Source organism: Mycobacterium sp. 852013-50091_SCH5140682, assembly GCF_001665685.1.
Lineage (GTDB): Bacteria > Actinomycetota > Actinomycetes > Mycobacteriales > Mycobacteriaceae > Mycobacterium.
In genome coordinates, this window is the sequence record NZ_LZTB01000142.1 from 1 (window position 1) to 57,671 (window position 57,671).

General features: G+C 68.2%; 54 protein-coding genes and 2 pseudogenes. 14 read left to right on the forward strand and 42 right to left on the reverse strand.

The window, feature by feature from the left end:
- Positions 1-91: 91 nt before the first annotated feature.
- Together A5784_RS37015 and A5784_RS37020 are read right to left on the reverse strand one after the other, a co-directional pair.
- Positions 92-2,047, reverse strand: a complete 1,956-nt coding sequence (locus A5784_RS37015) for a primary-amine oxidase (RefSeq protein ID WP_064949877.1) — start codon at positions 2,045-2,047, stop codon at positions 92-94.
- Positions 2,048-2,079: 32 nt separating this feature from the next.
- Positions 2,080-3,573: a carboxylesterase/lipase family protein gene (locus A5784_RS37020; protein ID WP_064949878.1), complete on the reverse strand. Its 1,494-nt coding sequence runs from the start codon at positions 3,571-3,573 to the stop codon at positions 2,080-2,082.
- A gap of 78 nt (positions 3,574-3,651) precedes the next feature.
- Between A5784_RS37020 and A5784_RS37025 the strand changes: the two genes are divergently transcribed.
- Positions 3,652-4,350, forward strand: a complete 699-nt coding sequence (locus A5784_RS37025) for a hypothetical protein (protein ID WP_064949835.1) — start codon at positions 3,652-3,654, stop codon at positions 4,348-4,350.
- Here A5784_RS37025 and A5784_RS37030 read toward each other — a convergent pair.
- Entirely contained in the window at positions 4,347-4,676 is a 330-nt protein-coding gene (locus tag A5784_RS37030; protein ID WP_197514999.1) for a hypothetical protein, read from the reverse strand. The two genes, A5784_RS37025 and A5784_RS37030, sit on opposite strands and share 4 nt — an antisense overlap.
- Before the next feature lie 137 nt (positions 4,677-4,813).
- Between A5784_RS37030 and rbpA the strand changes: the two genes are divergently transcribed.
- The gene (gene rbpA / locus A5784_RS37035) at positions 4,814-5,152 is read left to right on the forward strand and encodes an RNA polymerase-binding protein RbpA (RefSeq protein WP_026356597.1); all 339 of its coding nucleotides are present in this window, start codon (positions 4,814-4,816) and stop codon (positions 5,150-5,152) included.
- A gap of 72 nt (positions 5,153-5,224) precedes the next feature.
- Here the strand turns inward: rbpA and A5784_RS37040 are convergent.
- The 12 genes and pseudogenes from A5784_RS37040 to A5784_RS37100 all read right to left on the reverse strand — a co-directional run.
- Positions 5,225-5,947: pseudogene (locus tag A5784_RS37040) on the reverse strand (polyprenol monophosphomannose synthase); the annotation flags it as partial.
- Positions 5,948-6,003: 56 nt separating this feature from the next.
- Entirely contained in the window at positions 6,004-7,872 is a 1,869-nt protein-coding gene (gene lnt, locus A5784_RS37045) for an apolipoprotein N-acyltransferase (RefSeq protein ID WP_156750982.1), read from the reverse strand.
- On the reverse strand, positions 7,865-9,457 hold the full coding sequence (locus A5784_RS37050; RefSeq protein WP_064949838.1) for an amidohydrolase: 1,593 nt from the start codon (positions 9,455-9,457) through the stop codon (positions 7,865-7,867). Before A5784_RS37050 ends, lnt begins: the two co-directional genes overlap by 8 nt.
- A gap of 19 nt (positions 9,458-9,476) precedes the next feature.
- Positions 9,477-9,968, reverse strand: a complete 492-nt coding sequence (locus A5784_RS37055) for an FxsA family protein (RefSeq protein ID WP_064949839.1) — start codon at positions 9,966-9,968, stop codon at positions 9,477-9,479.
- Between the two features lie 46 nt (positions 9,969-10,014).
- Complete coding sequence (locus A5784_RS37060; RefSeq protein ID WP_064949840.1) at positions 10,015-10,401, reverse strand: PPOX class F420-dependent oxidoreductase; 387 nt, start codon at positions 10,399-10,401, stop codon at positions 10,015-10,017.
- Positions 10,388-10,792 (reverse strand): PPOX class F420-dependent oxidoreductase, encoded by a 405-nt coding sequence (locus A5784_RS37065; protein ID WP_062830474.1) that lies wholly within the window; start codon positions 10,790-10,792, stop codon positions 10,388-10,390. Before A5784_RS37065 ends, A5784_RS37060 begins: the two co-directional genes overlap by 14 nt.
- Positions 10,793-10,812: 20 nt before the next feature.
- Positions 10,813-14,475 (reverse strand): cobaltochelatase subunit CobN, encoded by a 3,663-nt coding sequence (gene cobN / locus A5784_RS37070; protein WP_064949841.1) that lies wholly within the window; start codon positions 14,473-14,475, stop codon positions 10,813-10,815.
- A 273-nt stretch (positions 14,476-14,748) separates the two neighbouring features.
- Entirely contained in the window at positions 14,749-15,219 is a 471-nt protein-coding gene (locus A5784_RS37080) for a hypothetical protein (protein WP_232006401.1), read from the reverse strand.
- Position 15,220: 1 nt separating this feature from the next.
- Positions 15,221-16,471, reverse strand: coding sequence for a DUF58 domain-containing protein (locus A5784_RS37085; RefSeq protein ID WP_232006405.1), 1,251 nt, complete (start codon positions 16,469-16,471; stop codon positions 15,221-15,223).
- A complete protein-coding gene (locus A5784_RS37090) occupies positions 16,468-17,442 on the reverse strand; it encodes an AAA family ATPase (RefSeq protein WP_064949844.1) in 975 nt (324 codons plus the stop codon). The genes A5784_RS37085 and A5784_RS37090 overlap by 4 nt, the downstream gene beginning before the upstream one ends.
- The gene (locus A5784_RS37095) at positions 17,439-17,930 is read right to left on the reverse strand and encodes a hypothetical protein (RefSeq protein WP_064949845.1); all 492 of its coding nucleotides are present in this window, start codon (positions 17,928-17,930) and stop codon (positions 17,439-17,441) included. Before A5784_RS37095 ends, A5784_RS37090 begins: the two co-directional genes overlap by 4 nt.
- Positions 17,927-18,859, reverse strand: a complete 933-nt coding sequence (locus A5784_RS37100) for a DUF4129 domain-containing protein (RefSeq protein WP_064949881.1) — start codon at positions 18,857-18,859, stop codon at positions 17,927-17,929. The genes A5784_RS37095 and A5784_RS37100 overlap by 4 nt, the downstream gene beginning before the upstream one ends.
- 63 nt (positions 18,860-18,922) lie before the next feature.
- Between A5784_RS37100 and cobG the strand changes: the two genes are divergently transcribed.
- The 6 genes and pseudogenes from cobG to A5784_RS37130 all read left to right on the forward strand — a co-directional run bounded on the left by cobG (position 18,923) and on the right by A5784_RS37130 (position 25,871).
- Positions 18,923-20,041 carry a precorrin-3B synthase gene (gene cobG, locus A5784_RS37105; RefSeq protein WP_064949882.1) on the forward strand — a complete coding sequence of 373 codons (1,119 nt, stop codon included), beginning with the start codon at positions 18,923-18,925 and terminating at the stop codon, positions 20,039-20,041.
- Between the two features lie 9 nt (positions 20,042-20,050).
- Positions 20,051-20,677: a precorrin-8X methylmutase gene (locus tag A5784_RS37110; RefSeq protein ID WP_064949846.1), complete on the forward strand. Its 627-nt coding sequence runs from the start codon at positions 20,051-20,053 to the stop codon at positions 20,675-20,677.
- Positions 20,674-22,161, forward strand: a complete 1,488-nt coding sequence (locus A5784_RS37115; protein ID WP_064949847.1) for a precorrin-2 C(20)-methyltransferase — start codon at positions 20,674-20,676, stop codon at positions 22,159-22,161. Before A5784_RS37110 ends, A5784_RS37115 begins: the two co-directional genes overlap by 4 nt.
- Positions 22,162-22,187: 26 nt before the next feature.
- Entirely contained in the window at positions 22,188-24,059 is a 1,872-nt protein-coding gene (locus A5784_RS37120; RefSeq protein ID WP_064949848.1) for a hypothetical protein, read from the forward strand.
- A gap of 138 nt (positions 24,060-24,197) precedes the next feature.
- Positions 24,198-24,809 carry a TetR/AcrR family transcriptional regulator gene (locus A5784_RS37125; RefSeq protein WP_064949884.1) on the forward strand — a complete coding sequence of 204 codons (612 nt, stop codon included), beginning with the start codon at positions 24,198-24,200 and terminating at the stop codon, positions 24,807-24,809.
- Positions 24,806-25,871 (forward strand): annotated as a pseudogene (locus A5784_RS37130) (phosphotransferase family protein). The gene A5784_RS37125 and the pseudogene A5784_RS37130 overlap by 4 nt, the downstream one beginning before the upstream one ends.
- On the opposite strand, the gene A5784_RS37135 reads toward A5784_RS37130, so the two are convergent.
- From A5784_RS37135 to dprE2, 4 genes are read right to left on the reverse strand one after another with little or no spacing between them, the layout of a single operon-like run.
- On the reverse strand, positions 25,858-26,592 hold the full coding sequence (locus tag A5784_RS37135; RefSeq protein ID WP_064949849.1) for a cobalt-precorrin-6A reductase: 735 nt from the start codon (positions 26,590-26,592) through the stop codon (positions 25,858-25,860). The pseudogene A5784_RS37130 and the gene A5784_RS37135 overlap by 14 nt on opposite strands.
- Complete coding sequence (cobM, locus tag A5784_RS37140) at positions 26,592-27,347, reverse strand: precorrin-4 C(11)-methyltransferase (protein WP_064949883.1); 756 nt, start codon at positions 27,345-27,347, stop codon at positions 26,592-26,594. Before cobM ends, A5784_RS37135 begins: the two co-directional genes overlap by 1 nt.
- Positions 27,344-28,528: a bifunctional cobalt-precorrin-7 (C(5))-methyltransferase/cobalt-precorrin-6B (C(15))-methyltransferase gene (locus A5784_RS37145; protein ID WP_064949850.1), complete on the reverse strand. Its 1,185-nt coding sequence runs from the start codon at positions 28,526-28,528 to the stop codon at positions 27,344-27,346. The genes cobM and A5784_RS37145 overlap by 4 nt, the downstream gene beginning before the upstream one ends.
- Before the next feature lie 28 nt (positions 28,529-28,556).
- On the reverse strand, positions 28,557-29,324 hold the full coding sequence (gene dprE2, locus A5784_RS37150) for a decaprenylphospho-beta-D-erythro-pentofuranosid-2-ulose 2-reductase (RefSeq protein ID WP_064949851.1): 768 nt from the start codon (positions 29,322-29,324) through the stop codon (positions 28,557-28,559).
- Between the two features lie 35 nt (positions 29,325-29,359).
- On the opposite strand from dprE2, the gene A5784_RS37155 reads away from it, so the two are divergent.
- Positions 29,360-29,788, forward strand: coding sequence for a F420-dependent biliverdin reductase (locus A5784_RS37155; RefSeq protein ID WP_029373018.1), 429 nt, complete (start codon positions 29,360-29,362; stop codon positions 29,786-29,788).
- A gap of 11 nt (positions 29,789-29,799) precedes the next feature.
- On the opposite strand, the gene A5784_RS37160 is transcribed toward A5784_RS37155, so the two are convergent.
- Positions 29,800-30,921 (reverse strand): M24 family metallopeptidase, encoded by a 1,122-nt coding sequence (locus A5784_RS37160; RefSeq protein ID WP_064949852.1) that lies wholly within the window; start codon positions 30,919-30,921, stop codon positions 29,800-29,802.
- Between the two features lie 11 nt (positions 30,922-30,932).
- On the reverse strand, positions 30,933-31,328 hold the full coding sequence (locus A5784_RS37165; protein ID WP_064949853.1) for a VOC family protein: 396 nt from the start codon (positions 31,326-31,328) through the stop codon (positions 30,933-30,935).
- A 39-nt stretch (positions 31,329-31,367) separates the two neighbouring features.
- On the opposite strand from A5784_RS37165, the gene A5784_RS37170 reads away from it, so the two are divergent.
- The gene (locus A5784_RS37170) at positions 31,368-32,327 is read left to right on the forward strand and encodes a 5'-3' exonuclease (RefSeq protein ID WP_064949854.1); all 960 of its coding nucleotides are present in this window, start codon (positions 31,368-31,370) and stop codon (positions 32,325-32,327) included.
- A 12-nt stretch (positions 32,328-32,339) separates the two neighbouring features.
- Here A5784_RS37170 and A5784_RS37175 read toward each other — a convergent pair whose 3' ends face one another.
- The 8 genes from A5784_RS37175 to A5784_RS37210 form a co-directional block, all read right to left on the reverse strand.
- Positions 32,340-33,152, reverse strand: a complete 813-nt coding sequence (locus tag A5784_RS37175) for a DUF4333 domain-containing protein (protein WP_064949855.1) — start codon at positions 33,150-33,152, stop codon at positions 32,340-32,342.
- A 39-nt stretch (positions 33,153-33,191) separates the two neighbouring features.
- Positions 33,192-35,939: a DEAD/DEAH box helicase gene (locus A5784_RS37180; RefSeq protein ID WP_064949856.1), complete on the reverse strand. Its 2,748-nt coding sequence runs from the start codon at positions 35,937-35,939 to the stop codon at positions 33,192-33,194.
- Complete coding sequence (gene tatC / locus A5784_RS37185; protein WP_064949857.1) at positions 35,923-36,909, reverse strand: twin-arginine translocase subunit TatC; 987 nt, start codon at positions 36,907-36,909, stop codon at positions 35,923-35,925. Before tatC ends, A5784_RS37180 begins: the two co-directional genes overlap by 17 nt.
- Positions 36,910-36,980: 71 nt before the next feature.
- Complete coding sequence (gene tatA, locus A5784_RS37190) at positions 36,981-37,259, reverse strand: Sec-independent protein translocase subunit TatA (RefSeq protein ID WP_064949858.1); 279 nt, start codon at positions 37,257-37,259, stop codon at positions 36,981-36,983.
- Between the two features lie 30 nt (positions 37,260-37,289).
- The gene (locus A5784_RS37195) at positions 37,290-38,246 is read right to left on the reverse strand and encodes a helix-turn-helix transcriptional regulator (protein WP_064949859.1); all 957 of its coding nucleotides are present in this window, start codon (positions 38,244-38,246) and stop codon (positions 37,290-37,292) included.
- Positions 38,243-39,232: a helix-turn-helix transcriptional regulator gene (locus A5784_RS37200; RefSeq protein ID WP_064949860.1), complete on the reverse strand. Its 990-nt coding sequence runs from the start codon at positions 39,230-39,232 to the stop codon at positions 38,243-38,245. Before A5784_RS37200 ends, A5784_RS37195 begins: the two co-directional genes overlap by 4 nt.
- Before the next feature lie 78 nt (positions 39,233-39,310).
- Positions 39,311-40,669 carry a Pup--protein ligase gene (pafA, locus tag A5784_RS37205; protein WP_156750984.1) on the reverse strand — a complete coding sequence of 453 codons (1,359 nt, stop codon included), beginning with the start codon at positions 40,667-40,669 and terminating at the stop codon, positions 39,311-39,313.
- Between the two features lie 104 nt (positions 40,670-40,773).
- Complete coding sequence (locus A5784_RS37210; protein ID WP_064949862.1) at positions 40,774-41,436, reverse strand: TetR/AcrR family transcriptional regulator; 663 nt, start codon at positions 41,434-41,436, stop codon at positions 40,774-40,776.
- 80 nt (positions 41,437-41,516) lie between these two features.
- Between A5784_RS37210 and A5784_RS37215 the strand changes: the two genes are divergently transcribed.
- Positions 41,517-41,951 (forward strand): hypothetical protein, encoded by a 435-nt coding sequence (locus A5784_RS37215; protein WP_064949863.1) that lies wholly within the window; start codon positions 41,517-41,519, stop codon positions 41,949-41,951.
- A gap of 59 nt (positions 41,952-42,010) precedes the next feature.
- Positions 42,011-42,880: an alpha/beta fold hydrolase gene (locus A5784_RS37220; protein WP_064949864.1), complete on the forward strand. Its 870-nt coding sequence runs from the start codon at positions 42,011-42,013 to the stop codon at positions 42,878-42,880.
- Here A5784_RS37220 and A5784_RS37225 read toward each other — a convergent pair.
- The 11 genes from A5784_RS37225 to A5784_RS37275 form a co-directional block, all read right to left on the reverse strand.
- Positions 42,870-44,129 carry a methyltransferase family protein gene (locus tag A5784_RS37225; RefSeq protein WP_064949865.1) on the reverse strand — a complete coding sequence of 420 codons (1,260 nt, stop codon included), beginning with the start codon at positions 44,127-44,129 and terminating at the stop codon, positions 42,870-42,872. The genes A5784_RS37220 and A5784_RS37225 overlap by 11 nt on opposite strands.
- The gene (locus A5784_RS37230; protein ID WP_232006402.1) at positions 44,126-45,091 is read right to left on the reverse strand and encodes a hypothetical protein; all 966 of its coding nucleotides are present in this window, start codon (positions 45,089-45,091) and stop codon (positions 44,126-44,128) included. Before A5784_RS37230 ends, A5784_RS37225 begins: the two co-directional genes overlap by 4 nt.
- Before the next feature lie 5 nt (positions 45,092-45,096).
- A complete protein-coding gene (gene prcA / locus A5784_RS37235) occupies positions 45,097-45,825 on the reverse strand; it encodes a proteasome subunit alpha (protein ID WP_064949866.1) in 729 nt (242 codons plus the stop codon).
- Entirely contained in the window at positions 45,825-46,697 is an 873-nt protein-coding gene (gene prcB, locus A5784_RS37240; protein WP_197514998.1) for a proteasome subunit beta, read from the reverse strand. Before prcB ends, prcA begins: the two co-directional genes overlap by 1 nt.
- Positions 46,694-46,888 carry a ubiquitin-like protein Pup gene (locus A5784_RS37245; RefSeq protein WP_029373000.1) on the reverse strand — a complete coding sequence of 65 codons (195 nt, stop codon included), beginning with the start codon at positions 46,886-46,888 and terminating at the stop codon, positions 46,694-46,696. Before A5784_RS37245 ends, prcB begins: the two co-directional genes overlap by 4 nt.
- 94 nt (positions 46,889-46,982) lie before the next feature.
- Entirely contained in the window at positions 46,983-48,479 is a 1,497-nt protein-coding gene (dop, locus tag A5784_RS38700) for a depupylase/deamidase Dop (protein ID WP_064949867.1), read from the reverse strand.
- Between the two features lie 9 nt (positions 48,480-48,488).
- On the reverse strand, positions 48,489-49,361 hold the full coding sequence (gene thpD / locus A5784_RS38705) for an ectoine hydroxylase (RefSeq protein WP_064949868.1): 873 nt from the start codon (positions 49,359-49,361) through the stop codon (positions 48,489-48,491).
- Complete coding sequence (locus A5784_RS37260) at positions 49,358-49,750, reverse strand: ectoine synthase (RefSeq protein WP_064949869.1); 393 nt, start codon at positions 49,748-49,750, stop codon at positions 49,358-49,360. The genes thpD and A5784_RS37260 overlap by 4 nt, the downstream gene beginning before the upstream one ends.
- Before the next feature lie 15 nt (positions 49,751-49,765).
- A complete protein-coding gene (gene ectB / locus A5784_RS37265) occupies positions 49,766-51,052 on the reverse strand; it encodes a diaminobutyrate--2-oxoglutarate transaminase (protein WP_064949870.1) in 1,287 nt (428 codons plus the stop codon).
- A gap of 97 nt (positions 51,053-51,149) precedes the next feature.
- Positions 51,150-51,731: a diaminobutyrate acetyltransferase gene (gene ectA, locus A5784_RS37270; protein ID WP_064949871.1), complete on the reverse strand. Its 582-nt coding sequence runs from the start codon at positions 51,729-51,731 to the stop codon at positions 51,150-51,152.
- A gap of 400 nt (positions 51,732-52,131) precedes the next feature.
- Entirely contained in the window at positions 52,132-53,040 is a 909-nt protein-coding gene (locus A5784_RS37275; protein WP_064949872.1) for a DMT family transporter, read from the reverse strand.
- 71 nt (positions 53,041-53,111) lie between these two features.
- Between A5784_RS37275 and A5784_RS37280 the strand changes: the two genes are divergently transcribed.
- Positions 53,112-54,014, forward strand: coding sequence for a LysR family transcriptional regulator (locus A5784_RS37280; RefSeq protein WP_064949873.1), 903 nt, complete (start codon positions 53,112-53,114; stop codon positions 54,012-54,014).
- On the opposite strand, the gene A5784_RS37285 is transcribed toward A5784_RS37280, so the two are convergent.
- Entirely contained in the window at positions 53,995-54,552 is a 558-nt protein-coding gene (locus tag A5784_RS37285; RefSeq protein WP_232006404.1) for a TetR/AcrR family transcriptional regulator, read from the reverse strand. The genes A5784_RS37280 and A5784_RS37285 overlap by 20 nt on opposite strands.
- Positions 54,553-54,601: 49 nt before the next feature.
- Here A5784_RS37285 and A5784_RS37290 point away from each other — a divergent pair, with 49 nt between their 5' ends.
- Entirely contained in the window at positions 54,602-55,807 is a 1,206-nt protein-coding gene (locus tag A5784_RS37290) for a DUF418 domain-containing protein (RefSeq protein ID WP_064949874.1), read from the forward strand.
- Here the strand turns inward: A5784_RS37290 and arc are convergent.
- Positions 55,740-57,581, reverse strand: coding sequence for a proteasome ATPase (gene arc / locus A5784_RS37295; RefSeq protein ID WP_064949875.1), 1,842 nt, complete (start codon positions 57,579-57,581; stop codon positions 55,740-55,742). The two genes, A5784_RS37290 and arc, sit on opposite strands and share 68 nt — an antisense overlap.
- Positions 57,582-57,671: the final 90 nt, after the last annotated feature.

Consider the following 57,671-nt stretch of genomic DNA (forward strand, 5'->3'; position numbering starts at 1 on the left):
CCCTTCAAAAACAGCAGGAGGACGTCGCCGTAACTCCCATCAACACGCGCCATAGCTCACTTACTACGCACGCTCGGCGAAACAAACGGGGCTAGTGGTGGGCGGCCTTGGCGTCGGTGTGCTCGCAGGCGGCCGGTGGGGTCGGCGGAACGTCGAGCGACGGGTTGCGGTCGAAGAAGCCGTAGGGCTTGAGCCAGAACGACACGATGTCCACCGGCATGATCGGCCAGTCCTCGGGGCGGGTGATGTGGTGGATGCCGAAGACGTACCACAGCACCACATCCGTGTTCTCGATCGACCGGTTACCCTTCGTCCACTCCGCGATCCCGGTGTCGGCCGCCGACTGGTTGACGAATTCGCCTGCCGGCCAACGCTCCTCGGGACTGTTCGGGGTCACCCACAGGGTGTGCCCGATGATGGTCGCGCGCTGGAAGACTGGTGACGCCGGGTCGAACATGGCCGGGAATGCCCCGGTGGGAACGAGTTTGTAGGACGGATGGGTGCCCAGGCCGTTGGTGACGTTGGTGTTCACCACCTTCCAGGCCCGCTGCGTGGCGAAGTTGGTGTCCTGCTTGCCCTCCTCCTCGGTGCGCAGCGGCTGGTTGCGGGTCACCAGCGACAGTCCGAGCGGGTTGTCCGGGCCCATCGGTTCGGCGTACGACTCGGTCATGTACACCGTGTTGTCGCTGCCGTCGATGTCGAGATCCAGTCGGGCGATGAGGAAGTGCTGGTGGTACGGCGCATAGGTGCGCTCGTCGACCAGGGTGCCGTTGGGATGCGGCTGGCCGGGGGCCACCGGCGTGGTCACCATGATTCCCGTGGCCCGGACCTCGCACTCGATGTTGCCGTCCTGGTAGAACCGCCAGTACACCAGGTATTCGTAGTTGGCGACCGTGACGTGTGACGACACCGTGAGCCTGCGCATACGGCGCACTTCGGCGCCTGCGTCGTGGTCGACGTGCTTCCACAGCACGGCGTTGTCTTCCTCGTGGATGCACACGGCGTTCTTGATGGTGTAGGGCTCGCCCTTGCTGTTGTGCAACACCGCATCGAGGTAGCGGATCTCCCCGAGGCAGTCGCAACCCAATTCCAGCGACGTGGTCATGAAACCAAGGCCCCACTCGCCGATGTCGAACGCGGTGCGCCGGTAGTGGTCCACCGACGGGTCGCGGTACGGCACCACCATCTCCGCGAACGACATCCGGTGCGCCACCGACCGTTCCGTATCGCCGTCGCGGTAGCGCACGGTGTGCAGGGTCATTCCCTCGCGGTGGTTGAAACCCACCCGCAACGACCAGTTCTGCCACTTGAGCAGATTGCCGTCGAGCGTGAACGACGGCCCCTCCGGCTGCGTGATGTTCAGCGGCTTCAACGGCTCGCGCGTGGACGCCGCACGAATGCGCTCGGGGATGTGCCGGGGCACGTATTCGCCCATCACAGCGGGCTTTTCGCTGCTGCCGTCGTCCTCGATGCGCAGCAACTCCATGGTGTTGAGGTCGATCACGCAGTGCAGGCCGCTGACCGGATGTGCGTAGGGATTGGCCCCTTCCGTTTCCTTGTACCAGGTGTCCGACCAGCCGATGCGGCGGTCGCGGTACTCCGGCGGGGCCACGGCGTCGCCGTAGGTCCAGGTGTCCATGAACACGTTGTCCATGTTGGTGATACCCCGCTTGGCCAGTGCCGCGATCACGTCGGGGTGGTTACGCAATGCCTGGTCGCACTCGGTGAACTCGTCGACGGTGAAGTTGGCCTGCACCCCTGGGACATGGTCGAACGACTCGACCTTGTCGCCCGTCAGCGAGACCGCCGACTTGTAGGTCGCGTTCTCGGCCCGGTTCAGGCAGATCACCACGGCACGTCGCGGTGGCGTCGGCCCGCCATTGTCGAACGCCGCCAACTCTGCTTTCGACGGCTCGATGAGCTCCACGGATGCGATGCGCCAGCCGTCGCCCACACCATGTTCACGCCGCAATATCGCTGCCGCCGCGGTGAACTCGTCAGCGGACAGCGGATCCAGGGGGTAACTCACGCGACCACGGAACCACATTCGGCACCATGTGCGCAGCGGATCGCGCAGACTCAGCGGCCCGCCAGCGAAAAGCCTTCCCACGCCTGACGTCGTTCTGCGGCAGGGTCGAACTCGACACGAGACATCCGGTCGAATACCAATACCGCACGCTTGTCGGCAACGTAGGTCGGCCACCCATCCCCCGGGACCCCCGACCGCGAGAAGGCACGCCACCGCGACTGCACGTCCCGGCACACTCTGCGGGCCGACCGCTGGTCGGCCACCGCCGTCAGCACCGAGCCGTATGTCGTTCGGTACGTGTCGAATACAGCCAGCAGTTCCATCGCGTGCGTGGCCCCGAAGCCCGTCCAGCGCAGCGTTCGCGGGGCGTAGTCGTAGCGGTACACGTACGTGGGTGCATGCCGGCTGTGCGCCTCGGCGATCTGCCAGGTGGCCGACCCGAAGGCGAAGTCACCACCGAGCTGTATACAGGCCGCGTCGCTGGGATAGTGCGGGTACGCGGCCAGGATGCGGTCTCGGTGTTGCGGCTCGGCGCTGGCAAACAACTTCTCGATCATCGGCTCGTTGGTGGGCAGCAGCGGCAGGAACCGGGTGAACAACCGGCCTTCCTCGGCGTTGTTGCCGACGATCAACGGCAGCCGGTGCGCGGTGCCGTCGGCCATGGCCTCCACCGGATCGGCGGGCAGGTATTCGGTACCGCTGGTCGGGCCGACCGGAAACGCGCCGGGCATGTCCGTCATGCCCCGGGAGATCAGCCGCTCCAACGCCTTTCCCAGCGCCGCCGGCCGGGCCGCGTGGATGGCGGCGGCGCCGCCGATCAGTTCCGCGAACTGCTCGGCGAGCCGGGCCGCTCCGGTGGCGGTGCTGACCATCCCACTGGCCGGGCTTTCCGAGATCGCCTGCGCGAACAGATCCTTGGCCGCAGGAACCGCCAACAGGGTGGCGACGGCCTGCGCGCCTGCGCTCTCCCCGAAGATCGTCACGTTGTGCGGATCGCCACCGAACGCCGCGATGTTGTCGCGGACCCACTGCAGTGCCAGCACCAGATCACGCAGGAACAGGTTGTCCTCAAACGGGTGTTCGCGCGTGGACAGCGCCGACAGGTCCATGCAGCCGAGCACCCCGAGCCGGTAGTTGACCGACACGTACACGCAGCCGCGCCGGGCCAGGGCCGCCCCGTCGTAGAGCGGCGTGGCCGAACTGCCCATGATGTAGCCGCCGCCGTGCACGAAGAACATCACCGGCAGAGGGTCGGGGTGCGGGTTTTCAGGTGCGACGACGTTGAGCGTCAGGCAGTCCTCGCTCATCGCCTGATATTTGCCAACTCCGAGCATGGTGTAGCGGCGCTGCTGCGGCGCGCAGTTGCCGAACTCGTGGCAATAGCGCACGCCGGGCCACGGTTCGGCGGGCTGCGGGGCACGAAACCGCAGCGGACCCACGGGCGGCCTGGCGTACGGGATCGAACGCCACCGGTGCACCCCGTCACGGGTGAAACCTTCCACGATGCCGGTCCTGATCGTTGCCCGGACGGTCCGTTCGTGCATGAGCCCGACGGTAGCGAACATCACCGCTGCGCGCCGCGCCTGGGCGGCAGACGCACCGGGTACCGCTAGCCTGACGGGATGCGGATTGCTGTGATCATCGCGGCGTCTGCGCTGCTGGCAGCGTGCTCGACCGGGGGCGGCGGGGAGAGTACGCCGACGTCGCAGGACCGATTGTCGGTGCCGACCAGCTCAGCGCAGCCGTCCAGCGCCAAACCGACGCCGACGACGACAACCCCGCCGGTGCCGACCGCGGCGCCACCCGCCGGTACCCCGATGTCCCAGGTGATTCGGTGGGTCGAGGCGGGGCCGCAGGCGGATCCGGCCGGATTCCACACCGCCACGCGTGGCGGTGAGACCACGAACCTCGGTGACGATGTCGCGTTCGTCACGACGGCGGGCAAGTGTGCGACCGACAAGCTGGTCAACGGGCAGCTGGCCTGTCTGGTCAAGACCGACGGCCTGCCCGCCAAGCCGTCGGACGTGGAGGGCGAGTGGATCGCGGGATGGGTGGACTTCACGGGGCCGACGCTGGAAGTCGGCTCGCTGCACGGTGACCCTGGCCGGTTCACCTACGGCGACGGGGCCAAGTTGCCCACCGGTGGATCGATCGCGTTCGGCGACTACCGCTGCCGCGCCGACAACACCGCTCTGGTCTGCGTCGACTACGCACACCAGTCTGGGATGCGGGTGAGCCAAGCGGGTGTGGAACCGCTCGGCTGCCTGAAGCCGACACCTCCGGCGGTCGGCATCGGCCGACAGTTCAGCTGCCCGACCTAACGCCAGCCGTCGGCCGCCTTGGCGGCCACCATCAGCGCGTCGCACAGCTGCCGCAGTTCGTCGGTGGCGGCTCCCTCGTCGACCGCGGTGGCCAGGTCCTCGGCCGCGCACCGGACCTGGTACACGCGGTCGGACAGTTGGGCGGCCTCCTCGGCGGTGAGCACCACCGAATCCGGCGCCAGGGAGGTGCCCTTCACCAGCGCACGCTGTTCGTAGGCCCGCTGGCGGCAAGACTGTCGGCAGTACTGACGCCGCCGCCCCATCCCGGCATCGGCTACCTCACGTCCGCACCACCGGCACGGCTGCGGACGATGACGTCGGGCGATTCCGGTGGCCATGGCTCCCGACTGTAGACGGCCGCCTCTTGTGATCGGGGTATCATCGACGGTTGAGTCGGGAACCTGGCAACGCCATCAAGCGTTGATACATCCGGATAATTTCGCGTGAACGAGGAGTGTTGACGATGGCTGATCGTGTCCTGAGAGGCAGTCGGCTCGGAGCCGTGAGCTACGAGACTGACCGCAACCATGATCTGGCGCCGCGTCAGGTCGCGCGCTACCGCACCGACAACGGCGAAGAGTTCGACGTGCCGTTTGCCGACGATGCAGAGATCCCCGGCACCTGGCTGTGCCGTAACGGTATGGAGGGCACCCTCATCGAGGGTGACGTGCCTGAACCCAAGAAGGTCAAGCCGCCCCGCACCCACTGGGACATGCTGCTGGAGCGCCGTTCGGTCGAGGAGCTCGAAGAACTGCTCAAGGAACGTCTCGACCTGATCAAGACCAAGCGTCGCGGCAGCTGACACCGCTGACAAGTGAGCGAGGGTGCGCTTCGGTGCACCCTCGCTACTTTTTTGTCAGCTCGATGCTCCGCGGGCACGGTCCAGGCGGCCCTTGAGGCCCCACTCGGCGACCTTGAACATCGCCTCGCGGATGTTGGATCCGCTCATCTTCGAGACGCCAAGCTCACGTTCGGTGAAGGTGATGGGCACCTCGACGACGCTGAAGCCGTTGTTGATGGCCCGCCACGTCAGGTCGATCTGGAAGCAGTAGCCCTTGGAATCCACCGCGGAGAGATCGATCTTCTCCAGCACTTCGCGCCGGTAGGCGCGGTATCCGGCGGTGATGTCGTGGATGCCCACGCCCAGCAGGAAGCGTGAATAGGTGTTGGCGGTCTTGGACAGCACCAGCCGGCGGCGCGGCCAGTTGCGCACCGTGCCACCGGTGACGTAGCGCGAGCCGATGGCCAGGTCGGCACCCGCGTCGACGGCGTCGAGCAGCCGGTAGAGCTCCTCGGGCGCGTGGCTGCCGTCGGCATCCATCTCCACGAGCACCGAGTAGCCCCGGCCCAGGCCCCACGCGAATCCGGCGAGATACGCCGCGCCCAGGCCGGCCTTGCTGGTGCGGTGCATGACATGCACGCGGTCCGGATCGGCCAGGGCCAGCTCATCGGCCAGCTCTCCGGTGCCGTCGGGGCTGCCGTCGTCGACGATCAGCACGTGCACGTCTGGCCGGGCGCGGTGGACCCGCCCGACGATCAACGGCAGGTTCTCCCGCTCGTTGTAGGTGGGGATGATGACCAAGGTGCGCCGGCTGGGGGTGGCATCGTCCTGGCCAGGGGTCTCCCCCGAGCTCGCTCCGTCACCGGGGACTGTCATGTGACTCCTTCATCGTCGCCGGCGTTCGCCTTCCGGCGCCGGAACATTCTTGGCACGAACCCGCCATTTTGCCGTATCCCGATGACCGCCGCCGCAACAGCGGCCCCGAAACCGGCCACGACCAGCACCGCTTGCACGGCGGGACCCCACCGGGTGGCTGCTGTCAGGTCGGACTTGAGGCGGATCTGGCTGTCCAGATACGCCGGCTGGAACCATTCGGTGCGGGCCAGCTCACGCCCGTCGGGCGCGATCACAGCGCTGATGCCGGTGGTGCCCGCGACCACCACGTAGCGGTCGTGTTCGACGGCCCGCAGCTTGGCGAACGCCAGCTGCTGGGAGCTCATGGTCGCGTCGAACGTGGCGTTGTTGGTCGGCACCGCCAGCACCTGAGCCCCGTTGAGGACCGATTCGCGGGCTGCCCGGTCGAAGATCACCTCCCAGCACGTGGTGACCCCGATGGGTACGCCCGCGGCGTGCACGACACCGTCGCCGGTACCCGGGACGAAATAGCCGGCGCGATCGGCGTACGACGACAGGTGCCGGAAGAAACCGCGCCACGGCAGATATTCGCCGAACGGTTGCACGATCTGCTTGTCGTGGCGTTCACCGGGACCGGTGGCCGGGTCCCACACGATCACGGTGTTGTTGGCGACAGGGTTGTCCGGCGTGTAGCCGTCGGCTTTGACGACGCCGCCGACGAGGATCGGCGCCTTGATCGCGTCGGCCGCTGCGCTGATCTGCGCGGCGGCGTCGGCGTTGGCCAGCGGGTCGATGTCAGAGGAATTCTCCGGCCAGATGACGAACATCGGCTGCGCGGCCCGGCCTGCCCGGACGTCGTCGGCCAGCTCCCCGGTCTCGTGAACGTGGTTGTCGAGCACCGCACGCCGTTGCGCGTTGAACTCCAGGCCCAGCCGGGGAACATTGCCCTGCACCGCGGCGACTGTCACGGATGGTTCGTCGGCGACGCCGACAGCGGAATGCCGCACCTGCGGCCACAACACCGCGGTGCCCAACAGCACCACGGACACACACACGCCGGGGAGCACGACCGCCGGGGGCGGCACGCCGGGCTTGTGGCCGTGGTGCCACCACTGGACGATCTCGCACGCCACCAGGGTCAGGCTGAATGCGGCCAAAGCGACAGCGAACGACACCAGCGGGGCCCCGCCCACCCGCGCGATGGGCAACAGCGGGCCGTTCGACTGCCCGAACCCGACCACGCCCCACGGGAATCCGCCGAACGGCACGGTCGACTTGAGCCATTCCGCGGCGACCCACACCGCAGCGAGCCACACCGGCCAGCCCGGCAACTGCCGGACCATGACGGCCAACACCCCGAACACGCCGCAGAACACCGCCTGCAGCGCCGCGAGTGCCAGCCACGGCACGGGACCGACCAAGCCGCTGATCCATGGCAGCAGCGGAATATAGAACGCCAGCCCGAACAAGAATCCGTAGCCGAAACCACCGGCGCGGGTGGTGGACGGCAGCGTCAGTACCCAGCCCAGCAGCGCCAGCCCCGCGAACGCCGTTGCCCACCAGCCCACGGGCGGGAAACTCGCCCACAGCAACAGTCCGCCTCCGACGGTGGCACCGAGCTGCGCCCAGCGGTCGAAGGTGGCGCGGCCGAACCGGCGCCCCCACGCGGTCAGCGCGGCGAGGCGGTCCGGCGGTGGCGTGGGCGAGTCGGTGCCCGCGTCGGAATCGTCGATCTCGACGTTTTCGTCGAGCCCGGGACCGTCTTCGTCGTCGTCTTCGAAATCGCTCTCGAGGTCGTCATCCTCGTCGGCGACCGCCGGGAGCACCTCGGTGACGTCGTGTGGCCGGGCACGCAACCGTTCGAACCGATGGCGTTCGCTAGCCATGGATGACGACACCCCGATGAACGGTTTGTCGGCACCTCGGCAGCTCGGCTCCGGCAGCCAGCCGCGGCAGCGCGGGCACCCGCGACCGCGGATCGGTGGACCAGCGCTGCACGGCGTTCGTCGGGGCGCTGACCTCCAAATTGTCGGCATCCCAGATCGCATAGCTGGCCACCGCGCCCGGGACCAGGGTGCCGGTGACGCCGTCGCGCACCCCGCCGGCCCGCCAGCCGCCACGGGTGGCCGCGGCGAACGCGGCGCGCGGGGACACTGCGCTGCCCGGGGTGCGGTGTTCGACGGCCGCGCGCACGGTCTGCCAGGGGTTCATGCTGGTGACCGGGGTGTCGGAGCCGAACGCGAGGGGCACGCCTTCGGATGCTAACAGCGCAAACGGGTTGAGCCGATGGACTCGGTCAGGCCCGAGGCGCTGAGCGTACATACCGTCCTCGCCGCCCCACAGCGCGTCGAAGTTGGGCTGCATGCTGGCGATGACGCCCCACGATCCGAGCTGGGCGGCCTGGGCCGGGCTGACCATCTCCAGATGTTCCAGCCGATGCCCGCAGCGCGCGACCGCAGGTGCCCCGAACGCGTCGACGACGGTCGCCAGCGCGTCGACGACGGCGGTGACGGCGGCGTCACCGATGACGTGGAATCCGGCGGTGATGCCCGCCTCGGTGCATGCGCGCAGGTGCGAGGCGATGGTGTCGGCGTCCAGGTAGGAGTTGCCGCAGGTGTCGGGTGCATCGGCGTACGGCTCGTGCAGTCGCGCGGTGCGTGATCCGAGGGCGCCGTCGATGAACAGGTCACCCGCCAGCCCGCGGACGCCGGTCTCGTTGATCAGCGTTCTGGCCTGGGCGGCGTCGGTGACGGCTTCGCCCCAGTACCCGACGATCTCGACGCCGTGGTCGAGTCGGCGCAGGTCCAGCCAATCGTCGAGGCCGCCGATCTCGGGGCCGGCGCATTCGTGAACGGCGGCGATACCGTGGCCGGCGGCGTGGTCGAGGGCCGCGAGCCGGGCGGCGTGCCGCTGGGCGGGCGTGAGGCGCTCGCGGGCCGCGGCGCGGACCAGATGGTGGGCGTCAGCGCTGAGCGGGCGTTGCGGATCGAATCCCGCCGCGTCGGCCAGCCCGGGCACCAGGGCGCGCAACGCGCTGCTGGCGGCTGCCGAATGCACGTCGACCCGGGCCAGGTAAGCGGGGCGGCCGCCCAGCACGGCGTCCAGGTCCGCAGTGGTCGGCGGGGTCCGTTCGGGCCAGCCCGACTCGTCCCAGCCGTGGCCCCACACCGGGCCCTCCGGGTGCCGGCGCGCATGCTCGCCGAGCAGCCGCAGACACTCGGCCAGTGAGGTGGCCGGGCGCAGGTCCAGACCGTCGAGGTTGAGCCCCGTGGCGGTGAGATGGACGTGACTGTCGACGAACGCCGGAGCGACGAACCCGCCGTCGAGGTCGACGACGCGGGCGTCGGGGAATTGCAGCCGGCCGACGTCGTTGCTGCCGAGCCATGCGATGACGCCGTCGCGCACGGCGAAGGCGGTGGCGTCGGGATGGGCTGGACTATGGATCCGCCCGTTGATCAGGAGTGTGGTCAAAGGCTGGTGGGGTGTGGGGCTAGGCCGTGGGAGGCAGACGGTGCGGTTCGGGTTGGAAGTCGGTGACGTCACCGTCGATGACTTCGCCGTCAATGTAGTCGCCACGACCGCGGTAGGAGGCGGCGGCACCGGTGGGCCACGTGAAGCCGGGTGCCCCGACTGTGACGATCGGTATCCGCTTGGCCGCCATCGCCGTCAGCGCCGGACGTGCCGCAGCCCTTGTCGGCGGTAACAGCAACAGCACTCCCAGCACCGAGCTCGCCAGGCCGGGAATCACCACCAGCACGGTGCCCAGCGCGACCAGCAGGCTGTCGGCGGGTGCGGACGCGTCGGTGAACCCGGAGCGCAACCGGCGGAGCTGCCGGTTCAGCTGCGAACCCGCCAGCGCCAACCCCACGACGAAGGTGGCCACCAGCAACAGCACGGTCCAGCCGAAGCCGATGGTGGCCACGAGGGCGATGATCACCGCCATCTCGACCAGTGCGTAGATGCCGAACAGCCGCTTTGCCATGTCTGTTCAACGTATCGAGGCGCCGACGGGTTCCGTCCCGCCGGAATCAGGCAGGCGCGGCCTGTACCTCGATCGCGGCGTGCACCTTGTCGATACCGCCGCGCAGCAGTGCCTGCGGAATGAAGTACCACGCGTGGTTCCAGTACCGCGTGATGATCTTGTCGAACACGCGGCGCGTATCGGACTTCGGCAACATCCGGGCAACCGCCTCGACGGGTTCACCCTTGACCTTGCCGAGCACACCGCACTTCTGAATGGTCACGCGCGGCGTGTTCTTGATGCGCCGGGTCTTCCAGGAGCCGTCGTCGGTGATGATCAGCAGCTTGTCGCCGTCGGGCACGCCCCACACCGGCGTCGGTTTGGGCTTGCCGTCCTTGGTGAATGTGGTCAGAAGCAGGTATTTCTCGCGGTATACGTCATCAAAGCTGGGCATCGTCGGTCTGATTCACCGCTTTCAGCTCGATCGAAACGTTGTTCTTCATGCCCCCGCGCAGCTTCGAGAAGACGTTGAATGCCTTGCCGATCAACCCGTAGCGCTTCCCGATCGCGTCGTAGGTGGCGCCGTTGTGGGTCTTGTCCAGGATCCGGGCCGTCGCCTCGACCGCCTCGCTCTTGGGGTTGCCCCGGGCGTCGCACGCGGCGAGGGTGACCCGCGGGGTATTGCGGATGCGCTTGACCTTCCAGGACTTCTCCTGGGTGATCACCAGCAGCCGGTCTCCGACGGGTGCGGCCCAGATGGGGGTCGGCTTGGGCCTGCCGTCCTTGGTGAACGTAGTCAGCAAGATGTACTGCGCCTTGGCAACATCGGCGAACGTCACGGACATGCGCCCAATGTAGCCGGGGCTCAGCCTTCCAGCTCGCCCTCGGTTTCGAGCAGCACCTGCCGCAATCCGTCGAGGGTCGCCTGCTCGGGCTTTTCCCACATCCCGCGGCCCGCGGCCTCCAGCAGTCGCTCGGCGATGCCGTGCAGCGCCCACGGGTTGGATTCGGCCATGAACTTGCGGTTCTCGTCGTCGAGCACGTACTCGGCGGACAGCCGCTCGTACATCCAGTCAGCCATGACGTGCGCGGTGGCGTCGTAGCCGAACAGGTAGTCGACCGTGGCGGCCATCTCGAACGCACCCTTGTAGCCGTGCCTGCGCATCGCGGTGATCCAGCGAGGGTTGACCACGCGGGCCCGGAACACCCGCGTGGTCTCCTCGTTGAGGGTGCGGGTGCGCACGGCGTCGGGCCGGGTGTTGTCGCCGATGTAGGCGGCGGGAGCGCTGCCGGTCAGCGCGCGCACCGTGGCCACCATGCCGCCGTGGTACTGGAAGTAGTCGTCGGAATCGGCGATGTCGTGTTCGCGGGTGTCGGTGTTCTTGGCTGCCACGGCGATACGCCGGTACGCCCGGTTCATGTCGTCCGCGGCGGGCCTGCCGTCCAGATCGCGGCCGTAGGCGAATCCGCCCCAGGCCGTGTAGACCTCGGCGAGGTCCGCGTCGTCGCGCCAGTTGCGGCTGTCGATCAGCTGCAGCAGGCCCGCGCCGTATGTTCCCGGCTTGGAGCCGAAAATCCGTGTGGTGGCGCGCCTTTGGTCACCGTGCTGGGCCAGGTCGGCTTGCGCGTGGGCGCGCACATAGTTGTCCTGCGCGGGTTCGTCGAGACCGGCGACCAGCGCGACGGCATCGTCGAGCATGGTGACCACGTGCGGGAAGGCGTCCCGGAAGAAGCCGGAGATGCGGACCGTGACGTCGATGCGGGGCCTGCCCAGTTCGGTCAGGGCCATCGGCTCCAGGCTCACCACGCGGCGGGATGCGTCGTCCCATACCGGCCGAACACCCAGCAGCGCAAGCACTTCGGCGATGTCGTCACCGGCGGTACGCATGGCCGAGGTGCCCCACACCGACAATCCCACCGAGGCCGGCCAGCGGCCATGGTCCTCGTGGTAGCGGGCCAGCAACGAATCCGCCATCGCCACACCGGTTTCCCAGGCCAGCCGGGACGGCACCGCCTTGGGATCGACCGAGTAGAAGTTGCGTCCGGTGGGCAGCACGTTGACCAGCCCACGCAGCGGCGAGCCCGACGGCCCGGATTCGATGAACCCGCCGGACAGGGCCCGCAGTATCTGGTCGACCTCATTGGCCGTGGCGGCCAGTCGCGGCACCACTTCGGTTGCGGCGAACCGCAGGATGGCAGCCACGTCGGCGTTGTCGGTCCCGGTGTCCACCGCTTCGGCACATATGCGGTCCACCGCTTCGGCACATATGCGGTCCACCGCAGAAGCGTCCCACCCGTTCGCCTGCAGCGCCCCGACCAGTTCCCGGGCCTTGGCCTCGGCGGTATCGACGGCGGTCCGCTCGTCGCTGCCGTCCTCGACGAGGCCGAGGGCCTGCCGAAGGCCGGGCACGGTCTGCTCACCGCCGAAGAGTTGGCGGGCCCGCAGGATGGCCAGCACCAGGTCGAGTTCGCCTTCGCCCGTGGGTTTTTCGCCGAGGATGTGCAGGCCGTCGCGAATCTGCACGTCCTTGATCTCGCACAGCCAGCCGTCGACGTGCAGCAGCATGTCGTCGAAGCTGTCCTCGTCGGGGCGGTCCGCCAGGCCCAGGTCGTGGTCCATCTTGGCAGCCCGCATCAGCGTCCAGATCTGTTGGCGGATGGCCGGGAGCTTGCCGGGGTCGAGCGCGGAGATCGTGGCGTGCTCGTCGAGCAGTTGTTCCAGACGCGCGATGTCGCCGTAGCTTTCCGCGCGGGCCATCGGCGGGATCAGATGGTCGACGAGGGTGGCGTGGGCCCGGCGTTTGGCCTGGGTGCCCTCCCCCGGATCGTTGACGAGGAACGGGTAGATCAGCGGCAGATCGCCGAGCGCGGCGTCGGTGCCGCAGGCCGCACTCATGCCGAGGGTCTTGCCGGGCAGCCACTCCAGGTTGCCGTGCTTGCCCAGGTGCACCACCACATCGGCGTTGAACGAACCCGGGAACGCCGAGTCCAGCCATCGGTATGCGGCCAGGTAGTGGTGACTGGGCGGCAGGTCGGGGTCGTGGTAGATCGCCACGGGGTTCTCGCCGAAGCCGCGCGGGGGCTGCACCATGAGTACGACGTTGCCGGATTGCATTGCCGCGACGACGATCTCACCTTCGGGGTCACGGCTGCGGTCGACGAACAGCTCCCCCGGCGGCGGACCCCAGTGCTCGACCACCGCGTCGGCCAGTTCCGCGGGCAAGGTGGCGAACCACTCCCGATAGTCCTTGGCGGGCACGCGGATCGGGTTGCCGGCCAACTGCCCGTCGGTGAGCCAGTCGGGGTCCTGCCCGCCGCGTTCGATCAGCGCGTGCATCAGGGCGTCCCCATCGCCGGAGGCCACACCGGGGATCCCGTCGACGTCTCCGAGGTCATAGCCGGCCGCGCGCATGGCTCGCAGCAGCGCCACCGCGCTGGCCGGGGTGTCCAGGCCGACCGCGTTGCCGATCCGTGCGTGTTTGGTCGGGTAGGCCGAAAACACCAGGGCGACGCGCTTTTCCGCAGCCGGGATGGCGCGTAGTCGGGCGTGCCGCACAGCGAGTCCTGCCACCCGGGCGCAGCGCTCGGGGTCGGCCACATACGAGATCAGGCCCTCGTCGTCGATCTCCTTGAACGAGAACGGCACCGTGATGATGCGACCGTCGAATTCGGGCACCGCGACCTGGCTGGCCACATCCAACGGCGACAGCCCGTCGTCGTTGGCGGACCACTGCTCACGTGAGCTGGTCAGGCACAGCCCCTGCAGGATCGGAATGTTAAGCGCGGCAAGGTGAGCCACGCTCCAGGAATCGTCGGCCCCGCCCGCCCCGACCGTTGCGGGCGTTGCTCCGCCTGCGGCCAGCACCGTCGTGATCAGGGCGTCGGCCGTGCCGAGCAGCTCGAGCAACTCGGGTTCGGCGGTGCGCAGCGAGGCGCAGAACACCGGAAGCGGCCTGCCGCCAGCGTTTTCGATGGCCGCGCACAGTGCGTCGACATAGCCGGTATTGCCCGCGAGTTGTTGTGCGCGGTAGTGGAGCACCGCGATGGTCGGCCCGTCACCCGGGCAGGTCGGCCGGTCCAGCCGGCCCCAACTGGGCGTCGTGACGGGCGGGGCGAAGCCGAACCCGGTCATCAGCAGGGTGTCGCACAGGAACGCGTGCAGGTTTCCCAAGTTCTCCGTGCCGCCCTGGGCCAGGTACACGTGGGTCTGCAGCGCAACGCCCTGCGGCACCGACGAATGCCCCATCAGTTCGGCGTCCGGGGATTGCTCGCCGCTGACCACGACGGTCGGTACGCCGCTGGCCACGACCGCGTCGATGCCGTCCTGCCAGGCCCGGTAGCCGCCGAGAATCCGCACGACCGCAACCGACACCCCGGCGAGCAAGTCGTCGAGCTCGCCGGGGACCAGCCGCGACGGGTTGGCCCAGCGGTACCCCGCCCCGCTGGCGCGGGCCGCGATCAGGTCCGTGTCGGACGTCGACAGCAGCAGGACGGTGGGATTCGGGGTGAGCTCAGCGGCGGACGGCACCCGTCATTCGTACCGCACCGGGCCGCTGGAATCAGGGGCGGGTTTCGCCGAACCGGTTGTGCCAGGACTGGCGGTAGGGGCGGCCGGCCGCGGCGACGAGCACCAGGACGAGCGCTGCGAATGCGCCAAATGCAAACATGGTCGTTCCTCTCGTGTAGCTGGCAGTTATCCCGATACCGGCGGTATCGGATTCGCGATCGACCGTACGTCCGATCGGGGCGAAAATCCCCAACATGTAAGGGAGCGAACAGCATTCCCGACCAGTGACGCCCGTCACATCCGACGCTCGGCGCCCCATGCCGACTCATGCACGAACGGACGCACCACCAGCACGTAGAGCACCGCGACCGCGACCGGAACCAGCAGCGGCAGCCAACGCACGCTCAACGGCACCATCGCCACGGCGAGCACGACGACGCCGAACCCGACCGCGCACGCCATGCTCGGCGCGGTCGTCGTCACCACACCCGGCGTCTCGACGGCATACCGGATCACCAGGTAGGCGGTCGCCGACAGGCCCGCCAGCGCGGCGTACGCCGGCGCCGGGTCACTCAGGGCCAGCGCGGTCGCAGCCGCCAGCACTGCGGCGCTGCTCACCGGTCTCACGATCAGTCCTGCCAGCACCCCGACGGCGGCCAGGGCCGCGGCCACCAAGGTCGGACCGTCGGCCGGTACAGCGACCGCCGCGGCCATCAACAGCCCGAAGACCGTCGAGAAAGTGCGCGGGGCCGGTTGCGCTGACACCTCAGGACCGCCTCAGTCGGGTTCGGCGCCGGTCGGGCACCAGTCGCATCGCGTCGGCGAGGGCACCGTCGCCCGACCAGTGCACGACGTCGATGCCGATGGTGCTCATGTCCCGGTACATCGCCGACCGCTGCAGTGCCCACATCCGGCCCGCGAGGGGATCCAGATCATCGCCGAACGGCGCACCTTCTAGGACGTCGACCGCGAGCACGGCGTGCCCCCGCTTGCTCAGCTCGATCAACGCCAGCGCGAATTCGGTGCTCAGCAGCGTGGAGAAGGCCACGACGACGGCGCCCGGCGGCACGGCTGCGCGCGGGGCCAGGGTGCCGGTGAGGGTCTCGAATCCGTCGCCCGCGCCCAGGACCACGTCGAGGACGCGGTAGAACTGCCGCCTGCCGATGTCGACGCCGAGCCAGCGCGGCCGGTAACCGCCCAGCGCCACGATGCCCGCCCGGTCGCCGTTGCGCAGCGCGGTCTGCACCACCTGGGCTGCGCCGCGCGCGGTGCGCTCGGTTGCCTGGGTGGCCGGTCCGGGGGCCTGGGCGTGGGTGTCGATCAGCACGACGACGTCTGCGCCGCGGTCGGTCAACCGTTCGGTGACGTGCAACCGGCCGCGACGTGCGCTCACCGGCCAGTTGACCGTCCGCAGCTGATCCCCCGGAACATAAGGCCGCACGTCGGCGTACTCGACTCCGGGACCGGTATGCCGCGTCAGGTGCACGCCGAGGCGGTCGGGCAACTCGGTGCGCGGCAGCGGCGTCGGCTGCGGCGCGGCCCGCGGGAAAACGTATATCTCGCAGGCATCGACCGTGTCGACGCCGACCAGCAGGCCCCCCGGAGCGGTCGCCTCGACGGTGGCGCGCACCGGATAACGGCCCCACCGGGGCGCGCTGCCGCGCACCGTGCGCCGCTCACGCGTGGCCCCTTCGACGGTGGTCAGCTCCATCCCGGCGGTCGGCGTGACCGTCAGCGCGGCGGGTGCTCCCGTCACCGCCACCGACACCTGCGCCTGCTCCGACTCGAAGCACCGCACCACGGCGGGTTCACCGGACACCCGGATCGCGCCCACCGACCGCTGCCAGCGCACCGAGCACAGAACCCCGATCATCGGCGCCGCGAAAACCAGTAGCTGCCAACGTGATCCGATCACGGCCACGGCCAACACGGCCGCCACCACGGTGAGCAGCGACTTGGCCAGCGGCGCAGCCCGCCACCGCAGCTGCGCATCGACAGCGGTGTCGGACACGGTCAGCTCGGCTCGTGACCGGCGCGGGGCACCGGCAGCCTGCGCAGCAGCTCGGTCATCACGTCCGCACCGTGGATGCTGCGCACCCACATCTCCGGGCGCAGGCTGATCCGATGTGACATGGCAGCAACCGCAAGCGTTTTCACGTCCTCGGGAATCACGTAGTCGCGGCCGAGCAACAGTGACCTGGCGCGGGCCAGCTGCACCAGGTCCAGCTCGGCGCGCGGACTGGCCCCCACCGCGACCTGCGGGTGATGCCGAGTGGCGGCGGCCAGGGCCACGACGTAGTGCAGCACATCGTCGTGCACGGTGACCTGCTCCACCGCCTCGCGCATCGCGAGAAACTGCGGCCCGTCGATGATCTGGTTGACGACGTGCTCGGCCGAGCCGCGCTCGAGGCGACGGCGCAGCATGTGCAGCTCATCCTGTTCGGAGAGGTAGTTCAGTTCGAGTCGGACAGCGAAGCGGTCGAGCTGCGCCTCCGGTAACGGATAGGTGCCCTCGTACTCGATCGGATTGTCGGTTGCCAGCACGATGAACGGCGCAGGCAGCCGATGGGTGTGGCCATCGATGCTGACCTGCCCCTCGGCCATCGCCTCCAGCAGTGCGGCCTGGGTCTTGGGTGGGGTGCGGTTGATCTCGTCGGCCAGCAGCAGATTTGTGAAGATCGGCCCCTGCCGGAATTCGAAACTGCCCGACTGCATGTCGTAGACCGTCGACCCCAGCAGATCGGCGGGCAACAAGTCGGGTGTGAACTGCACGCGCGTGAATTCCAACCCGAGCGCCGCCGCGAAAGACCGGGCGATCAGTGTCTTGCCGAGCCCGGGCAGGTCTTCGATCAGGACGTGCCCGCGGGCGAGCAGCGTGGTGAGGATGAGCGTGAGCGCGGCCCGCTTCCCGACCACCACCCGTTCGATCTCGTCGAGCACCCCCTGCGCGGTGGCCGCTGCCGACGACAGCGCGGACACTCCGGTCATAACCGCTCCAATCGTCGCAGGATCTCGTCGAGCACCGCTCGGCCCGGCCCCGGTTGCTCGGCAGCCGCTCCGGTGCCGATGACATTGTCGGGATCGACCCATTGCCACAGCTCGGGGCCGAACAGCATGCGGCCCGTGGCGACGAACGCCGTCGGATCCGCAGCCTGCCGATGACCGGTGGCGGCCGCGAATTCCCTTGCCAGCCGGGGCCGCAGGTGCCGATCCCACTGCAACCGCGTCGAGTCGGCCCGCTGGATCAGCAGGTCCGTCTGAGATCTCCACTGCGCCAACAGTTCTGCGGCATCGTCGACGGCATGATCGGACTCTTCGGGATCTGTGTCGTCGCGCAGCGACCATCGGAGGGTCACCAACAGCGCCGCTACCGCCGCGCCGGCACCCCAGGCCACCACCCGGCGGTCAGGCGCGATCACCGCGACCATCTCTACCAGCACCACCAGCAGCAGCCCGGCAACCGCGGTCTTCTTCATGCCAGGCTCCGCAGTTCGGCCAACACCCGATGCAACGCCTGGATCGCTGCCTCGCGGTGAGCCTCGTTCATCACATGCGGGCTGAACCTCGCCTCGGTGAAGAGCTCGACGAGTTCGGTTGCGCTGTCGGCGGACAACGCGTGATGCTGCACAGCGCGCTCCAGTACCTCCGAGGGAGTGTCGGAGGCCAGCGGCACCGCGCCGGGTGCGTGCGCCAGTGCGCGCTCCATCGCGACGTAGCAGGCGATGATGGCGGCGCGCGGGTCCCGGCTCAGGTCGCCGATTTCTTCCAGGCCGAGTTCGGCTGCGCGGGCGAGCCTTTCGGGCCCGCGCGGCGCATGCCGTGGCGCCGTCGGCATTCCGTCCTGCGGAACAGACGGTGGCTGCCCGGCTCGGCGGGCCTGCCTGGCGATGCCGAACCCCACGATCAGGAGCAGGACCACGGTGGCCCCGGCGAGGTAGCCGAAGGCACTCGGCGCCGATCCGGTGGGATCCGGCGGCCGGTTGGGAACCGAGCTGGGCGGCGCCGGTGTCTGCGTGGCAGGCCCGGGCACCGGCAGCACGGGCGTCGCGGTCAGCCGTGTGATCAGGACAAGGACGAGCAAACATGCCGCGACCAGGGCGATTGCGAGCAACACCCAGCGCCACCGCAGCTGGACCCGCAGGCCGCGCAGTTCGAGCCGGCCGATGCCGTCACCCGACCCGGCGTCGGCGGGCTTGCGTGGCGCGGTGAACACCGCGAAGGCGAATCCGGCCAGGGCCACCGCGAGCAGGACGACGAGAGCGACGAAACTGGCCGGCGAATCCGACGATGGCGGAGCCTGAGCGCGCGTCACGCCGGGCAGGTGACCCCGCACGGCCACGACAGCGACCACCAGGAGCACGAGCACTGTGGCCGTGCGCCGCGTCGTCCTGTCGATATCCGGCATCGCCTGCACAATCGTCGCACGAATTCAGGACGCGGCCAGCGAGTTCCTAGAATGGAGCCGGACATGACCCGAACCCGAGACGACGATGCCTGCCCCGGCGCACTGACTGTGCACCGGGCCGCCGACGGCGCCCTAGCGCGGATCCGGCTGGCCGGCGGCATGATCAGCCCCGTACAGCTCGCCACCCTTGCCGAGGTGGCCGATGAGTTCGGCTCCCCCGCAATGGAACTCACGTCGCGCGGCAACGTACAGCTGCGCGCCATCACCGACACGGATGCGGTGGCCGCGGCATTGACCGACGCTGGCCTGCTGCCCTCGCCCTCCCACGAGCGCGTCCGCAACATCGTCGCGTCCCCGTTGTCGGGGCGCTGCGGCGGGTTGGCCGACGTGCGGGGGCTGGTCGGCGAACTGGACCGGGCCATCCAAGCGCATCCGGTGCTCGCCGAACTGCCTGGCCGGTTCTGGTTCAGCCTCGACGACGGCACCGGCGACGTGTCCGGGCTGGCCGCCGACGTCGGCGCCCATATGCTCGACGCGAATACCGCGGCCCTGCTGCTGTCCGGTACCGATACGGGTGTGCGGATGACGGTCGCGGACGTGGTGCCGACCCTCGTCGAGACGGCGGCACGATTCGGCGCGATCCGCGGAACCCGCTGGCGGGTAAGCGAACTCGACGACACCGCACCGCTGCTGGCCGGACGTGCGCTCAGCGCTGACGCCGGGACGCAGTGGCCGCCGACGATCCGGCCCCCGGTCGGTTGGCTCGAGCAGCGCGACGGTCGGATCACCCTCGGCGCGGGTGTGCCGCTCGGTGTCCTACAGGCCCGCACGGCACAGTTCCTGGCCGCGATCGAGGCGCCGCTGGTGATCACGCCGTGGCGGTCGGTTCTGGTGTGCGACCTCGATGAGGGTGTGGCGGACGTGTCGCTGCGGGTGCTGGCGCCGATGGGGCTGATCTTCGACGAGAATTCCCCGTGGCTGGACGTCAGTTCCTGCACCGGCAGCCCGGGATGCGCCAACTCACTGGCCGATGTGCGGGCCGACGCCGCCGACGCGGTCACCACCCCGGCGAGCGCCCACCGGCATTTCGTCGGGTGCGAGCGCGCCTGCGGCAGCCCCCCGGTCGGTGAGGTGCTGGTGGCGGGCGAGGACGGCTACCACCTCCGAATCACGCACCCGTAGGGTGAGCCCGTGCTCGACTACATCCGCGACGCTGCGGAGATCTACCGGCAGTCGTTCGCGACGATCCGCGACGAGGCCGATCTGGACCGTTTTCCCGCCGACGTCTCGCGGGTCGTGGTCCGGCTGATCCACACCTGCGGCCAGGTCGACGTCGCCGACCACGTCGCGTTCAGCGCCGACGTGGTCACCAGGGCACATGCCGCGCTAGCCGCGGGTGCGCCGGTGCTGTGCGATTCGTCCATGGTGGCGGCGGGCATCACCCGCCCGCGGCTCCCCGCCGACAACGAGGTGGTGTCGCTGGTCGCCGATCCGCGCGCCCCCGAACTGGCGACCCGGTTGGGCAGCACGCGCTCCGCGGCCGCCGTCGACCTGTGGGCCGACCGCCTCGGCGGCTCGGTGGTGGCGATCGGCAATGCCCCGACGGCCCTGTTCCGGCTGCTCGAACTGCTCGACGAGGGCGCTCCGGTTCCCGCCGCGGTGCTCGGCGGTCCGGTCGGTTTCGTCGGGTCCGCGCAGTCCAAGGAGGAACTGATCGAGCGCCCGCGCGGTATGTCCTATCTGGTGGTGACCGGTCGGCGCGGCGGTAGCGCGATGGCCGCCGCGGCTGTCAATGCGATTGCGAGCGAACGCGAATGACAACCAGGGGAACGCTCTATGGCATCGGCCTTGGCCCGGGTGATCCAGAACTGGTGACGGTCAAGGCCGCTCGCCTGATCGGCGAGGCCGACGTCGTCGCCTATCACAGCGCCCGGCACGGTCACAGCATCGCCAGGGGCATCGCCGAGCGGTATCTGCGGGCAGGCCAGATCGAGGAGCACCTAGTGTACCCGGTGACCACCGAGACCACCGAGCATCCCGGCGGGTACGCGGGCGCGATGGAGGACTTCTACGCCGAATCCGCCGAGCGCATCGCGGCGCACCTGGAGGCCGGCCGCAACGTCGCCCTGCTGGCCGAGGGCGATCCCCTCTTCTACAGCTCGTACATGCACATGCACACCCGGCTCACCGAGCGGTTCGACGCCGTCATCGTGCCCGGTGTGACATCGGTCAGCGCGGCCTCGGCCGCCACCGGCACACCGCTGGTGCAGGGCGACGAGGTGCTCACCATCTTGCCCGGCACGCTGCCCGCCGACGAGCTCAAGCGCAGGCTGTCCGACACCGACGCCGCGGTGATCCTCAAACTCGGCCGGTCGTATACCGCTGTGCGCGAAGCTCTTTCATCGACAGGCCGGCTCGACGAGGCGTACTACGTGGAACGGGCCAGCACCGATCGCCAGCGGGTGGCACCCGCCGCCGACATCGACCCCGGCAAGGTGCCGTACTTCTCGCTGGCGATGATCCCCGGCGGAGGTCGCGTCGCGACCCCGGCGACGGGCAGTGTCGTGGTGATCGGGCTCGGGCCGGGCGACGCAGACTGGATGACGCCGCAGAGCCGACGCGAGCTGGCTGCGGCGACCGACTTGATCGGGTACTTCCCGTACCTGGAACGGGTCGGCGTTCGCGCCGGGCAGCGCCACCACCCCAGCGACAACACCGACGAACCCGCCCGCGCCGAACTGGCGTGCAGCCTGGCTCAACAGGGCCGCACCGTGGCAGTGGTCTCGTCCGGGGATCCCGGGGTGTTCGCGATGGCCACCGCGGTGCTCGAAGAGGCCAAGCAGTGGCCCGGCGTCGAGGTTCGCGTCATCCCCGCCATGACCGCCGCCCAGGCCGTCGCCAGCCGGGCCGGCGCGCCACTCGGCCACGACTACGCCGTGATCTCGCTGTCCGACCGGCTCAAGCCGTGGGACGTGATCGCTTCTCGGTTGACCGCGGCGGCCAAGGCCGATCTGGTGCTCGCCATCTACAACCCGGCGTCCAAGACACGAACCTGGCAGGTCGGCGCGATGCGCGATCTGTTGTTGGAGCACCGCGATCCGAACACGCCGGTGATCATCGGGCGGGCGGTGTCCGGCGCGCAGCCCGGTAGCGGTGAAAGTGTCCGCGTGGTGCGGCTGGCCGACCTCGACCCCGCTGAGGTCGACATGCGGTGCCTGCTGATCATCGGCTCGTCGCAGACGCAGTGGTACACCGATCAGGATCAGGACCGGGTCTTCACCCCGCGGCGCTACCCGAGCTGATCGGCGGGCACCGCTAGGGTCGCGCTATGAGCACACGCCCCGCGGTGGACCGACTCGTCATGTACAAGCACGGCGTGGCCTACGTCAGCCGCAGCGGCCCCGTCGACGGCGACCTCGAACTGACGTTCCGCCGCGACGACATGAAGGACGTGTTGAAGTCCCTGACGGTGGACATCACCGGCGGGCAGGCATCGGTGGGCACCATCGCGTTCGACACACCGTCGGATCCGCGCACCGAACTCGCCGGACGCAACCTGCTGCTGGAGCCGGGTGGCGCACTTCTCGGACTCATCGAGGCGTTGCGAGGCCGGGTGGTCGAGGTGCGCTGCGGCGATCGACGTCATCGCGGCGAGGTCATCGGCGTCGACGAGTCCGGCGAGAATCGCCGACTTCTGGTGCTGCGCACCGAGGCCGGCGCGGTGAGTCTGGTCGACCTCGCGGAGACCGACCGGGTCGACCTGATCGAAGATCCGTCCCGCGCGGACCTCGCGTACCTGATCGACCGGTCCCGCGCCGCGACCGCAGGCCAGGATTGCCAAGTGGCCGTGCAGATCCGGGGCAGCGCGCAGCAGGCGCGGGTGTCCTACATCGTCCCGGCGCCGATGTGGCGGGTGTCCTACCGGTTGGTCCGCGACGGTGACACGTTGGTGCTGGCCGCCATGGGCATCGTGCACAACCCGGTTGACGAAGACCTCACCGACATCTCTCTGACATTGACCACCGGCCAACCGATCTCGTTCGACATCGACCTGTACCACGGCAGGAAGGTGAGGCGCGCGGTCGTCGAGGAACCCGAACGCGTGGCCGTTGCGAAGGCCACCCGCGCCGGAGCCGCAATGCCCGTCGCCGCGCCCGCCGGGATGGCGATGGCCGGAAGTTCTTTCGGCGCGTACGCGGACGCCGCAGCAGACGTCGAAACCTCGGACAGCGGTGAGCATTTCGAGTACCGTCTGACCACGCCGGTATCGCTGAAACGCGGCGGCGCGGCCATGGTTCCGCTTGCGGTGACGCCCGTCGACGGGGTCCGCCGTGAACTGGTGTGGCGTGACGGCGCGCCACCTGCGCCCGACGTCGTGTTGGCTTTCACCAACAGCACCGGCGTGGTGTTGGAAGAAGGGCCCGCGGTGATCTACGAGCAGGACAGCTACGCCGGAGAGGCCATGGTTCCGTTCACCGCGCGAGATGCCAAGGTGCGATTGGCCTTTGCGAAGGACCTGGCGGTGCGGTGCCGCAGCAAGAGCACCGCCGACAGGGTGACCGCACGGGTCCGGCTGGGCGCCGACGCCGTGGTCGAAGAGCAGCGGTTCGAGAAGCGCTACACGCTGCGCGCCGAGAACGATCACGACGAGACCGTCGACGTGATCTTCGAACTGCCCCGCGTTCGGGAGCACACGGTCGCCCCGATGGATGGTGTCGCCGACATCGACACCGACGGACGCTGGCACCGCGTGCGGGTCTCGGTACCCGGGCACCAGACCGTCGACGCCACGGTCCTGGAAACCTGGCCGGTCTACACCGAGATCGATTACCGGCAACTGTCACCGCGCCAGTTGGAACAATGGCTGGCCGGCCGGTCGCTGGACGCCGCGACCATCGACGAGCTCTCCGGTGTGCTGCAGCGTTGGGAGCATGCCGACCGCCTGGACGCCGAACGCGCACGCCTCGAAGCCGGCCGTACCGAGGACTATGCCGCGCAGAGCCGCATCGCCGAACAACTCAAGGTGCTGGGCTCGGACGGCCCAGAGGGTGAACTGCGCCGCCGGCAGGTCGACCAGCTCGAGCAACTGCAGAACCGGGTCAACGGGCTCGACACGCAGATCCGCTCGCTTCGTCAGGACGCCGACGCCGCCCGCATGGCCGCGTCGGATGAGTTGAGGCGGTTGATCGGGCAGGGCTGACTTCGCGGACGTGAGGAGCAAACAGACTCCTGTCGACAACGATTGACGACTGTCAGAATCAGCGTTAGTGTCCGGCGTCACATTCGTTCAGTGTGACACCCGTCGGTAGGGAGGCCAGTGGCACAACTCGGCGCACAGGTGCGGTCCCGGACCGATCGCCGCCAGCCGCAACGCAGCGATCAGCGCCGCGCAGCCATCTTGGAATCGCTCAACCAGCACCTGATGGAGACCGGGTTCGATTCGCTCGACATCGCCAAGGTCGCCCGGCAGGCCGGTGTGGGCCGGTCGGCGTTCTACTTCTACTTCGAGAACAAAGCCGCCGCGGTGGCCGCCCTCCTCAAGCCCATGCACGACGCACTGTTGGCGGCCAACACCATCCTGGCCAACACCGACAACCCGCCCCGCACCCGGATTCGCGACACCATCGACGCCGTGCTGCGCACCGCCGAAGAGCACCGGTACCTGTTCCGCGCCATGCTGGAGGCCCGCGGGACCAGTGGCGCCGTCCGCGATCTGTGGGATGCGGCCAGGGAGTCGTTCGTCCCGACCGTCTCGGGGGTGATCGCCGCCGAGCGCGCGAGCGGCCGGGCGCCCGACGGGGCCGATCCGGCGGTGCTGGCCGGGTTGCTCTTGGAATTCAACGATCGGTTGCTCGAGCGCTCCATCATCGGTGGACCGTTGACCCGCCGCCAATTGCTCGACGGCGCAGAGGCGATCTGGATGGGCACCATCTACGGGTCGACGGGGTGACCACCACGGTGCCCATCCCCGGCAAGCCGACCGACGTCACCCCCGAGTGGCTCTCGGCGGTCCTCGGAACCGATGTACGCACGGCCGAGACCACGCCGATCGGCACCGGCCAGACCGGCGCCACCTACCGCGTATCGGTCACCTATACCGACGAAAACCCAGGTTTTCCTGGCACTTTCGCCGTCAAGCTGCCGTCGCAGGACCACACCGTGCGTGACCGCGTGGCCATCGGCTACCGCTCCGAGCATGCGTTCTACACCACTGTCGCCGACCACGTGCAGATCCCGGTACCGCACTGTCACCACTGCGAAATAGCCGCAGACGGCACCGATTTCGTATTGCTGCTGGCCGATATGGCCCCCGCGGTGCAGGGTGATCAGATCGCGGGGTGCACCCAGGCCGAGGCGACGCTGGCGGTCCGCGCCCTGGCCGCCTTGCACGGCCCGACCTGGTGCGACCCGCGGTGGACGAACTTCCCCGGCATCGTGATGCCCAAGCCCGAACCCGCTGCGGCCAACGGTTTCGGCGACATCGCCAAGATGGCCACCGATATCACGTTGGACCGGCTCGGCGAGCGGATGAGCGGCGAGAATCGCGACACCATGCGGGCCGCGATGTCGGTGGTGACGCCGTGGTTGCTGGCCGCACCCGACCGGTTCGCAGTGCTGCACGGCGACTATCGGTTGGACAACATGCTGTTCGATCCGGACGGTACCCGCATCACCGTGGTCGACTGGCAGACGCTGGGTTCGGGCCTGCCGACACGTGATCTGTCGTACTTCACCGCCACCAGTCTCTGCCCGGAAGTCCGGGCCGCGGCCGAAGCCGAGCTCGTCGATGAATACCACCAGGCCCTGCAGGTTCACGGTGTCACCGGATACGACCGCGAAAGTTGTTGGTACGACTAGGTTGGGCATGTTGCAGGCCCCGCTGATCACCGTACTGGGCTGTGCGTTCGCGACTTCCACCGAACGCGGCGACGACATGATGGTGGTGATGGCCGAACGCGGCTGCCAGGCCATCCGCGAGCTCGGCACGCTGGAGTTGATCAACGCGCTCTGACCCGTGCCCTGACCCAGTCCGAGGCCTCATCGACGGTGGCCACCGCATGCACCCCGACCGGCAGAGGCGGTCGGTCGACCATGATCACCGCCACCCCGGCGTCCGCCGCGGCCCGTAACTTGGGCTCGGTCATGGCACCGCCGCTGTTCTTGGTGACCAGGGCGTCGATGCGGTACTCGGTGAGCAGGGCCAACTCCCCCTCATAGCGATAAGGGCCGCGCGACAACAACAATCGATGATGTTCGGGCAGGCTTTCGAGCTCGGGTTCGGTGACGGCACGAATCAGGAACCACGCGTCGACGCCACGGAACGCCGCGGTTCCCGATCGGCCGGTCGTCAGGAAGACGCGGGCATAACCGTTGTCCGCCACAGCTTTCGCAGCCTCGGTGTCAGAGTCCACCACGATCGCATCACCGGGCTGCCAGGCCGGACGGGCCAGCACCAGGTGTGGCAGAGCGAGCTCGGCGCACACCTGTGCGGCGTGCGCGGTGATGGTGGCCGCGAACGGATGGGTCGCGTCGACCACGGCGTCGATCCGCTCGTCGCGCAACCAGTTCCGCATGCCGTCGATGCCGCCGAAGCCCCCGATCCGGACCGGACCGACCGGCAGGGCAGGCTCGGGCACCCGCCCGGCCAGTGAGCTGATGATCTCGACGTCTGGATGTAGCGCGGCGGCCAGCGCCCGGGCCTCGCCGGTGCCCCCGAGCAGCAGAAGCCTCACTAGTGCCTGCTCCCCCGGCGGCGGTCCGACGAATACAGGTAGCTGTCGGAGAAGCCTTCGGCGGCAAGCACATCACCGACCACGATCACCGCGGTACGGGTGACCTCGGCGGCGTGCATCTGCTCCGCGATGTCGGCCAGCGTGCCGCGCAGCACGGTCTCCTGCGGCCAGCTCGCGAATGCCACCACCGCGCACGGGGTTTCCGGCCGATAGCCGCCGGCGAGTAGTTGCGGCACGATGTGGTCGATCTGCGCGGCAGCGAGGTGCAGCACGAGCGTCGCCCCCGGCGCGGAGAGCGTGCGCAAATCCTCGCCGTCGGGCATCGCCGTCGACAGCGTCGCGACCCGGCTCAGGGTGACCGTCTGCGCCACTCCCGGAACCGTGAGTTCGCGGCCCAGCACCGCGGCGACGGCCGCGAATGCGGGGACACCGGGCACGATTTCGTAGCGCACGCCTGCGGCGTCAAGCCTGCGGCACTGTTCGGCCAGCGCGCTGTAGATCGACGGGTCGCCGGAGTGCAGCCGGGCCACGTCGAGCCCCGCGCGGTCGGCGGCCACCAGCTCATCGACGATCTGGTCGAGGTTCAGCGGTCCGGTGTCGATGATGCGGGCATCCGGCGGGCACAGCGCCAGCAGGTCGTCGGGCATGATCGACCCGGCGTACAGGCAGACCGGGCAGCTGCTCAACAACCGCTGACCGCGCACCGTGATCAGATCTGCCGCACCGGGACCGGCCCCGATGAAATAGACCGTCACGGCTTCACCACCGCCCACTGGGTGACGGGCAGCGCGGGGCGCCATCCGGTGAACCCGCCGATCGCGCCACCCTGATAATGCTGATAGCGCCGCAACTCGCCACCTTCCTTCGAATACCACTGCGCCACAACAGCTTCTGACTCCACGGTGACTGCGTTGACCACCAGCCGGCCGCCGGCGGGCAACCGGTCGAGGCAGGCCTGCACCAAGCCGGGCTGCGTGACGCCGCCGCCGATGAAGACCGCTGACGGCGCGGGTCCGTCGTCGAACGCCTCCGGCGCCGCCCCACGCACCTGCACCCGCGCGCCGAACGCGACGACATTGGCACTGATGCGGTTGCGGCGCTGCGGATCACGCTCGAATGCCATCGCCCGGCAGCCGGGCGCGCTGCGGCACCATTCGATGGCGATGCTGCCCGATCCGGAGCCGACATCCCACAACAGCTCCCCCGGCCGGGGCCCGAGCGCCGCGAGCGTCACGGCCCGGATCGATTGCTTGGTCAGTTGGCCGTCGTGGTCGAAATCGTCATCGGGCAGGGCGTGCGCGCGACGCTCGTCGGGCAGATACCGCACCGCCATCACGTTGAGCGCATCGACATCGGCAGGCGGCCGCGATGCCCACTCTCGCGCCGTCGCCGAGCGGCGCAGTTCCCGCGGCCCACCGAGTTGCTCAAGCACCGTCAGTTCCGAGTCCCCACGGCCGGTGTCGGCCAGCAGCTTGGCCAGGGCCGCCGGACTCGTGCTGTCCCGGGACAGCACCACGGCCTGGCCACCGCGGCGCACCGCGGTGTGCGGCTCGGCGGTCACCAGGCTGATGATCTCGGTGTCCTGCACCGACCACCCGACCCGCGAGCACGCCAGCGTCACCGACGACACATGCGGCAGCACCGTGACCGCATCGGCGCCGTACATACGGATCAACACGCTGCCCACCCCATGCAGCAGCGGATCCCCGCTGGCGATGACGTGCACGTCACCGTCGGCACCGTCGAGCAGGGTACGCAGCGCGGGCGTCATCGGCGACGGCCACGCCCGCCGGACCGCTGAGACGGTGCCGTCGAGCAGATCGAGTTGCCGCTTGGACCCGTGCACCACTGTCGCCCTTGCCAATTCGGCACGTACCGATGGCGCGAGGCCTGCCATGCCGTCGGCCCCGATGCCGACCACGATGATGCGGCTCATCTGTGCCCCCTGCTCTTCGCGCAAGCGCTCATCGCGGCATCCTGCGCCAGATCGCGGCCGGGACAAACCGCGTCACGAAGATCATCGGCCGAATCACCCACGGCACCCACACCGCCCGCTTGCCTGCCGCCAGCGCCGCCGCGGCCGCCTCGGCCACCTGCGCGGGGGTACTGGAGAACGGCGCTGGGTCCATGCCCTCGGTCATGCGCCCGATCACGAAACCCGGTCGCACGATCAGCAGTTGCACCCCGGTGCCGTGCAGGGCGTCGCTCAACCCGCAGGCGAACCCGTCCAGGCCGGCCTTGGCTGACCCGTAGACGTAGTTGGCGCGTCGTACCCTGGCCCCGGCGATCGAGGAGAACACCACCAGGCAGCCCCGGCCCGCGGCCCGCATGCGCCGTGCGAGCTCGGTCAGCAGGCTCACCTGGGCGACGTAGTCGGTGTGCACCACGGCGACCGCGTGCGCGGTATCGGTCTCGGCGCGGGCCTGGTCCCCGAGCACTCCGAAAGCCAGGACCGCGGTGTCGATCGGCCCGTGCGCCTCTTCGATCGTGTCGATCAGGCCCGCATGTCCAGCGACGTCGTCGGCGTCGAACTCGCAGGTGTGTACGGCCGCCGCACCGGCGTCCCGCACCGCGGCAGCCTCGTCGGTCAGCCGCTCAGCCCCGCGGGCGGCGAGCACCACGGTCGCGCCCGCAGCCAGTCGGGTGGCCAGTTCGACCCCGATCTCGCTACGACCCCCAAAGATCACCACAACCCGGGGGGCGGGATGTGCCGTGTCTGTCGTGTCGTTCACGGCAGCGATTATCACCTGCGCTAGCGTGGAGGCCGATGGCTACGTCACGGGGCAAGGCAACCACCAAGCTCACCAATGACGCTCTGGCGTTTCTCACCGAGCGCCATCTGGCGATGCTCACGACGCTGCGCTCGGACAATTCCCCGCACGTCGTCGCTGTCGGTTTCACCTTCGATCCCAAAACCCACATCGCTCGCGTCATCACCACCGGCGGATCGCAGAAGGCGATCAACGCCCATGAGCGCGGCGTCGCGGTGCTCAGCCAGGTCGACGGCGCCCGCTGGCTGTCGCTGGAGGGCAAGTCGACCGTCAGCACCGAGACCGATGCGGTGCGCGACGCCGAACTCCGGTACGCGCAGCGCTACCGCACCCCGCGGGTCAATCCCCGCCGCGTCGTGATCGAGGTTCGCGTCGAGCGCGTGCTCGGCTCGTCCGATCTGCTGGACCGCAGCGGCGGCGAGTAACCCGGCGGCGCTCAGCCCTCAGGCACCACGATCAGCTCGTGCGGCTGGTTGTTCACCGATTCCGCGCCGTCGGCCGTGACGATCACGATGTCCTCGATACGCGCCCCCCACTGCCCCGGGAAGTACACCCCCGGCTCGACGCTGAACGCCATGCCCGCCTCCAGCGGCAGGTCGTTGCCGGCCACGATGTAGGGCTCCTCGTGCACTGACAGCCCGATACCGTGGCCGGTGCGGTGCACGAAGGCCTCCGCCAGGCCCTCGGCGGCCAGCACGTCGCGGGCGGCCGCATCGACCTGTTCGGCGGTGACGCCGGGCCGCACCGCCGCCACCGCGGCCTGCTGTGCGCGCTGCAGCACCGTGTAGCGGCGCGCCACCTCCGGATCCGGCTCGCCGATGCTGTACGTGCGGGTGCAGTCGGAGTTGTAGCCCGGCTGGTACGGCCCGCCGATGTCGACGACGACGATGTCGCCCGCCTGCAGTTCGCGGTCGGAGCACTCGTGATGCGGGTCGGCACCGTTGGGCCCGGAGCCGACGATGATGAACGCGACCTCCGAATGCCCTTCGGCCACAATGGCTTCGGCGATGTCAGCAGCCACGTCGGCCTCCGTGCGGCCGGGCACCAGGAATTCGGGCACCCGGGCATGCACGCGGTCGATGGCCGCCCCGGCCTTGCGCAGCGCGTCGATCTCGGCGCCGTCCTTGATCATTCGCAACCGGCGCAGCACATCGGTGGCCAGTACCGGCACCACCCCGAGCAGTTCGGTCAGCGGCAGCAGGTGCAGCGCAGGCATGGCATCGGTGACGGCGACGGCCTGTCCCCCGAGCGCGTCCACGACCATCCGGTACGGATCCTCGCCGTCGACCCAATCCCGCACTGTCACACCGAGTTCCGGGACTGCCGACTCCTTGAGCGCGGCCAGCTCCAGGCGCGGCACCACCACCGTCGGCTCGCCCTGCGCGGGCAATACCAGCGCGGTCAGCCGCTCGAAGGTCTGCGCCCGCGAGCCGATCAGGTAGCGCAAGTCGTAGCCGGGCGTGATGACCAGCCCGGCCAGGCCCGCCTCACCCGCGGCGGCGGCCGCCGCGGAAAGCCGGTGGGCGTAGACGTCGGTGCTGAATCGGCTGAGGGTCATGGTGCTCGAGGCTAGTGGTGCGCCTGATAGCTGGCGACCTCGACCAGGTTGCCGTCGGGATCGCGGCAATAGTGTGAGGTCATCGGCCCGAGCGCGCCGGTCTTGGGGACCGGGCCGTCGATGATCTGAACCCCGCACGCTGCGAGATGCTCGCCGACCGCGGAAGCGTCGACGTCGGCGATGAAGCACAGATCCAACGAGCCGGGCGCATCGACGACGCCGGTGACCCAGTTCGGTGAACCCGTCGGCCGCACGTTGATCTTCTGATTCCCGAACACCAAGGCGATGCGGCCCGCGCCGAACACCTCTTTGCGCATGCCTAGGACCCGCTCGTAGAAGTCGACCGTGGCCTCGACGTCGCGACAGTTCAGGACGACATGGTCAATACGGTTGACGGCGAAGGACATACCTCAGGCTACTGTCGCTGGAATGTTCCGGAGGATTTCATGACCGCCCCCGTCCTGCTCCTCGACGGCGCCAGCATGTGGTTCCGCTCGTTCTTCGGCGTCCCGTCGTCCATCACCGCACCGGACGGCCGACCGGTGAACGCGGTGCGCGGCTTCCTGGACTCCGTCGCGACGCTCGTCACCAACGAACGACCGAGCCGGCTGGTGGTGTGCCGGGACGACGACTGGCGACCGCAATGGCGCGTGGAGCTGGTGCCGTCGTACAAGGCTCACCGCGTGGCAGAACCCGAGCCCGACGGGATACCGGATATCGAGGAAGTGCCCGACGAGCTGACCCCCCAGGTCGCCATGATCATGGAGTTGCTGGACGCGTTCGGCATCGCGACCGCCGGGGCGGCCGGGTACGAGGCCGACGACGTGCTGGGCACCCTGGCCACCCGCGAGCAGACCGATCCTGTGGTGGTGGTCAGCGGGGATCGCGACCTGCTGCAGTTGGTGCGTGACGAGCCGGCTCCGCCGGTGCGGGTGCTCTACATCGGGCGCGGGTTGGCCAAGGCCACGAAGTTCGGGCCGGTCGAGGTGGCCGAGCAGTACGGGGTGCCCGCTGACCGGGCCGGCGCCGCGTATGCCGAACTGGCATTGCTGCGTGGCGATCCGTCCGACGGGCTGCCCGGGGTGGCCGGGATCGGCGAGAAGACCGCGGCGACGCTGCTGGCCCAGCACGGTTCATTGGCCGCGATCCAGGCCGCCGCACAGGACACCGCGGTGTCGATGTCCAAGTCGCACCGCGCCAAACTGCTTGCCGCCGCCGACTACATCGCAGCGGCCGAGCCGGTCGTGCGCGTGGCGATCGATGCGCCCGTGACGTTCTCGACGCCGTCGGATGCGCTGCCACTGGCCGCGAAAGACCCGGCCAAGGTCGCCGACCTGGCCGCGGCGTACGGGGTGACCTCGTCGATCAGCCGGTTGCAGACGGCACTGGACCGGCTGCCCGGCTGATCCGCGGCCGGCCTACTTGGGCCGGCCGACCTCGTAGGTGCCGTCGTTGTTCTGGAAGGTCACCGTCACCTTGCGCTTGGTGCCGTCGACGCTGACCTCGCACGTGAAGGTGTCACCCTTCTTGACCTTGGGGTTCTTGCCGTCGTTGCAGTTGACGTCGGAGACGCTCTTGTTGCCGTAACCGTTCTCCTCGTCGGTGAGGATCTTGGTCACGCCTTCTTGGGCCTTGTTGACGTCGAGTTCGGTGGTGACGAACCAACCCGGCTTCCAGAAGCCCAGCACTCCGACGACAGCGAGCAGGAGCACGACGAGGGCCCCGACAACACCGAGGATCACGCCGAGTGAGCGCTTGGATCCTTCTTCCGCACCGGGCTGGTTGTACTGGCCGAATTGCCCCGGCTGGCCGGGCTGACCGAACTGCGGCTGACCGTACTGCCCAGGCTGGCCGAACTGCGGCTGACCGTACTGGCCGGGCTGACCGAAGCTGGGCTGACCCATCTGGGCGGGCTGACCCGGCTGACCGAACTGGCCCGGCTGCGCGTAAGGCTGCTGGCTGTACTGATCGGTCGACGGGTACTGCGGCTGGGCGTAACCCGAGTGGGACTGCTGATAGGCCGAGTAGTCCGGCTGCTGTTGCTGCGGCTGCTGTTGCTCGGGCTGTTGCGACTGTGACGGCGGCTGCCAGGTCGGAGCATGCGTGGTCGGCTCGTCGGGGCTGGCAGGCTGCTGCCACGCGTCGGAGCCCGACGACGACTGATCATTACCGGGCTCGGGCTGCTGACCGGGCCACTGCTGTGCCGGATCAGATCCCTGCGGTCCGCTCATGACTCTCCTTGATCCTGTTCGCTGCCTGCTGCCGACACCCTACCCCGCATCAACAGCCACGACGCCGCGCCGAACGTCGTTGATGGCGCGTTTCGCGGTATTGCGCAGTGCCGGTGCGGGTGCGGCATTTCGCACCTGGTCGAGCAGGTCGAGCACCTGCCGACACCACCGTACGAAATCGCCTGCAGACAGCGGTGAACCGGAACCGGTGATGTCGGATGCGGCCAGCGCGGATGCCAGGTCCCCGGTGGTGGCCCAGCGGTAGACCGCGGTCACGAATCCTTCGTCGGTTTCGCGGCTCGGCGCGATGCGGTGTCTGCGCTCGTCGGCACGCAGATCGGCCGAGAGGCGCCGGGTTTGGGCCAGCGCCCGCCGCAGACCGGACGTCGGGATGTCGAAACCTGCGGGTACCGCAGGAGTGTCGCCGCGCGACTCGAAGAGCACCGCCGAGAGCACTCCTGCAAGTTCTGCGGGCTGCAGACCCTCCCACAGGCCACCGCGCAGACATTCGGCCACCAGCAGGTCGCTTTCGCTGTATATGCGGGCCAGCAGCCGGCCGGAGTCGGTCACCTTCGGCTCGCCGGAATCGTTCTCGATGAACCCGCGCTCGCTGAGCAGCGCGACGATGCGGTCGAAGGTCCGCGCCAGGGAGTTCGTCGCCGCGGCGACCTTCTGCTGGATCTGGGCGTTGTCACGTTCGATGCGCAGATACCGCTCGGCGATACGCATCATCGCTTCCCGGTTCGCAAGCTGATTCGCCGGGTGCCGGCGTAACTGCTCGCGAAGCTCGGCCAATTCCGGGTCCACGTCCCGGTCCAGTGCACTGCCGGAGCGTTTCGGCTTGCCCGCAGGCAGCGCCAAGCCTGCCGCCGCCGACCGCAGCGCCGACGCCAGGTCGCGGCGCACCCGCGGCTGGCGGTGTTCGACACGTTTGGGGAGCGACATCGTGCCCAGCGGTCCCGACGCGCCCGAGTAATCCGACGACGAAATCCTGCCCGCCCAATGATGTTCGGTCAGCACCAGCGGTCGGGGATCGTCGCTGTCGCGATCTGGTTCGAGCACCACCGCCAGCCCGCCGCGCCGGCCATGCGTGATGGTGATGATGTCCCCGCGGCGTAGGCCTGCCAGCGCGTCGTTGGCTGCCTGCCTGCGCTGCAGCCGCGACGCGCGCGACTGGGCGCGTTCTCGCTCACCGATTTTCGCGCGGAGCCTCGCGTAGTCGAGCACCTCGGACTCGTGCCCGTCCAGTTCGGCGGCCAGCTCTTTGAGCATCCGCTCGCCGCGGGCGACCCCGCGGACCAGGCCGACCACCGAGCGGTCGGCCTGGTACTGCGCGAAAGACCGCTCCAGCAGCTTGTGCGCCTGCTCGGGCCCCATGTGCTGGACCAGATTGATGGTCATGTTGTACGACGGCGCAAAGGAACTGCGCAGCGGGAACGTCCGGGTGGACGCCAGGCCCGCGACCTCGGCCGGGTCGGCCGTGCTGTCGTCGGGCCGCCACAACACCACGGCGTGACCCTCGACGTCGATGCCACGGCGACCGGCCCGCCCGGTCAGCTGCGTGTACTCCCCGGGCGTCAACGGCAGATGCTGCTCCCCGTTGTACTTCACCAGCCGCTCGAGCACCACCGTCCGGGCCGGCATGTTGATGCCCAAAGCCAGTGTCTCCGTGGCGAATACGGCCTTCACCAGACCGGCGGTGAACAGTTCCTCGACGGTGTGGCGGAACGTCGGCAACATGCCGGCGTGGTGGGCGGCCAGGCCGCGCAAAAGGCCTTCGCGCCACTCGTGGTAATCCAGCACGATCAGATCGGACTCGGCCAGATCGGCACAGCGGCGGTCCACCACCTCCGCGATGCGGGCGCGTTCCTCGTCGGTGGTGAGCCGTAGCCGCGACCGCAGACACTGCTTGACCGCCGCATCGCACCCCGCACGCGAGAACACGAACGTGATCGCGGGCAACAGACCCGCGGCGTCGAGAACATCGATCACGTCCGGTCGGCTCGGCGGCCGGTACAGCTGCGGCGGCCGACCGCGCCCGCGTCCCCGGGGCTGCCAGTCCGCGAGCCGGTCGGCCTCGCGGCGATGGGCGATGTGCCGCACCAAATCTGGGTCCACCAAGGTGCGGTCGGAGCCGTCGAACAGATCGAACAGCCGCTTGCCCACCATCATGTGCTGAGACAGCGGCACGGGCCGGTGCTCGTCGACGACGACGGTGGTGTCGCCACGGACCGTCTGGATCCAGCCGCCGAACTCCTCGGCATTGCTCACCGTGGCCGAGAGGCTGACCAACCGCACCTCCTCCGGTAGGTGCAGGATCACCTCCTCCCACACCGCGCCGCGCATCCGGTCGGCGAGGAAGTGCACCTCGTCCATCACCACATGGGACAACCCGTGCAGCGCAGACGAATTCGCGTACAGCATGTTGCGCAGCACTTCGGTGGTCATCACCACCACGTCGGCGTCGCCGTTGATGGACTGATCGCCGGTGAGCAGCCCGATCTTCTCGGCGCCGTAGCGGGCCACCAGATCGTTGTGCTTCTGGTTGCTCAGCGCCTTGATCGGCGTGGTGTAGAAGCACTTGCCCCCGGCCGCCAGTGCCAGGTGCACGGCGAATTCTCCGACCACCGTCTTACCTGCGCCGGTGGGCGCACAGACCAGCACGCCGTGGCCGCGTTCGAGCGCACGGCAGGCGCGGACCTGAAAGTCGTCGAGAGCGAAAGGCAGCTGTGCGGTAAATACGGCCAGCTCGTCAGCAGCCTCGCCGGACTCAGGTGGCGTCGTCATCGATGGTGAACCTGGTGGGTTGCGACGCCGGTGGCGTCTTCGAAGCTGTGGTTGCCGGCGTCGACACCGGGTCAGGCGCGTCGATCGGTTCGGCGGTGCCGATCGGTGCAGCCTCGTCGTCGTCCACCTCGGCCTCCGCCAAGCGGGCCTTACGCCGGTCATGCACCCGGGAGAACTGGATCGCGAACTCCAACAGCAGCGACAGCGCGCAGGACAACGCCAGCATCGTGAACGGGTCGGAGCCGGGTGTGGCGAACGCCGCGAACACGAACAGGCCGAAGATCAACCCGCGCCGCCACGCCTTGAGCTTCTGATAGCTGAGCACGCCGACAAGGTTGAGCATGATGATCAGCAGCGGGAACTCGAAGCTGATACCGAACACCAGCAGCAGGTTGATCAGGAATCCGAAGTACTGCTCACCCGAGAGCGCGGTGACCTGAACGTCGCTGCCGACGGTCAGCAGGAAGCCCAACGCCTTGGCCAACACCACGTACGCCAGCACCGCACCGGTCACGAACAGCAGCGCGCCGACGCCGACGAAGGCCATCGCGAAGCGGCGTTCCTTCTTGTACAGCCCCGGCGTGATGAACGCCCACATCTGATAGAGCCACACCGGGCAGGCCATCACCACACCCGCCGCGAGCGCGACCTTCAGCCGCAGCATGAACTGGTCGAAGGGCGCGGTGGCCAGCAGCCGGCACTCCCCGTCAGGTGCGATGGCCGCACGCGACGAGGCGGGCAGGGCACAGTACGGCCCCCGCAGCCATTCGCCCAGGCTGTGCAGCCCGAAGATGCCGTGGGTGTACCAGAAGAACCCGAAGATCATCGCGACGACGACCGCTGCGACTGCGATCAGCAGCCGCGATCGCAGCTCGGTGAGGTGATCGACCAGCGACATGGTGCCGTCGGGATTGACCCGTGAACGGCGGCGACGGGGATCGAGTTTTCTGAAGATGCCGGAGGTCTGCACGTATGTGGAGTGAGGGGTTGAAGACGCAACCTACCGACGCGGCCGGAAACCGCGGTCAGGGTCGGGCCGCGTCAGGCCGTGTGCCGGTCCGGGGACTGTTCGGGCGCCGGAGTCGCCTGCCCGGCGACGTCGGGCCTGGGAGCTGCCACGTCGGCGCGTTCGGAGGCAATCGGCTTCGCCGGCGGAGTCTCCTCCGACCGGGACTCAGACTGCATCTCCTTGATCTCCGACTTGAAGATCCGCATCGACTTGCCGAGCGACCGCGCCGCGTCGGGAAGCTTTTTCGCACCGAACAGCAGCACGAACACCGCGATGACGATGATCCAGTGCCAGGGTTGTAGTCCGCCCAATTTGGTTACCTCCAGACGTCTTCGCCGAGTCTACCCGTCAACCTCTACCGCGCCGTAGGCGTCCAGCGCCGCCGCCGCCGCGGCCCGGACCTGCTGCGCCAACGAGGCGGGTGCCAGCACGCGCACCGCAGAACCGAAGCCCAGCACAAAGCGGGCCATCCACTCCTCGGAGGCGAACGTCATGGCCGCCTCGACCGCACCGTCGGGGAGCTCGGTCAGCACCCGCAGCGGGTAGTAGTCGAACATCCACGACGCCGAGGGCGCGATGAGCAGGGTGGCTGCCGGCAGCGCGGGATCGGCGTCGAACAACGACGTGTCAGGACCGGCCTGCACGGCAGGCGGAGGCGGAGCCGAGGCCTCCTCGAGCAGCTGCGCCTCGACGATGCGATCGAGCCGGAACAGCCGCACGGCCTCGGCGCTGCGGCACCACGCCTCCAGATAGCTGTTGTCCCCGACCAGGGCGACCCGGATCGGGTCCACGATGCGGGTGGTCAACGAGTCCCGCGACGCCGAGTAGTACTCCAACGTCACCGCACGGCCGTCGCGCACGGCCGCACGCACGGTTGCGGCGGCCTCACTCTCTGTCGGCGCGGGATCGTCGACGGCAGCCAACTGAGCCCCCGCGGCCGACTCGATCTTGGCGATCGCGCTGCGCGCGGCCTCCGGATCGACCATGCCCGGCACGTCCACCAGCGCCCGCAGCGCCACCAGGATCACCGTGGCCTCGGTCGAGGTCAGCCGCAGCGGCTGGTCCACACCTGCCGAGAACGTCACCTCGATGGTGTCGTCGGTGAAGTCGAAGTCGATCAGGTCGCCGGGGCTGTAACCGGGCAGCCCGCACATCCACAGCTGTTCGAGATCGGCGTCGAGCTGTTTGCGGCTGACCCCAAGGGCGTCGGCAGCCTCCGCGCGGGTGACCTTCGGATTGGCCTGGAAGTACGGAACCATGTTGAGCAACCGGACCAGCCGGGCCGAAACCTGGCTCATACCTGTTCCGCCTGCGCCCGCAACCTGTCCAACACATCGTCGCGCAACGCCTGTGGTTCCAGCGCCACGGCGTCAGCACCGTAGCTCGCGATCTCGCGCGCGAGCCGGTCGTACATGCCGAGTTCGACGGTGATCTCCTCCCCCGCACGCCCGCCAAGGGTGCGCGGGGTGGTCGTGACGGCCTGCCTGCGGAGCGCCGTAGCCCGGCCCCCGGCGACCCACACCCGGGCCCGTTCGCCGGTGGGTACGTCGGTGACGACGCGTCGCACGATCTCGCGCACGTTCACGCCGTCAGGCTTGTGCACCGCACCGGCCTCCCCGATGAGCGTGACGCCGGATCCGATGCGGGACAACCGAAACGTGCGGGTGTCGTCGCGATCCCGGTCGTGCCCGACGAGATACCAGCGGCCGCGGTGGGTGACCACGCCCCACGGCTCGACCGTGCGGGTGGTGTAGCCGGCGGTACGCGACGGCCGGTGTTCGAATTGCACAGCATGACCCGAATCGATGGCGGACAACAGGATTCGCAGAACTTCCTCGGACCCGCGCAGGCCGGGTAGCACCGCGGTGGAGGTGATCGCGGCACCCGCGCCGTCAGCCTCGACCTCCACCCCGGCGGCGCGCAGTTTGAGCAGGGCGCCCTGCGTTGCGGTGACCAGTTCCGGCGACTGCCACAGCTGGGTCGCGACCGCGACGGCGGTGGCCTCGTCACCGGTCAACTGCACGGGCGGCAGCGCGTACGCGTCGCGGTTGATCCGGTAGCCCTCGGTCGGATCGAATTTCGACACCCGGCCTGTCTCGAGCGGGATGCCGAGATCACGCAGCTCGTTCTTGTCGCGCTCGAACATCCGGGAGAACGCCTCGTCGCTGGGGCTGTCGGCGTATCCGGCCACGCTCGCGCGAATCTTCTCCGCAGGCAGGAATGTTCGCGTGGACAGCAGCGCGATGACGAGGTTCATCAATCGCTCCACTTTGGATGTCGCCACAGCAAGGAGTTTAGGCGGCAACCGCGATGGATCCGGGCAGCGGTCGGGCGGGGCGTCGCCACCGGCGCCCCGCGCGGCTCACATGCTGGCGATCAGCCGCTTGACCCGCTCGTCGACCGACCGGAACGGGTCTTTGCACAGCACGGTGCGCTGCGCTTGATCGTTGAGCTTGAGGTGCACCCAGTCGACGGTGAAGTCGCGGCCGGCTTCCTGCGCGGCACTGATGAATTCACCGCGCAGCTTGGCGCGCGTGGTCTGCGGCGGCGTGTTGACCGCGGCGTCGATCTCTTCGTCGGTGGCGATCCGGGCGGCCAGGCCCTTGCGCTGCAACAGGTCGAACACGCCACGGCCCCGCTTGATGTCGTGGTAGGCCAGGTCGAGCTGGCTGATCTTCGGATCGGACAGTTCCAGGTTGTAGCGATCCTGGTAGCGCTGGAACAGCTTGCGCTTGATCACCCAGTCGATCTCGGTGTCGACCTTGGCGAAGTCCTGGCTCTCGACGGCGTCGAGTTGGCGGCCCCACAGATCCACCACCTGTTCGATCTGGGTGTTGGTTTCGCGGGTCTGCAGGTATTCGACAGCACGGCTGTAGTACTCGCGCTGGATGTCCAGCGCGCTGGCCTGCCTGCCTCCTGCCAGCCGCACGGGACGCCGGCCGGTCAGGTCGTGGCTGACTTCGCGGATGGCCCGAATGGGGTTGTCGAGCGAGAAGTCGCGGAACGGCACGCCCGCCTCGATCATCTCCAGCACCAGTGAGGCGGTGCCCACCTTCAGCATGGTGGTGGCCTCGCACATGTTGGAGTCGCCGACGATGACGTGCAGCCGCCGGTACTTCTCCGCGTCGGCGTGCGGCTCGTCGCGCGTGTTGATGATCGGCCGCGATCGGGTGGTGGCGCTCGAGACGCCCTCCCAGATGTGCTCGGCTCGCTGCGACAGGCAGAACGTGGCGGCCTTCGGCGTCTGCAACACCTTGCCCGCACCGCAGATCAGCTGCCGGGTCACCAGGAACGGCAACAGCACGTCGGAGATCCGCGAGAATTCACCGGCGCGCACGATGAGGTAGTTCTCGTGGCAGCCGTAAGAGTTGCCCGCCGAATCGGTGTTGTTCTTGAACAGATAGATGTCACCGCCGATGCCCTCGTCGGCGAGCCGCTGCTCGGCGTCGATCAGGAGGTCTTCCAGTACGCGCTCACCGGCGCGGTCGTGGGTGACCAACTGAACGAGGTTGTCGCATTCGGCTGTGGCGTACTCGGGGTGACTGCCCACATCCAGGTACAAACGGGCGCCGTTGCGGAGGAAGACGTTTGAGCTGCGGCCCCACGACACGACCCGCCGGAACAGATAGCGGGCAACCTCGTCGGGACTGAGCCGGCGATGGCCATGGAACGTGCAGGTCACACCGAATTCTGTCTCGATGCCCATGATTCGTCGCTGCACGCTATCGAGCTTACGGGGTCGCACTCGCTATCGGTTGGCAACGAGCGGTCGCGTCGGCAGGTGCCCGAACTGTCGCGGCGGACGGCCGCCGCTGGCGAGAGGTTTCAGAGTTCGCCGGCGAGCGAGCCGTCGGGCAGTCCGAGGATGCGCTCGAATGCTTGCTGGTAGGCCGCGACCGCCTTACGCGCATGTGGCCCGGAGATGTCGATTCCGACCGCACCGTCGGCCTCGATGGCGTCGATGAACGCGTCCGCCAGATGCAGGCCCATCGCGGTGAGGATGCCGGCCGCCTCGTGTGGGAAGTCGGTGTGGAAGACGCCTTCCGCGCAGCCCTGCCTGATGATCGCCTCCAGGAAGGGCGCGGTGGTGCGCATCGAGCCCTGGGTCATTTTCTGCCGCACCAGCGCGTTGTTCTCGTCATGCCAGAGCCGGATCAGGGTGGCGACCGCGGTCGGATTCTCCGACTTCCACGCGTACGACGCCGCGAAATACGCGTGCAGCTTGTCCAGCGCCGAGGTGTCGGCAGCGTCGATGATGTCGCACAGCCCCGCGGTGGCGCTCTCGCCCATCTGCTCGACGACGCCTTCCAGCAACGCTTGTTTGGACCGAAAGTAGTGGTAGAGCGCGCCTTTGGAGATCTGCATGGCGCTCAACAGATCCTCGATGGTCATCGCCGCGTAGCCCTTGTCGTGCATGAGTTGCAGCGCGGCGTCGAGGATCTCGCTGCGCCGTGCGGCGTGTTCCTCGTGCTTCACCTGGCGTGCCATGAGCCTCCGTTGACGTCGTCGCGCCTCGAGCCTAGCTTATTAATAGACCGTCAGTCGGTTTATTAATTACAGGAGGTCAGATGCCCACGTCCACCGCCGAAGCCCGGCACCGCACGCGTGTTTTCGCCCGGGTTCTCGGCCCGTTCGTCGCCGTCGCCACCGTCATCATCGCGATCCGGTTGTCCCAGCTCGGCAACTTGCTCTCTGACCTGTTCGGCAGCGGCACGATCCCCTGGATCCTTGGCGCGGCGATGTTGATGATGGGTTTGATCGTGATCGCGTTCCACCAGTACTGGTACAGCGCGACGGCCGTGCTCATCTCGCTGTTCGGATGGTTCGTGGCGTTGCGCGGCGTAGCGATGATGGCCTTTCCGTCGGCGATCCAGACGGGCGCCGACACCACGCTGAGCAGCCCGGGTCTGCTGCTCGCGGCCCGGATCTTCTTCCTGCTGCTCACGGCGATGGGCCTGTGGTTGACCTACGTCGGCTGGCGTCGGGAAACCGCCGCATCCTGATCTCGCCGACCTTTCCCAACCTGGCCCCCAACGCCGTGGCTGCGGATGAGAATTGACCGATGTCCTCGCGCAGCGCTCCGGTCGACGGATTCCGATTGGCCTTCGACCGGCTCGGCATCGCGGGCGGGCCGCCTGTCGTGCTGTTGCACGGCTGGCCGGGCACCCGGCGGGACTACCGGAAGGTGGTTCCGCTGCTGACCGACGTGGCCGACGTGATCGTGCCCGACATGCGCGGATTCGGCGGCTCCGACAAACACGCGGTGGCGGTGCAGCACTTTTACAGCGCGACGGCCCAAGCGGCCAGCATCGTCGGCCTGATCCACGAACTGGGCCTCGACCAAGTCATCCTCGCCGGCTACGACGTCGGCAGCAGGGTGGCGCAGAGCGTGGCCCGCATGCACCCCCACCTGGCCAAGGCGCTCGTGCTCTCGCCGCCGCTACCGGGTGCCGGTGACCGGGTGCTCAGCCCGCATGCCCAGCACGAGTTCTGGTATCAGGCGTTTCACCAGCTGCCGATCGCCGACCGGCTGATCGACGGGAACCCCGAAATCGTGCGCGAGTATCTGCGGCACTTCTGGAATCACTGGTCGGGGCCGAGCTTCACCGTCACCGAGGAGGACCTGGACCGGCTCGTCTCCGACTACGCATTGCCCGGGGCGTTCGCCGCCTCACTGGCCTGGTACCGCGCAGGGGCAGGCACCGTCGCCCAGTCGTTGACCGAGCTGCCGCCCGATCGGGCCGTCAAGATCACCGCCCCCACCGACGTGCTGTGGCCCCGGCAAGACCCGCTGTTCCCGACCGAATGGGCCGACCGCCTCGACGACTACTTCGTCGACGTCCGGATGCACACCGCCGACGCCGCAGGGCATTTCACCCCGCTGGAGTGTCCCGAGGAGTTCGCCGGGCTGATCCGCCGCGTCATCGGTTGACCGAGCGCGGTCCCGCCCCGACCGCGTCGGCAAGCAGCTGCACGAACCACCCGATTACCGGTGCCCGCATCACCCAGCCCACCAGCGCCCACCCGAGTGAGATGTGCTCGAGCGCCGCTCCGACGGCTCGGGTGCCCTGCAGCACAACCGAATCCGACTCGTAGCGGACTCGGCGCAAATCCTGCGGGTGATCTTCGGCGGGTTCGAGCGTCAGTGCGACGGGGTGCCGACGCCGCAGCCAGCCCGCGACTTGACTGCACGGATCACACGTCACCGCCACGTACAACCGGGCCGGTGCGCGGTGCGGATAGGGCCGCAGGCGTGGCACCCAGTCGTGCACGGCACGGCGGTACTCCTGCCACGGTGCGCCGAAGCGCGCGACCAGCTGATCGCGTTCGTGCCACCCGGCAATGCCTGCGCTGAACACCACGCTTATGGCCGCGGCCAGCACCAGCCCCGGTGCGCCGACCAGTGCCGCCGCCGTCACCAGCAGCAGCACCGCGCACACCTGCATGGGGTTGGCGAGGTAGGCGTAGGGCCCGGAGGTCACCAAGGCCTGCGGAGGGTCCCACGGGAACGGCGTGCCGCCGTGGCGGGCGAACTCCGCCACCGCACTCAGTGCGATCACCACCAACACCGCCGCGATCTGCAGCAGGGCCCAGTCCGCGGGGCCGCCGATCCGGTGCCATGCCTGCAGCCAGGACGTGCCGGTGAGAGCGAACGTCGCCGCGGGTATGACGAACAGCAGCAATGCACCGAACAGCACCACCTGCAGACCGGCCCGCACCCACAGCATGCGCCCGGCTGCGGTCGCCCAGCCCAGCAGCACCGCGGGGAGCAGGCAGAGCAGAACGCCAAGCAGTTCGCCGGCCCACCAACCAGACCGCAGCGATACCAATGGCGCCAAACCACCCATCGCCACGATGTCTGCGGCCACCAGAACGGCAACTGTCACAAGGGGATTCACCCACCTCATCAACAGCACCGGCACCGCGCCCCACAGCAGCGCCCAGCCGAGCACCACGTCGAGAGGCACCCCCGACCACATCAGCCCATCGGTCCCGAAGGCCCACCAGCCCGCCTCGACCGCGACGGCGTTCAGCGCCGCCAGCCACACCACATTCCACAGTGTCGCGAGCGCCGCACCGACCCGTTCTGCGGGCGCTGCGACCCACAACGCGCCTGCCAGCAGCGCCGGGACCAGCACAGCACCGTTGCGCAGCGTCGCGACGTCCAGCCCGGTGGTCACGGCCGGAGATCGACAGCGTCGAGCAGGTAACCCGCGGCGCGCTGGGTCACCACATGCTCGATCGGCCCGAAATACCAGGCCGGCGCCAGCCGCCGCGTGTAGCTCAGCGACCAGGTGATCTCGGTGTGCTCGGCGTCGACGGCACGCCAGCTCACGTCGGACGAACGCCAGGTCAGCCAGGTTGCCAGCGGGGTGTCGTCCGAGACCGGCACCAGCTGCACGGAGTCCGGTGTCCTGGAGGCAATCTGGAATTCCAGTGCGGACTGCGCCTCACCCCAGTGGTGCTGCGCGATGAACCCGGGCCGGTGGTGCGCTCCGGCGAACATCACCACTCGGCGGTCCCCCACCGCCAAACCGCTGCCGTGGTCCATTAATGGCTGCGGAAAGCCGAGCCCGAGAACACCAGATGGCTTCACATCGCCGAACCGCAGCGGACGGGCCAGCGCAGCCGCCACTTGGTCGGGTGTGGCTGCGACCGTGCGCGTGGCCGTCACAGTGCTGTCGCCCGGCAGCGTCAGGGCGGGCACGACTCCTTCGAGCGAGAGCACCAGTGCGACGGCAGGCAGCACCACGATGCGAGCGCCGGGCGGCCGACCGGACTTGCGCACGGCCCCCACGATCAACGCCACGATGATCCCGACCGCGTAGAACAACGGTGCGGCGATGATCACGCACACGAAACCCTCGCCGGCCACCGGGATGGCGAGCAGCAGCAGGATGGTGATCGCCTTGAGCGTCATGGAGATCAGCCGGTCCGGGTTTGCGGTGAGCGTCAGAATCAACGCGAGCACCGTGGGGATCCCGATGTAGAACGCGGCGCTCTGCCCGAGGCCGAAACCCTTGATGACCTTGAACAGCACGACGCCGACGACGAACGCAACGATCAGGCCCGCCAATGACCACTGAGCCCGGCTGGGCCGGTAGCCGCGCGGGGCGGCCGGTGGAGCTCCCCCGTCGTCCACGTCGGCTACTCGGCCGGCGCCTTATCCGGATCCGGTTCGGGCAGCAGCGTTTCCAGGGCGGGCCCGGTGATCCGTCGGAAACACCGGCGGGGCCGCTTGGCGTCGAGGACCGCCACCTCGAGGGTCGAGGGGCCGAGTTTGCGCCGTTCGGAACCTTCGGCACCGGAGCTGAGCGCCTCGACGGCGATCTTCACGGCCGCCCCCAGATCGGCGTTTTCGGTATACGACTCGCCGAGTTTGGCCACGATGGGCTCGGTCGTGCCGCCCATCACCACGTAGTGCGGTTCGTCGGCGATCGATCCGTCATAGGTGATCCGGTAGAGCTCAGGGGCTTTCGTCTCGCCGTAGTGCGCAACCTCGGCCACGCACAACTCGACCTCGAAGGGCTTGGGCTGCTCGGTGAAGATGGTGCCCAGCGTCTGGGCGTACACATTGGCCAGCTGGCGACCGGTGACGTCCCGGCGGTCGTATGCGTAGCCGCGGGTATCCGCGTATTGGATGCCGCCGACCCGCAACTTGTCGAACTCGCTGAACCTGCCGACCGCGGCGAAACCGACACGGTCGTAGAGCTCGCTGACTTTCTGCAGCGAACGGGACGGATTCTCGGCCACGAACAACACACCGCTGTCGTAGGCCAGCACCACCACGCTGCGACCACGGGCAATGCCCTTGCGGGCCAGCTCAGACCGCTCACGCATCGCCTGCTCAGGCGATATGAAATACGGGAAGCTCATCAGCCGTCACCTTTCGTTGCGGTGCGGCTTTCGATCACCTCACGGGCCAGTTCGGCGATACGCGCCTCGGTGATCTCCTCGGCGCCCTCGGCTCCGATGGTCACCGCGGTCGGGTAGATGCCGCGCACCAGATCCGGCCCGCCCGTGGCGGAATCGTCGTCCGCGGCATCGTAGAGCGCCTCGATGGCCACCTTGAGCGCCGACTCGGCGTCGGTGACCGTCGGATACAGCTTCTTGATCGACGACCGGGCGAACAGCGAACCCGAACCCACCGACTGGTAGCCCTCTTCCTCGATGTTCCAGCCACCTGCGGCGTCGAACGAGACGATGCGGCCTGCGTTGGCCGGGTCGGCGTCGTTGAGGTCGTAGCCCACCAGCAGGGGCAGTGCCACGAAACCCTGAAGAGCCGCGCCGAGATTGCCGCGCACCATGGTTGCCAGGCGGTTCACCTTGCCGCGGAAGGTGAGCGGCACGCCTTCGACCTTTTCATAGTGCTCGAGTTCGACGGCGTAGAGCCGCGCGAACTCGACCGCGATGGCGGCGGTACCGGCGATGCCGGTCGCGGTGTAGTCGTCGGCGATGTGCACCTTCTCCACGTCGCGGCTGGCGATCATGTTGCCCTGCGTGGCCCGCCGGTCACCGGCGATGACGACACCGCCTGGGTACTTGATCGCGACGATTGTCGTTCCGTGCGGCGCGAATTCGGCCGTGGTGCCGTGTGATGCCGCGCCGATGGACGACCCGTCCGCCATCCGGTTGACCGGCAGCAGATCAGGGGCCTGACGACGGAGCAGGTCCGAGAAAGACGACAAATCTGCAGTTATCGCTGGTGTTCCGGAGAGAAATGAGGGCAGGTTGTCGTGCCAGGTCACTGGCCGCCCTTTTGGACGTACGCGCGCACGAAGTCTTCGGCGTTCTCCTCCAGCACGTCGTCGATCTCGTCCAGCAGGTCGTCGGTTTCCTCGGTCAGCTTCTCGCGACGCTCCTGGCCTGCGGCCGAGGCGCCGGAGACGTCGTCGTCGTCACCGCCGCCGCCACCACGCTTGGTCTGCTCTTGAGCCATCGCTGCCTCCTGCATAGTCATCGGCTGGCGCGGGCGCCCTGCCGGTTCTTCCACAGTACCGGTCAATACCCGAATTGCCCGGGATCACAACCGGTCAGGTTGTGAGCTGTTCGACCAACTCGGCGGCGCTGTCCACCGAGTCCAGCAGCGCTCCCACATGCGCTTTGCTGCCGCGCAGCGGTTCCAGGGTTGGAATCCGCACGAGCGAATCGCCACCGAGATCGAATATCACCGAATCCCAGCTCGCCGCCGCGATGTCGGCCCCGAACCGGCGCAAGCACTCGCCACGGAAGTACGCGCGGGTGTCGGTCGGCGGGTTGTCGACCGCGTCGAGGACCTGCTGCTCGGTGACGAGCCGCTTCATCGAACCGCGTGCCACCAGCCGGTTGTACAGGCCCTTGTCCAGCCGGACGTCGGAATACTGCAGGTCCACCAGGTGCAAGCGCGGTGCCGACCACGCCAGGTTCTCACGGCGCCGGAAGCCTTCCAGCAGCCGCAGCTTGGCCGGCCAGTCGAGGATCTCGGCGCATTCCATGGGGTCGCGCTCGAGAAGGTCGAGCACCTCGGCCCAGGTCTCGACGACGTGGCTGGCCCGCGGGTCGGGATCGCGGCTGTCCACCAGCTTGGCAACCCGGTCCAGGTACATCCGCTGCAGCGCGAGCGCGGTCACTTCGCGGCCGTCGGCGAGGGCCACGGTGGCCCGCAGCGACGGATCGCGGCTGATCACATGCACCGCGTGCACCGGCCGGGCCAGGGCCAGGTCGGAGAGGTCGATGCCCTCCTCGATCAGGTCCAGCACCAGCGAGCTGGTGCCGAGCTTGAGATAGGTCGAGGTCTCGGCCAAGTTCGCGTCGCCGATGATGACGTGCAGCCGCCGGTACTTGTCGGCGTCGGCGTGCGGCTCGTCGCGGGTGTTGATGATGCCGCGTTTGAGCGTGGTCTCCAGGCCGACCTCGACCTCGATGTAATCGGCCCGCTGCGACAGCTGGAACCCCGGATCGTCGCCCGACGGCCCGATCCCCACCCGGCCGGAACCGGTCACCACCTGGCGCGAGACCAGGAACGGGGTGAATCCCGCGATGACGGAGGTGAACGGCGTCTGCCGGCTCATCAGGTAGTTCTCGTGCGAGCCGTACGACGCGCCCTTGCCGTCCACGTTGTTCTTGTAGAGCTGCAGCTTGACGGCGCCGGGGACACTGGCGACGTGGCGGGCCGCGGCCTCCATGACGCGTTCGCCCGCCTTGTCCCAGATCACCGCGTCCATCGGATCGGTGCACTCGGGTGCGGAGTACTCCGGGTGGGCGTGGTCGACGTAGAGCCGGGCGCCGTTGGTGAGAATCATGTTGGCCGCACCGACCTCGTCGGCGTCGACGATCGGCGGCGGGCCCGACGCCCGCGACAGGTCGAACCCGCGGGCATCGCGCAGCGGCGATTCGACCTCGTAGTCCCACCGCGTGCGCTTGGCCCGCTGGATACCGGCGGCTGCCGCGTACGCCAGAACCGCCTGAGTCGACGTCAAGATCGGATTGGCTGTCGGATCGGAGGGCGAGGATATGCCGTACTCGACCTCAGTTCCGATAATCCGTTGCATATGCCCAGCCTAGGTGACGCGGTCTGCGCACCGGGCCGCCAGGTATTCCGGCCTGCGCCGGGGTGCCGCGAAAGGCTCCCCCAGTTGGTTCTCCACCGAGTTGAACACCAGGAAGATGTTCGACCGCGGCAGCGGCGTGATGTTGGAGCCCGATCCGTGCAGCAGGTTCGCATCGAACCAGAGCGCCGAGCCCGGCGGGCCGGTGAACTGGTCGATCCCGTCGTGGTCGACGGCCTTGGTGAGCGTCGTCTCGTCGGGGACGCCGACGTTCTGGACGACCAGCGACGTGTCGTGATTGTTGTCCGGCGTCGCACCCACGCACGGATAGAACGTGTGGTGCGATCCGGGTATCACCATCAGCGACCCGTTGAACGGGTAGTTGTGCGTAAGCGCGATCGAACACGACACCGCCCGGATCGAGGGCATGCCGTCCTCGGCGTGCCAGGTCTCGAAATCGGAATGCCAGTAGAAACCGGTGCCGGTGAAACCGGGCATCAGGTTGATCCTGGCCTGGTGGATGTACACGTCGCTACCCAGCAGCTGACGCGCCACCGGTAGCACGGTGTCCAGCCGAACCACCTGCGCGACAAGCTCACTGAGCAGATGCGGCTCGAAGATCGACCGGATGGATCCACCGGGCTCTCTGATCACGCGCGGGTCGTCTGCGTCCAGATCGGCTGCGATCCGGTCCAATTCGTGCCGCAGCGCAGGCAGCCGATCGTCGGAGACGGTGTCCGGTCGCACCAGGTACCCCTGCGCGGTGAACCAGTCCAGCTGCTGTTGGACGAGCGGCCCGTCGGATTCGGTGCCCCACACCGCGGGTTCCTGACGTGGGATCGGCGCGATGGCGTGATCGAGCCGGGTGGGATAGGGGTCGCTCATGCGACCGACTGCGGCGCCGGGTACGCGCCGGTCTCGTCGTGCACTTCCTGCCCGGTCACCGGCGGGTTGAACACGCACAGCATGCGCATCTGCGTCTCGCAGGTAACCCGGTGGCGCTCATGGCCGTTGAGCAGATACATGGTGCCCGGCGCGAGCGGATGATTCTCGCCGGTCTCCAGGTTGGTCAACGTTCCGGTGCCTTCCACGACCCACACCGCCTCGACGTGGTGCTGGTAGTGGAACTCGCTGACCGAGGACGCGTTGATGGTCGTCTCGTGGAAGGAGAACCCGACGCCGTCGCCGGCCAGGATGATCCTCTTGGACCGCCAGTTGGCGTCGGCGACGTCGCGGGCGGTGCCGGTGATCTCGGCGGTGGTACGCACGATCATTGGGTGTCTTGCTCCTCAGTTCAGGATGGCGGAAACGGATTCGTCGAGGATGTCCAGACCCTTTTGCAGGTCGGGTTCCGACGTGGTCAGGGGTGGCAGCAGCTTGACGACTTCGTCGGAGGGACCGCTGGTCTCCATCAGCACGCCGAGGTCGAACGCGGTCCGGCACACCTTCGCGGCCTGATCGGCGTCATCGAATTTCAACCCCTGTGCCATGCCTCGCCCACGGGCTGTGACGCCGCGGTGGCGCTGCTCGATCTCATCGAGGCGGGCTCGCACCAGCTTTCCCTTGCGGGCCGTGTCCTGAGCAAATTCCGGTGTTGCCCAATAGGTTTCAAGAGCCTTTGTGGCGGTGATAAACGCCGGGTTGTGACCACGGAAGGTGCCGTTGTGCTCGCCCGGCGCCCACACGTCAAGATCCCTGCGGAACAGCGTCAACGCCATGGGTAGGCCGTAGCCGCTGATGGACTTCGACAGGGTGACGATGTCGGGAACGATGCCCGCGGCTTCGAAGCTGAAGAACGGACCGGTACGGCCGCAGCCCATTTGGACGTCGTCGACGATGAGCAGGATGTCACGGGTACGGCACAGGTCCGACAGCGCCTGCAGCCACTCGAGACGGGCGACGTTCAAACCGCCTTCGCCTTGCACGGTTTCCACGATCACCGCGGCGGGACGGTTGAGCCCGCTGCCCGAATCGTCGAGCACCCGCTCGAACCAGTGGAAGTCCTCGGTGACCCCACCGAAGTAGTTGTCGTACGGCATGGGGGTGGCATGCACCAGCGGGATGCCTGCCCCGGCACGCTTCATCGAATTGCCGGTCACCGAAAGCGCGCCGAGGGTCATTCCGTGAAAGGCGTTGGTGAAGCTGACAATTGATTCACGACCTGTGACCTTGCGAGCCAGCTTGAGCGCCGACTCGACGGCATTGGCTCCCGTCGGCCCGGGGAACTGCACTTTGAAATCCAGGCCCCGGGGTTCCAGGATCACCCGCGCAAAGGTCTCCAGGAAGCGCTGCTTGGCTTCCGTCGCGATGTCGAGTGAGTGCACGATCCCGTCGGAGGCCAGGTAGTCCAGCAACGGAGCCTTGAGCAGCGGGTTGTTGTGACCGTAGTTCAGCGCACCCGCACCGGCGAAGAAATCGATGTAGCGGCGCCCTTCGGTGTCGGTCACCCAGGAGTCGCTGGCGCTCTGCATGACAGTCGGCCAGCCACGGCAATAGCTGCGAACCTCGGACTCCACCGAGGAGAACACATCAGGCAGACGATCCTCGGTCAGGGGCGCGGTTTCGGCGAGCAGCAAGGGAGATCCTTCCGATCGGTTCAATGGATTCAATTGGGGAATTCGATTGGGCACCTTGGCCGTACGTGCTCGGCGACCACAGCTGCCCGGTCAGAAATCAGTTGGGCAGCGCTGCGGCGATCGGGCCGATCCGCAGGATCGGCTCGTCGTCGTGGCTGAGGTCGGCGGCGAGCAGTTCGCCGCCGAAATGGGGCTCCTCGACGAGTGCGACGCCGTGCCGGCGCGCAAAGGCACCGAAGAACGCCCGGGATGCCGAATTGTCCGGCGAGACAGTCGCTTCGACGGTGACCGGATGTCCGCGCCGGTCGGCCCGGACCCTGTTTACCAGCGCATCGATCATGGCGCTGGCCAACCCACTGCCTTGCTCCGACGGAGCCACGGCGACCTGCCAGACGAACAGTACGTCCGGTCGCGGCGGCGGGTGATAGCCGGTGATGAACCCTCGCAGGTCACCACCCCGCTCGGCCACGATCGAGGTGGCGGCGAAATCGGTCGCCAACAGCAGGTAGGCGTAAGTCGAGTTCAGGTCGAGCACCTGAGTTTGTGCGGCCAGATCGCGGATCGCCATCGCGTCATCGGCACGTGGCGGTCGCAGCAATTCGCTGCGGGCATCCGGGCCTGACGTATCTCGTCCCGGCTGTGCGCAGACGCGCGGCGGGGCGCTGTTGTAAACGTGCATATCGAGTTAGAAGTCACCACCGAACAGTCATCAATAGTCATCAGTTCAAGTCATCGGTGCCCTGACCGTAAGCACACCGGGGGCGGTTGATCAAGCCGGATGGCCTGCCCAGGCACCGCCGGGCGCCTTCCCCACACCGCGCTGATCTGCGGTTATCCCGCAGCCACCGGCCATCGGGTGAACTTCGCCACCGTTATCAAATCGTTATAATCGCTCGAAGGCCGTCACGAGGCCCAGCGCACGGGCTCCCGTAAACCTGAAACAATGCGCCAGAAAACCGGCCTATTCACACCATTTCCGCAACGAAATAGACACCTTTACGGCGCGTCAATAAATGCGCATTTCCCCGAATTCCGGCCGCCGATTTCGAGGGCATTTCGACACCGACAGGCACCGAATGTCAGCCGATCGGGGCACGACTCTCAGACCGCGACACCGGCTCCGCGACCGGCACAAGCACCCGCTGACCCCAGACCGCGCCGCAGACCACCAACGCCGCACCGCCCACCCCCGCCGCGGTGACCGGATCGGATGCCAGGGTCACACCGATGACGGCGGCCCACAGCGGTTCGGTTCCCAGCAGTAGGCTCACCCGCGCCGGCGTACTTCGTTGCACAGCGCGCAGCTGCACTACGAACGCAAACACCGTGCAGGCCAACGCCAGATACAGCAACAGGAGCCAGTCGCCGGTACCCATGCCGCCCGCGAAGACGTACACCGGCTCCCCTGTGGCGGTGGCCAAGCCCACCGAGAGGACGGCGACCGTCGCCAACTGCACCACGGCCATCCGGGTGATGTTGAGCTCGCGCGCCGCCGTCATCCGGCCCAGCAGAGTGACATGTCCGGCCCGCAGCACCGCCGCCACGCCGATCACCGCGTCACCGATCCCTGGCGGCCCGAACCCCTGTGCCTGCGTGAGCAATACGCACCCCAAGACAGCTAGCGAACCCGCCGCGTAGAAGCGGGCCGGGACGCTGCGCACCCCCTGCAGCAGCGGCGTCACGACGATCGTCAACGCCATCAACAACCCCGCGTTGGACGCCGACGTGCGAGTGACACCGTAGGTTTCGCACGCGTATACGGCCCACAGGACGCCGCCGCACAGCACCCCTGCCGCCACCTCCGGCGCGGTGACCCGTCGCAACCGGGGCCCGGTCAACACCCCCAGCGCCGCCACGGCGATGACGAACCGCAGTGCCAGCACGGCGAATACGGTGTCGCCGGTCGCCAGTTCTTTGGTCGCAAGGTAGCTCGAACCCCACACGACGGCGACACCGAGCAGCGCTAGGTCGGCGGTCCGGTTGGGCATGGCTACAGCTTGTTGCGCCGTACAAGTTCAGTCAAGCTAATGATTCTTCCGATAATATGTAGAATTTCTTCATGGATGCCGGCCGCCTGCGCATGTTGCGCGAACTCGCCGATCACGGCACCGTCGCCGCCGTGGCCGACGTGCTGTCGATGACGCCGTCGGCGGTGTCCCAGCAGCTCAAGACCCTCCAGCGCGAGGCGGGGGTCGCGCTGATCGAGCCGGTCGGCCGCAGGGTGCGGCTGACCGACGCCGGCCGGGTGCTGGTGGGCCATGCGGACGCCGTGCTGGCCGCCCTCGAGCGGGCGCGCGCGGAGATGGACAGCTACCGGACGTCGCCGCGGGGCACGGTCAGCGTGTCGTCCTTCCCCTCGGGTGCGGCAATGCTGTTGGCCCCGTTGATCATCCGCGCGCGTGAGCGTGGCGTCGAAGTGATCGGCCGCGACATCGACGTCCCGGCATCCCGCGCCCCGCAACAGCTCGCCGAGTTCGACATCGTCGTGGTCCACCGCGACGAGCGCGACACGTCGGACTGGGGACCACGTTTCACCGCGACCGAGCTCTTGCGCGAGCCGCTCGACGTGGCGATGTCGGCCGAGCACCGGCTGGCCCGCCGTCATCAGGTCCGGCTCGCCGAGTTGACCGACGACCAGTGGATCGGGGTCGAGGGCGGCCTCATGGTCGACGACGTCCTGAATTCGATCGCGCTGCTGACCGGCGTGCAGCCACGCATCACCCAGCGGGTCAACGACTTCCGCGTCGTCGAAGAACTCGTCCACGCGGGTTTGGGCATCGCGCTGATACCGCGTTACGTCCTGCTGACCCGCCCGCTCGTCCGGTTACCGGTCAGCGACATCACCGTGGCTCGTCGCGTCGAGGCCGTCACCCGCGCGGGCGCCGCAACGCGCCCTGCCGTCGGCGCGGTACTCGACGAGCTGCGCGCCGTCGCGGCGGAGATCAGCTCAGCAGACGCCTGACATGGCTTCGCGCGATCCGCTCCGCCAGCTCGCGGCCGACCCGCTGCGGCTCGACCGCCACCGAACACGCCAAACCGTCGAGGAGCGCGAGTAATTCGACCGCTGCCGTCCCGGCGTCGACCGTAGGCGCAGCCTCGGCGATCAGCGCCCGCAACCAGTCCGCCACGCGGGCCCAGTCCGCCCGATGCCGCACAGCGGTGGGTTCGTGCACGGCAGCCCGCGCCAGCCGCAGCACCCATGCCACGCTGATGTCACGATCCCGCGGATTCGGGCACACCAGGGCAACGGCCAGCGTCTCCAGGCGCTCAGCGGCGCTCATATCGGGCCGCATCTGTTCATCGAGCCGCGCGGCGAAGCGTTCCCCGGCGCGGTCCATCGCCGCCGCGAGCATCGCGTCCTTGGTCGGGAAATGGTGCTGCACCGCTCCGATCGAAACATCAGCGCGCGCAGCCACTTTGCGCACCGAAACGCCCTCGAAGCCGTCGGCCACCAGAACCGCCAGCACCGCTTCGGCCATCCGCTCATACGGCTCGCTCACACGGCGATGATAGCCGTGCCCATACGATCGTATGGTAGCGTCCGCACACATGTCCTCGTCACGTCTGCATTCCCTGGACGTTCTGCGCGGTATCGCGATCCTGGGCACGCTCGGTACCAACATCTGGATCTTCACCAACCCCGAAGGCATGGTGGGCTACCTCGGCGGCAGCACACCAGATCGATGGCGCCCCCTCGAAGTGGTGTTGCAGCTCCTCGCGCAGGGCAAGTTCCTCGGCCTGCTGACCATCATGTTCGGCATCGGCCTTGCCCTGCAGCAACGTTCGGCACTGCGCGCGGGCGGGCGCTGGCCCGGGAGTTATCCCTGGCGTGCGGTGCTGCTCTTGCTCGACGGCGTCGTGCATTTCGTCCTGCTGACGGAGTTCGACGTGCTGACCGGCTACGCCATCACCGGGTGGATCGTGTCCTACCTGCTGGTGACATCGCCACGCACCCAACGCCGCATCATCGCGGTCGCCGCCACCGTGCACGTTGCCTTGCTGACAACGCTCACCGTGGGTCTGCTGATGCTGCCGCACACCGACGGACCACCGCGGCGGCTCGACCCCAATCCCTATGCCGACGGCTCGTTCTGGGATCTGGTGGCGTTCCGGCTCGATCACGTCGTGCTGTTCCGGCTCGAAACGGTACTGATTTTCCCGATGTCGATCGCGCTGTTTCTGCTGGGCGCCAGGCTGTTTCACGCCGGCATCCTTGACCCGCGGGGAGCCGCGCTGCGCCGCAGGCTGATGTGGCTGGGTTTCGCCGTCGCCGCGCCGGTCGACATCGCGTTGGAGGTCGGCGCGGGCGGCGTCGGCGTGCTGCTGGCGCGCTACGGCGTGGCACCCGTGGTCTCGCTGGCGATCCTGTCCGCGGTCGCCGAGTTCTACACGCGCAGGCCCACACCCGGGTGGGCCGGCAGGCGGCTGGCGGAGGTGGGCCGAATGGCGCTGTCCAGCTACGTGTTACAGAACCTCGTCGCCTCGGCACTGTGCTATGGCTGGGGGCTCGGCCTCGCCGCGGCCACGCCGCCGCAGCACCGGGTGCCCGTCACCATCGCGATCTATCTCACGGTGGTGACGGTGATCGTGACGTTCGCGCACCTGTGGCTGCGCCGGTTCCGCCGGGGCCCGGTGGAGTGGCTGTGGAACACCAGCTACCGGGCCCTGGCGGGCGCGACGACATCGGCTACAGGTACTGACCCAGGTTCGACTCGGTATCGATCGCCCGAGACGCACTCGAGCTCTTCCCGGTGACCAGCGTGCGGATGTACACGATCCGCTCGCCCTTCTTGCCCGAGATCCGGGCCCAGTCGTCGGGATTGGTGGTGTTCGGCAGATCCTCGTTCTCGGCGAACTCGTCGACGATCGAGTCGAGCAGATGCTGGATCCGCAGGCCCGGCTGACCGGTCTCGAGCACGGCCTTGATCGCGTTCTTCTTCGCCCGGTCCACCACGTTCTGGATCATCGCGCCGGAGTTGAAGTCCTTGAAGTACATGACTTCCTTGTCACCGTTGGCGTAGGTGACCTCCAGGAACCGGTTGTCGTCGATCTCGGCGTACATCCGGTCGACAACCTTCTCGATCATCGCCTTGATGCACAGCGCACGGTCGCTGCCGAACTCGGCGAGATCGTCGGCGTGGATGGGCAGATCCTCGGTGAGGTACTTGGAGAAGATGTCCTGTGCCGATTCGGCGTCCGGCCGCTCGATCTTGATCTTGACGTCCAGACGGCCGGGCCGCAGGATCGCCGGATCAATCATGTCCTCACGGTTGGATGCACCGATGACGATGACGTTCTCCAGGCCCTCGACACCGTCGATCTCCGAGAGCAACTGAGGCACAACGGTCGTCTCGACATCGGAGCTGACTCCGGTGCCGCGGGTGCGGAATATCGAGTCCATCTCGTCGAAGAACACGATCACCGGGGTGCCCTCGGAAGCCTTCTCCCTGGCCCGCTGGAAGATCAGCCGGATGTGCCGTTCGGTCTCGCCGACGAACTTGTTGAGCAGCTCGGGGCCTTTGATGTTGAGGAAGTAGCTCTTCGCATCGCGCGCGTCGTCGCCACGCACCTCGGCCATCTTCTTGGCCAACGAGTTGGCCACGGCCTTGGCGATCAGCGTCTTACCGCAGCCGGGAGGGCCGTAGAGGAGCACGCCCTTGGGCGGACGCAGCGAGTACTCCTTGTAGAGCTCCTTGTGCAGGAACGGCAGCTCGACGGCGTCGCGGATCTGCTCGATCTGCCGGCTGAGGCCACCGATGTCGAGGTAGCTGACGTCGGGCACCTCCTCCAGCACCAGGTCCTCGACCTCGGCCTTGGGAATGCGTTCGAACGCGTAGCCGGCCTTGGTGTCGACCAGCAGCGAGTCGCCCGGACGCAGCTTGCGCGGCCGACCGTCGTCGACCAGCACACCCGCGTCGTCGGGGAGCTCGCTGGCGGCCACCAACGGCTCTGCCAGCCACACGATGCGTTCCTCGTCGGCGTGCCCGACCACCAGAGCGCGGTGCCCGTCGTCCAGGATCTCGCGCAGCGTGCTGATCTCGCCGACGGCCTCGAAGCTGCCCGCCTCGACGACCGTCAGGGCCTCGTTGAGCCGCACCGTCTGACCTTGCTTGAGCGTGGCCGTCTCGATGTTGGGCGAGCACGTCAACCGCATCTTGCGGCCGGAGGTGAACACGTCGACGGTGTCGTCGTCGTGGGTGGACAGCAGTACGCCATATCCGCTGGGTGGCTGACCCAGCCGGTCGACCTCCTCGCGCAGGGCAAGCAGCTGCTGACGGGCCTCCTTGAGGGTGTCCATCAACTTGGCGTTGCGCGCGGCCAGCGAATCGATCCGTGCCTCAAGCTGATGCACGTCCCGAGCACTTCGCAAACCGCTCTGCGGACCGACCGCGTTTTCCAATTGCTCGCGCAGGATTGCGGCCTCGCGGCGCAACGACTCCAGCTCGGCAACTTCTTCGCTGGGTCCCGGCGCCGAGTGGCCGCCCGGGAAGCCCTCGGCGAAACCGTCCGAACGCTCTGACTCGCTCATCTTGCGCTCCCTCCCGCACCGGAAGTTGGTGCAGTAACAACTTCAACGCTACCGGCGATTCAGCCTTTGTGTGTGGTCTAGGAACTCGAC

Excerpts from the sequence above, each read along its gene's own strand:
- A5784_RS37060 (WP_064949840.1), bottom strand. The coding sequence starts at position 10,401 with ATGCCCAGCTTTGATGACGTATACCGCGAGAAATACCTGCTTCTGACC.
- A5784_RS37100 (WP_064949881.1), bottom strand. The coding sequence starts at position 18,859 with ATGCCGGATATCGACAGGACGACGCGGCGCACGGCCACAGTGCTCGTG.
- A5784_RS37170 (WP_064949854.1), top strand. The coding sequence starts at position 31,368 with ATGACCGCCCCCGTCCTGCTCCTCGACGGCGCCAGCATGTGGTTCCGC.
- A5784_RS37090 (WP_064949844.1), bottom strand. The coding sequence starts at position 17,442 with ATGACCGGAGTGTCCGCGCTGTCGTCGGCAGCGGCCACCGCGCAGGGG.
- rbpA (WP_026356597.1), top strand. The coding sequence starts at position 4,814 with ATGGCTGATCGTGTCCTGAGAGGCAGTCGGCTCGGAGCCGTGAGCTAC.
- A5784_RS37175 (WP_064949855.1), bottom strand. The coding sequence starts at position 33,152 with ATGAGCGGACCGCAGGGATCTGATCCGGCACAGCAGTGGCCCGGTCAG.
- A5784_RS37115 (WP_064949847.1), top strand. The coding sequence starts at position 20,674 with ATGACAACCAGGGGAACGCTCTATGGCATCGGCCTTGGCCCGGGTGAT.
- prcA (WP_064949866.1), bottom strand. The coding sequence starts at position 45,825 with ATGAGCTTCCCGTATTTCATATCGCCTGAGCAGGCGATGCGTGAGCGG.
- A5784_RS37245 (WP_029373000.1), bottom strand. The coding sequence starts at position 46,888 with ATGGCTCAAGAGCAGACCAAGCGTGGTGGCGGCGGCGGTGACGACGAC.
- A5784_RS37215 (WP_064949863.1), top strand. The coding sequence starts at position 41,517 with ATGCCCACGTCCACCGCCGAAGCCCGGCACCGCACGCGTGTTTTCGCC.
- A5784_RS37180 (WP_064949856.1), bottom strand. The coding sequence starts at position 35,939 with ATGACGACGCCACCTGAGTCCGGCGAGGCTGCTGACGAGCTGGCCGTA.
- A5784_RS37055 (WP_064949839.1), bottom strand. The coding sequence starts at position 9,968 with ATGGCAAAGCGGCTGTTCGGCATCTACGCACTGGTCGAGATGGCGGTG.
- A5784_RS37095 (WP_064949845.1), bottom strand. The coding sequence starts at position 17,930 with ATGAAGAAGACCGCGGTTGCCGGGCTGCTGCTGGTGGTGCTGGTAGAG.
- A5784_RS37155 (WP_029373018.1), top strand. The coding sequence starts at position 29,360 with ATGGCTACGTCACGGGGCAAGGCAACCACCAAGCTCACCAATGACGCT.
- ectA (WP_064949871.1), bottom strand. The coding sequence starts at position 51,731 with ATGCACGTTTACAACAGCGCCCCGCCGCGCGTCTGCGCACAGCCGGGA.
- arc (WP_064949875.1), bottom strand. The coding sequence starts at position 57,581 with ATGAGCGAGTCAGAGCGTTCGGACGGTTTCGCCGAGGGCTTCCCGGGC.
- dop (WP_064949867.1), bottom strand. The coding sequence starts at position 48,479 with ATGCAACGGATTATCGGAACTGAGGTCGAGTACGGCATATCCTCGCCC.
- A5784_RS37145 (WP_064949850.1), bottom strand. The coding sequence starts at position 28,528 with ATGAGCCGCATCATCGTGGTCGGCATCGGGGCCGACGGCATGGCAGGC.
- cobG (WP_064949882.1), top strand. The coding sequence starts at position 18,923 with ATGACCCGAACCCGAGACGACGATGCCTGCCCCGGCGCACTGACTGTG.
- A5784_RS37160 (WP_064949852.1), bottom strand. The coding sequence starts at position 30,921 with ATGACCCTCAGCCGATTCAGCACCGACGTCTACGCCCACCGGCTTTCC.
- lnt (WP_156750982.1), bottom strand. The coding sequence starts at position 7,872 with ATGGCTAGCGAACGCCATCGGTTCGAACGGTTGCGTGCCCGGCCACAC.
- A5784_RS37195 (WP_064949859.1), bottom strand. The coding sequence starts at position 38,246 with ATGAGCCAGGTTTCGGCCCGGCTGGTCCGGTTGCTCAACATGGTTCCG.
- thpD (WP_064949868.1), bottom strand. The coding sequence starts at position 49,361 with ATGAGCGACCCCTATCCCACCCGGCTCGATCACGCCATCGCGCCGATC.
- A5784_RS37165 (WP_064949853.1), bottom strand. The coding sequence starts at position 31,328 with ATGTCCTTCGCCGTCAACCGTATTGACCATGTCGTCCTGAACTGTCGC.
- A5784_RS37015 (WP_064949877.1), bottom strand. The coding sequence starts at position 2,047 with ATGTGGTTCCGTGGTCGCGTGAGTTACCCCCTGGATCCGCTGTCCGCT.
- A5784_RS37065 (WP_062830474.1), bottom strand. The coding sequence starts at position 10,792 with ATGTCCGTGACGTTCGCCGATGTTGCCAAGGCGCAGTACATCTTGCTG.
- A5784_RS37260 (WP_064949869.1), bottom strand. The coding sequence starts at position 49,750 with ATGATCGTGCGTACCACCGCCGAGATCACCGGCACCGCCCGCGACGTC.
- A5784_RS37275 (WP_064949872.1), bottom strand. The coding sequence starts at position 53,040 with ATGCCCAACCGGACCGCCGACCTAGCGCTGCTCGGTGTCGCCGTCGTG.
- A5784_RS37020 (WP_064949878.1), bottom strand. The coding sequence starts at position 3,573 with ATGCACGAACGGACCGTCCGGGCAACGATCAGGACCGGCATCGTGGAA.
- A5784_RS37120 (WP_064949848.1), top strand. The coding sequence starts at position 22,188 with ATGAGCACACGCCCCGCGGTGGACCGACTCGTCATGTACAAGCACGGC.
- A5784_RS37290 (WP_064949874.1), top strand. The coding sequence starts at position 54,602 with ATGTCCTCGTCACGTCTGCATTCCCTGGACGTTCTGCGCGGTATCGCG.
- A5784_RS37025 (WP_064949835.1), top strand. The coding sequence starts at position 3,652 with ATGCGGATTGCTGTGATCATCGCGGCGTCTGCGCTGCTGGCAGCGTGC.
- A5784_RS37220 (WP_064949864.1), top strand. The coding sequence starts at position 42,011 with ATGTCCTCGCGCAGCGCTCCGGTCGACGGATTCCGATTGGCCTTCGAC.
- A5784_RS37210 (WP_064949862.1), bottom strand. The coding sequence starts at position 41,436 with ATGGCACGCCAGGTGAAGCACGAGGAACACGCCGCACGGCGCAGCGAG.
- A5784_RS37280 (WP_064949873.1), top strand. The coding sequence starts at position 53,112 with ATGGATGCCGGCCGCCTGCGCATGTTGCGCGAACTCGCCGATCACGGC.